This is a genomic window from Flavobacterium sp. FlaQc-28 (assembly GCF_044007415.1).
Classification (GTDB): Bacteria; Bacteroidota; Bacteroidia; order Flavobacteriales; family Flavobacteriaceae; genus Flavobacterium.
This window is the reverse complement of the sequence record NZ_JBIPCM010000010.1, coordinates 115,343-173,013: the sequence shown is the minus strand read 5'-3', so window position 1 is coordinate 173,013 and position 57,671 is coordinate 115,343. Positions and strand designations below refer to the sequence as shown.

Sequence of the window (57,671 nt, the reverse complement as noted above, 5' to 3'; positions counted from 1 at the left end):
GAATTGCTTTCCACGATCTTCGTAATTTTCGAATAAATCGAAACTTGCGCAAGCTGGAGACAATAAAACAGCATCACCTTTTTCTGTTAATCTTTGAGCTGTTTTTACAGCATCGTTCATATTATTTACTTCAACCATAATATCAACAACGTTTCCAAAAGCATCAATAATTTTACGATTATCGATTCCTAAACAGATAATTGCTTTTACTTTCTCACGAACCAATGACATTAATTCGTTGTAATCATTTCCTTTATCAACGCCGCCGACAATCCAAACTGTTGGAACATTCATGCTGTCTAAAGCAAAGAAAGTAGCATTTACATTTGTTGCTTTTGAATCGTTGATATATTGTACGTTTTGAATTTTTAATACTTTTTCTAAACGGTGTTCAACACCTTGAAAATTAGATAAACTTTCGCGAATTGTTGCATTTCTAATCTGCATCAATTTTGCTACGGAGCTTGCTGCCATTGCGTTTTTCATGTTATGTTTTCCTTCTAACGCAATGTGTTCTGTTTCCATTGTAAACTCTTCTTGGTTGATCTTTATTTCCATTTTGTTGTTATTTATAGAAGCCCCTTCATCAAATTTCTGAGTCAATGAAAAAGGAATTAATTTTGCTTTTGTTTTGTTGTTCTTTAACCATTCTGCACTTGCTTCATCATCTGCATCGTAAATGAGATAATCGCTTTCAGTCTGGTTCATTGTTATTCGGAACTTCGAATTGATATAATTTTCATATTTATATTCATATCGATCTAAATGATCCGGGCTTATATTTGTTATTATCGCAATATCTGGCCTGTAATCTATAATTCCGTCCAGCTGAAAACTGCTTAATTCAAGAACGTATGCGTCGTATTTATTTTCGGCAACCTGCCAGGCAAAACTCTTTCCTATATTTCCTCCCAAACCTACATTGAGTCCCGCTGATTTTAGTAAATGATAAGTCAGCATTGTTGTTGTTGTCTTACCATTACTTCCTGTAATCCCAACTGTCATTGCTTCTGTAAATGGAAAAGCAAATTCAATTTCCGAAATCACTTTTATTCCTGCCGCAATCAGCTTTTTTACTATCGGAGATTTCTCTGGAATTCCCGGACTTTTCATCACCACATCAGCATTCAGAATCAAATCTTCAGTGTGCTGCTCTTCTTCCCAAGGAATTTTATTTATGATAAGAACTTCTTTATAACTCTCTTTTATCTTTCCGAAATCAGATACAAAAACATCGTAACCTTTTTTCTTTCCAAGGATCGCGGTTCCAACTCCGCTTTCTCCTCCTCCTAGTACTACCAATCTCATCTATCTTAATTTTAAAGTAATGATTGATAATATAGCTAACATGATTGCAACAATCCAGAATCTTGTAACGATTTTACTTTCGTGGTATCCTTTTTTCTGATAATGATGATGTAATGGCGACATCAGGAAAATTCTTCGACCTTCTCCAAAACGTCTTTTTGTATATTTAAAATAAGCTACCTGAATAATTACTGAAGCACTTTCTGCTAGGAAAATTCCACAGAACAAAACGATTAATATTTCTTTACGAACCGCAATTGCTAAAACGGCTATGATTCCTCCAATTGTTAAACTTCCAGTGTCTCCCATAAAAACAGATGCGGGATAGGAGTTATACCAAAGAAAACCAATCAGCGCACCTACAAAAGCAGAGATAAAGACGGTCATTTCTCCTGAATTGGGTATATACATTATATTCAAATAATTAGAGAAAATAATATTACCTGAAACAAACGTAAAAATTCCGAGCGCGAGGACTGAGATCGCCGAGGTTCCCGCTGCGAGACCATCTATTCCATCTGTTAAATTAGCTCCATTAGAAACCGCCGTGATAATAAAAATTACTACTGGGATAAATACTAACCAAGCCCATTTTTCATATCCATCTCCTAAAAATGATAAAACTTCAGCATAATCAAATTCGTTATTTTTTACAAACGGAATTGTTGTTGCCGTAGATTTTTCTTCAGCAGGAGCTGGCAGTACCACAGCTGTGCTTGCATTTACTTTAAAAATATCCGCTCGTCCAGTATCCGTTCTAACGGTAACTGCAGGATTAAAATAAAGAACTGCTCCTACTATAATACCAAGACCAACTTGCCCGATAACTTTAAAGATACCTTTAAGTCCTTGTTTATCTTTTTTAAATATTTTGATATAATCGTCAACAAAACCAATTGTACCCATCCACAACGTAGTTACAATAAGCAATACGATGTAAATGTTGTGCAGTCTTGCAAATAACAAAACGGGAACTAAGGTTGCAAAAATGATAATCAAACCTCCCATTGTAGGTGTTCCTGCTTTTTCATTTTGTCCAGCAAGACCAAGCTCACGAACTGTTTCCCCTACTTGCTGGTTACGCAAGAAGTTAATAACTCTTTTCCCGTAAATCGTTGATAAAAGCAGCGAAAGCATAAAAGCCAAAGCTGATCTAAAAGTGATGTACTGAAAAACTCCTGTTCCTGGCCAATCCAGTGTTTTATCAAAATATTCAAATAAATAATATAACATATATCTTGGTTTATTTGTTTAATCGTTGGTTTGTTGATTCGTTAATTGTTCATTTAATAATTACTCGATTAAACGAATAACCAATTAACCGTTTAAACTTTACTTTGCTAGTTGATCTAAAATTTCTTTTACGGTTTCCATATCATCAAAATGATGACGAACTCCGTTTATTTCTTGATAGGTTTCATGACCTTTTCCTGCAATTAGGATAATATCATTTGGCTGAGCCAATTGACAAGCAGTTTTTATTGCCTGTTTTCTATCAGTAATTCTTAATATTTTCTTGTAATTATGTGCTTCTACACCTTTTTCCATTTCATCCAAAATCACTTCAGGATCTTCGTTTCTAGGATTATCTGATGTTAAAATTGCTTTGTCACTAAGATCTGTAGCAATTTTTGCCATAATTGGTCTTTTTGTTTTATCTCTATTTCCGCCGCAGCCCACAACTGTAATCAATTGCTCGTTTTTAGTACGGATGTCTTCAATTGTTTTTAGAACATTTTCTAAAGCATCTGGCGTATGTGCATAATCTACAATTGCTGTGATTTTAGAATCGGTAACAATATATTGAAAACGACCCGAAACACTTTCTAAATCAGACAATAAGCGCAACGCTTCAAGGCTATCCATACCCAATTCTACTGCTGTTCCGTAAATCGCTAAAACATTGTATGCATTAAAAGTTCCAATTAGTTTTACCCAAACTTCATTGTCATTTACTTTTAGCAATAAACCTGATAATTGGCTTTCTAATATTGTTGCTTTAAAATCTGCATATGTTTTTAAAGCATACGTAAATTTTCTTGCAGCCGTATTTTGCAGCATTACAGTTCCGTTTTTATCATCAATATTTGATAATGCAAAAGCTGTTTTTGGCAGAGAATCAAAAAATGATTTTTTCACATCTCTGTATTCAGCAAAAGTTGGATGATAATCTAGATGATCGTGCGAAAGATTTGTAAAAATCCCTCCTACAAAATGCAATGCTTCTGTACGTTTTTGATGAATTCCATGTGAACTTACTTCCATAAAGCAGTGCGTTACTCCAGCTTCAACCATCTCATTTAAATAATGATTGATTGTAATTGAATCTGGTGTTGTATGCGTTGCTGGATATTCCGTTTCATCTACCATTATTTTTACAGTTGACAATAAACCAACTTTAAAACCTGCCTTTTGAAACAACTGAAATAATAATGATGCAATGGTTGTTTTACCATTTGTACCTGTTACTCCTACCAATTTTAATTTTGCCGATGGATCGCCAAAATAATTCGCCGCCATAAAAGCTAAAGCTGTATTGGTATCTTTTACCTGAACATAAGTAATTCCTTTTTGAATTGCTTCAGGAAGCGTATCGCAAATAATTGCAACAGCCCCTAACTCAATTGCTTTATTGATATAATCGTGACCATCAGAAAGTGTTCCTCGAATTGCCACAAAAACATCATTTGATTCTACTTTACGCGAATCAAATTCAATTTTATGAATAGCAGCTTCTGTTGAACCTATAACAGATTCAATCGCCGCTTTGTATAATATGTCTTTTAGTATTTTCACGATAATTCTAATACTATAATTGAGTTTTTACTAATGTTTTGTCCCGCTTGAATCGATTGATTCTTAACCTTTCCTACTCCTGTTACTTTCACTTTTAAACCTAAATTTTCTAGTAAAGCAATTGCATCCATTCCCGGCATTCCTTTTAAATTAGGAATTTGTTTCGATTTTTTATTTGATTCTACATCGTATTTATCGTAACTGCTTTCCTGCTTTGCGATTTTAGAATCAAGTTGTTTAATCTTATTTGTTGATGGTGCGTCTGTAAATATTTTTTGAGCGATTCTTTTAAAAACCGGCCCTGCAACGTCTGCTCCGTAATAATTATTTCTAGAGGTATTTGGCTTATGAACCACTACAATACAAGAATATTTAGGATGATCTGCTGGAAAATACCCAACGAAAGAGGACGCATAATACATAGCAGATTTACCTTCTTTTCCGCCATAATTTACCTGAGCTGTCCCTGTTTTTCCTGCCATCGAAAAATCTTTCGAATACAATTTAGAACCAGTTCCTTTTTTTACCACGTTTGCCAAAACTGCTTTCACCTTTTTGATGGTTTCAGGCGAACAAACTTTTGGATTTATTACTTCGACATCAAACTTTTTAATCGTTTTATTCCATTCTTTAATTTCCGACACAAATTGCGGTTTTACCATTACACCATTATTTGCAACAGCATTATACAAGGCTAAAGTCTGCATTGGCGTAACCGAAACATTATAACCAAAAGCCATCCAAGGAAGCGAAATTCCTGACCAGTGTTTGTCTCCAGGCTGTGGAATATAAGGCCTTCCTTCTCCTTTAAAATGCAACCCTAATGTCTTATTTAATCCGTAACTGTTAATATGATTTACAAACTTAGATGGGTTATTTTTGTAATTTTCATAAACCGCCTGAACCATTACTGTATTTGACGAAAGTTCAAATCCGCGGGCTAATGTAATTTTCCCATATCCTCCTCTGTGCGAATCACGAACAGCACGTCCATAATATCTAATTTCACCACCATGACTGTCATAAACGGTACTTGTATCAGCCACTTTATCTTCTAGAATTGCCATTAAATCAACTAGTTTAAAAGTCGATCCCGGCTCTTGAGATTCTGCAATTGCGTAATTTGTGGTTTCATAATACGACCCATCTTCAGCTCTTCCCAGATTCGAAATTGCTTTTACATGCCCCGTTTCTGTTTCCATAACCACCACACAACCATGATCTGCTTCGTAGTCTTCTAATTGTTTTAATAAAGCATGATGTGCAATATCCTGAATAAAAACGTCGATTGTTGAAATAACATCATAACCATCAATAGGATCAACTTCGTTCAAATCACGAATTGGTTTCCACTGTCCTTTTGCGATTTTTTGCTTTAAGATTTTCCCGTCTTTTCCGTTCAAATAATTCTTAAAAGCCCACTCAATTCCTTTTCCAACTTCAACTCCTGTTGCCGGGTCAATTCTGTCATATCCAATTGTTCTTTCAGCAATTTTTCCTATCGGATGTTTTCTAACTGTTTCTTGCTCAACAATAATCCCTCCTTTGAAAGCTCCTAAGTTGAATAATGGAAAACCTTTTATTTTCACATATTCAGTATAACTTAAATTCCTAGCAATCAAATAATAACGATTTTTATTTGCTCTGGCTTTTCTTAATTCTTTTTCAAAATAACTTCCAGATTTTCCTAAAACCGTTACAAGCGAATCTGACAATGCTTTTACATGTTTTTCAAAAGTTTCTGTTTTTGGAGCTTTAGCATCAAAACGAATCTCGTAATTCGGAATTGACGTTGCCAAAAGACTTCCATCAGCAGAGTAAATATTTCCTTTGTTTGCCGGAATTACAAAATTTCTAACGGTACGCTGTTTTGCTAATTTTCGGTAGTAATCTCCTTCAACCCATTGAATATTGGTCAATTTAACAACAATAGCAATTGCCATCAAAAAGATGAAAACTGCTACGAGGTAAATTCTGTAGGATATATGTTTATCGTCTACTGCCATATTCTTTTAAAGAAACTTTTTTCTTCTTCTTTTTTAACTTCTATTTTCACTGGAGGAACTGTCGACGGAAAAATTTGCTTTTCGAGCATTTTATCCGATATGGTTGACTCCATTTTTAACTTCATCAATTCTGAACGTCGATCTACAAATTCAGATCTTAATTCTTTTACTTCGTTGTTTAATTTTGCAATTTCAAAAACCTTTTGTTCATAACGCTGTGTATTTGCAATCATCAAAATCGCCAGCAGAATTATAAAAACAATGAATCGCCAGTTCTTTACAGCATCATCATTTAGCAGAAATCTTGCTTTTAATATTCCAAATACTCCACTCTTCATTTTCTACCTATATATATTATATCTTTTCAGCAATTCTTAATTTCGCACTTCTTGCTCTATTATTGATTTTAATTTCGGCATCATCTGGAACAATCAATTTTCCGATCGTTTTAAATGGCACTGAAAAATTTCCATAAAAATCGCGCTCTGGTTCTCCTTCAAACATTCCGTTTTTAATGAATCTTTTTACCAGCCTGTCTTCTAATGAATGGTATGAGATTACCGAAAATCTCCCGCCTGGTTTCAAAATTTCTAAAGACTGCTCAATAAACTCTTTCAAAACATCCATTTCCTGATTTACTTCAATACGAATCGCTTGATAAATCTGAGCCAATATTTTATTCTTAACTCTTTCTGGTAAATATCTTGCTAGAACTTCTTTTAATTCATCGGTTGTCTTGATTGGGTAATCTTGCCTTGCCTCAACAATCGTTCTTGCCAGAACTGGTGCGTTTTTCAACTCCCCATAATCAAAAAAAACACGACGTAAATCCTGTTCTTCATATTCGTTAACCACTCGATAAGCATTTAAATCATTTTTTTGACTCATCCGCATATCCAGTTCGGCATCAAATCTGGTTGAAAAACCTCTCTCTGGAACATCAAATTGATGTGATGAAACTCCTAAATCTGCCAAGATTCCATCTACTGCTTTAACACCATGAAAACGAAGAAATCTTTTTATAAATCTAAAGTTCTCATTAATCAAAGTAAATCTTTCGTCAGGCAATGCATTTGCAAGCGCATCCTCGTCCTGATCAAAAGCAAATAATTTTCCATTTGGCCCCAATCTTCTCAAAATTTCTTTTGAGTGACCGCCGCCGCCAAACGTTACATCTACATAAATGCCGTCTAGCTTAATATTTAAACCATCAACTGTTGGATGAAGTAAAACTGGATTATGATATTCCATTGTCGTCGTCATTAATATTTCCCATTACTTCTTCGGCTAAATCTGCAAAATCCATATCTTCGCCGCTTATTGATTTTTCGTATAAATCTTTATCCCAAATTTCCACAATATTAACCGCAGATGAAAAAACAACATCTTTAGAAATACCCGAAAACGTCACTAAATCTTTTGGCACCAACAATCTCCCTAATGCATCAATATCTACCACTTTAACTCCAGCAGTAAATCTGCGAATGAAATCATTGTTCTTTTTTACAAAACGATTCAGCTTATTAATTTTTGCCATCATTAGATTCCATTCTTCCATCGGATACAACTCTAAACATTGCTGAAAAACGGAACGCTTCAAGACAAAACCGTCCTGAAGAGAAGCAGCCAATTGCTTTTTTAAAGGTGCAGGTATCATTAACCTCCCTTTAGCATCGACTTTACACTCATATGTTCCAACAATTGTATTCAAGAAAAACGTACTAATATGTTACACAGCAAAAATATAAAAAAAAATACCACATATTACCACTATACACCACTTTGTTAATAAGTTTAACCACTTTACTACCACCTCAGCTAAATCATAAGCAATCAATACATTAGACAAAAATCAGTTTCAAAATCTTTTCATTTAAGAATTACAAAAAATCTGCTTTATTTCTCTTAAAAAAGTAAATATTATGCAATTATTTTAACAACTCAATTTTTAGCGAAATAATCACTAAAACCTGATTTATAACCACTTACTAATTCTAGCAAAATAATCTAGTTAAAAAAGGGCAGCAAAAATTCATTTTTATTTATTTAACCCTATATTTGTCCCAAATGAAATTGGCATTAGATTAGATGGACAAAAACTACAAAAAAGAAGGCAAATACAGCTATTATGAAGCTGGAGAGGGAACTCCTATCGTTATTTTACACGGGTTAATGGGAGGCCTTAGTAACTTTGATGCTGTAGCGGAATATTTTCCAACGAAAGGATACAAAGTTGTAATCCCAGATTTGCCAATATACACGCAGAGTATTTTAAAAACAAACGTAAAAAGCTTTGCCAAATACGTAAAAGACTTTATTAATTTCAAGGGTTTTGACCAAGTTATTTTACTGGGAAATTCACTTGGAGGACACATTGCACTTTACCACACCAAACTATATCCCGAAAAAGTAGCCGGACTTGTAATTACAGGAAGTTCTGGACTTTACGAAAGCGCCATGGGCGACAGCTACCCTAAAAGAGGTGATTACGAATATATCAAAAAGAAAGCTGAAGATGTATTTTATGACCCAAAAATTGCGACACCAGAATTAATAGATGAAGTTTACGCAACTGTTAATGACCGCATAAAATTAATTAAAACATTAACGATTGCTAAGAGTGCAATTCGCCATAATATGGCCAAAGATTTACCTAAAATGACAGTTGAAACCTGTATCATCTGGGGTAAAAATGACGCTGTAACACCACCTAATGTTGCTGAAGAATTTGACAACTTATTGCCTAATTCAACTTTGTATTGGATAGACAAATGCGGACACGCTGCTATGATGGAACACCCTCAGGAATTCAATAAAATTCTTGAAGAATGGCTTGTTGCAAAGAATCTATAGCATCTAACTTTCGAATTTAAGAAGGTTTTAAAACAAAAAACATGAAAATTAATACCGCCGAATTTATTATCAGTAATTCTGATGCTTCAAAATGCCCGGCCGAATTTCTGCCGGAATACGCTTTTATAGGCCGATCAAACGTTGGTAAATCCTCTTTGATCAACATGATTACCAATCATAAAAATTTAGCAAAAACATCTGGAAGACCAGGAAAAACACAATTAATAAATCACTTTAAGATCAACAATAATTGGTTTTTAGTCGATTTACCTGGATACGGATATGCTAAGGTTTCTAAAAAAACAAAATCTGTTTTTCAACAATTTATTACTGACTACTTTGAAAACAGAGAACAACTAGTCTGCGCCTTTGTTTTGATTGACATTCGCCATGAAGCTCAAAAAATCGATATTGAATTTATGTCGTATATGGGTGAAAGCGAAATACCATTTTGCATTATTTTCACCAAAGCAGATAAGATCAGTAAAGTAAAAATCGACTCTCATGTTGCGGCATACAAAAAACAAATGTACGCCAACAACTGGGCCGAAATGCCGCATTACTTTGTAACCTCATCTACAGAATCGATCGGAAAAGAAGAACTTTTAACTTACATCGACGAAGTAAATCAGGAGGTTTTTAAAAACAATTCAGGGTTTTAAATTCCAATTAAAAAATTCTAAATTCCATTCCTTCGACTTCGCTCAAGAAGACAAAAAGGTTTACATATAAAAAATCCCAAATTCCAGGTTTTACAATTGGAATTTGGGATTTTTATTTTAAAGAAAAATCTTAAAAAAATATTTTTTAGTTTATATTTGAAGTAAACCAAATATAATCCATGAGTAATTTTCGATCAGTTAATTTCACGCTTTGTTTTGTTTCTTTTTTTATTTTATTCTCTTGCCAATCATCTCATTATATATTTACCACCGGACAAAGAACCGGAGTTGATTTCTCTTCTGGAAAATGGTTTTTAAACGAATTAGATTGTCCAAAAAATGCTAAAGATAAGTTAACCGAAGAATCTTTAGAATTCTTTAAAAAAAACTTAGGTGATCGCGTTTTTTATATTCATGACGTTAATGGATTGCTCGTAACCAGAAAAATTAATTTAAATCCTAATAGTGTAAAACTAAAAGAACTAAAAGACGGAACTGGTTTTGATTTCTTTATCAATATTTCTACTAAAAAAGACAGAAGCGACTTATCTTCGATAGAACTTTATCAGGACGAATACTCCACGCAAAGAAATGAAGCTTCGGTGACTTTAGAGATATATGATTTAAATTTAAAACAAATTATTTACTCCCAAAAAGTAGTAGGCATTACCAATAAAGGAAATACAAAATCGATGTGGGAAACCGAAAAGTCCGATAAACTTATAGACAACATAACACTTTATAAAAATTCAGACAACTTAATGACTGGAGCATTAAAACGAATTTTTAAAGATTTGAAAAAAAGATCTGTAAAATAAAAACAGGCAAAAAAAATCCCAAATTCCAATTTTAAGCTTGGAATTTGGGATTTATAATATTGGAATTTTAACTACTTAGTAAGTTCCAGTTTTTCTGCAAAGTAATCACAAAAATCTTTCATCGTGTCCGACATTTTTTCATCATCTGTTGCACGCTTAAAAGTATCCGCCATTGCTACTAATGTTTGATGAAAGAAAATTTTCATTTCATCAACAGGCATATCTTTTGTCCACAAATCGATACGCATGGTTTCTTTGGCTTTACTATCCCAAATAGACAACATTATCGCTTTTGCTTCTTCAGCCTGAACACCGCCGTCTTGCGCGCTCCACGTTAATTTTTCTGGAACACGATTTTCATCTAATTCTATATTGAATTTAATCTCTGAGTTTATTGTATTTGACATTATTTCTTAGGTTTATATTTTGACTTTTCAAAAATTTCTTTTGCATTCACTTTTAATAATTCCGACAGCTGTACATTATTGTTCTTCATATAAGAACGAACGATCTGCCAGCCAATCCACGCTCCCACTCTCCCTGGGGAATCGTTATCTATTTCTAAATAAAATTTTGAAAACGGAGCCGGCGCAATAAAGCGTGTTGTTAATTTAGGATCTGTACTGTACAACATTTCTTTTTCTAAAAAATAACGCCACATATAGGCTTCATTTTCTTCGCACCATTTAACCTGCTCTGGCGAATAGCCAATTTTTTCAGCATCTGTATATTCTGGCAGTAACAAATCTTTTGCATACAATTGTTTCCCTTCAAAAATCATTTGAGAAACTAAATTCTTATCAGGATATGCAGGAATGTTTCGATAAGCAAAACTCGAAACGACATCCGGCATAATTTGTTTTTCCTCAAAATTGTATTTTAAATAATTTGGAAATTCATAGAATTTATGCTCTTTTCCTAAATACAGTTCTAACGCAACAATAACCAAACTATCTGCATAAATTGCTTTTGCATTATAATCCATTTCTCCAATAACAGTAATTACTTTTGGCGTTTTTGTTTTAGGAAAATAATATTTCACATGTTGAAAAAGTGAATTAAATTCCTGACGAACCGGCTCAAAATTGGCGTATTTTTTTTGCACTTCTTCATAAACTTCACGCCAAATTGGTTCCTGCATTTTCTTCAACCAAACTGAATCATCATTACCAGCTGGAAAAAAGAAAGGATACTGTTTTTTTACTTTTTCCAGATCTTCTGGTTTAGTTTCAAAAAACGCCTTATCAAAACGTTCTACTTTAATATCAATTGGAATTTCTTCGACTTCTTTTTCAACCTTTGTTTTCTGGCTGCAAGACAAAAAAAACACGCACAGAACCACTGCAAAGCGATATATTTTCATTTTATTTTAATTAGATTTGTGTTGCATAAATTTAAATAATCGCTTACTCAAAAATATTTGTGCAAATATACATCCCTGTATTTTAAAACTTAAACTATTATGGCTAAAAAAAGCACTATTCAAACAGAAAAAGTAAACAAACATATTGTAGAATGGTTAAAAAATTATGCTGAGAATGCAAAAGTAAATGGTTTTGTTATTGGAATTTCGGGCGGAGTCGACTCTGCCGTTACTTCTACATTGTGCGCACAGACCGGTTTGCATGTTTTATGTGTCGAAATGCCAATTCATCAAGCTGAAAGCCAAGTTTCTAGAGGGAGAGAACATATTACACAATTAAAAAAACGTTTTGCAAATGTTTCGAGTGTAGAAACTGATTTGACAGCTGTTTTTGAAGCTTTTAAAGCTGCAGTACCAGAAACTGATGATCAAGCAAAAGTAAATTTATCATTTGCCAATACACGTGCTCGTTTACGAATGACTTCTTTATATTATTTAGCCGGAATTCATGGATTACTGGTTGCAGGAACTGGAAACAAAGTAGAAGATTTTGGTGTAGGATTTTACACAAAATATGGTGACGGAGGTGTCGATTTGAGTCCAATTGCCGACTTAATGAAATCGGATGTATATGCTTTGGGAGAATTTTTAACAATTCCTGAATCAATTTTAACTGCAGCGCCAACAGATGGTCTTTTTGGAGATAATAGAACCGATGAAGATCAATTAGGAGCCAGTTATGACGAACTTGAATGGGCAATGTTAGCCGCGGAGTCAGGAAATACGCCAGATAACTTTACCGGGAGAGAAAAATCTGTCTTTGAAATTTATAAAAGATTAAACACCAGCAACAAGCACAAAATGGATGCAATACCCGTTTGTTTGATACCAAAAACGTTAAAATAAAACTTTTAACATTCATCTGCAATTAATTACAGAATTTATTTATTAATTTTACAGTTCCAAAAACATGAACAATTCTAAAAAAGGTAAAAATTATGATTAAAGTATGTCTTGCAGACAATCATCCTGTGACTCACTTTGGCGTTAAGTCTTATTTTAAAGACCACGATCAAATTTCAATTGTTGCCAATGTAGGCAATTTTTCAATGGTTAGAGATATCCTTCAGACGAAGGAAATTGACATTTTAATTCTAGATTTAGAGTTAGAAGGTCTTTCTAGCATCTTCGAAGTGAAATCAATCTTGAAAAATTTCCCAAAAACAAAAATTGTAATTTTCAGTGACTTAGCTGAGCAAATGTATGCTCCAAATGCTATTAAAGCTGGAGTATCTGGGTATGTACACAAAACAGAAAAACTTGAAACTTTAGGTCTTTCTATTATTAAAGTACACGAAGGAAAAATTATTATCAACGAAACTGTACGTAAAAACATGGCACTTATTGCTAAACAAAGCAAAAGCGAACGTTTGTACAGAAAACTTTCTAATCGTGAAATCGAGGTTTTACGTTACTTAAGTGATGGTAAGAAAAACAATGAAATCTCTAAAATCTTAAATCTGAACGAAAAAACGATCAGTACTTACAAATTAAGATTATTGACAAAATTGAATGTTACTAATTTAGTTGACTTAGTAAACAAAGCTAAGACTTTAGAAATTATTTAATTTACAGGCATCTGATTTTGCTTTGGTAAAATCATAAACCTAAAAAAAAGCTCTATAGTGTTTAACATTATAGAGCTTTTTGATTTTTATTGATGATAAGGAACTACTACTCTTCCTAATTTTCGAGAAAAATTATTTAATAATTTAGAATAATCTATAACCATAGACAACAATTCTGAATTATCGTCTTGCGGATCTGTCAGGAGCGAGTTTTTTAAATCATGAATGATTTTTGAAACCAAATACCAACGCAAAGAAAATATCGTATCAGAAACATTTTGTTCAATAGTTTCATTTTTATGCTTTGGAAAAATATTCTGTCCTTCCCAGTTATGAACGGTTAATCTTTCATCTTCCATTAAAATATTGGTTACTTCCTGCGCAAATTCTGGCTGTAAGTGCATCAAATATTTATCTAAACTAAAAGTCTCATTTTGATTGTAAAAATCAATTAACCCCGCAAAAATATTTTGAAACAATACATTTGAAAGTTCTACCTCATCTTCCTGCAGGCTTAAATAGATTTTTTCATATACTTTGTATTTTCGCTTCTCACTGACTTCTTTTACAACACCTTCTTCATCAGCTTTTAAAAATACATCTTCAAAATCCTCTAGAACACTTCCGTAAAGCAGTAATATTTCAATAATTTTTCTTTCAAAACCGTATAAAATATCCACTTTCTCTGCTTGCTCTTGAGGATAACCTGGTTCACCTGGATAATAATCATCCGGCGGTCCTGTTCTTGGGTCTTCTGGATCTCCTCCTGAAAAACTTGTATTTTTTGGAGGTTGGTTTCTAAAAACTTCAAAAGGTTTTTGTTCCTGTTTTTGCTTTTTAGCCACTTCAGCCAAATCTTTTTGAATCAACTGTGCCAAAGTACTCACCAAAACCTGCTCTGAGATTTCCATAATTCTGGCGCATTCCTGAATATAAACTTCACGCTGAATACGATCTGGTATTTTAGAAATACTGGTAACCATATCCCGAATCAAATCGGCTTTTTTAATTGGATCGTTCTTAGCTTCGTTCATCAAAATCGAAGCTTTAAACTGTATAAAGTCTTTACTATTATTTTCTAAATAGGCAACTAAATCGTCATGCGAATTTTTTCGCGCAAAACTATCTGGATCTTCTCCATCAGGAAAAGAACAAACTCTTACATTCATCCCTTCTTCCAGAATCAAATCGATTCCTCGAATAGAGGCACGCAAACCTGCAGCATCACCATCAAAAAGCACTGTAATATTTCGAGTCAGACGATTAATCAATCGAATCTGGTCTGGCGTTAAAGCAGTTCCAGACGAAGCCACAACATTCTCAATTCCGGCCTGACTAAACTGGATGACATCAGTATAACCTTCAACTAAATAACAGTTATTTTGTTTGGCTATAGATTGTTTGGCATGATAAATTCCGTAAAGCACTTTACTTTTATGGTAAATATCACTTTCTGGCGAATTTAGATATTTTGCGGCTTTTTTATCATTGGTTAAAATACGCCCTCCAAAACCTAAAACTCGACCCGACATACTTTGAATTGGAAACATTACACGCCCTTTGAATCGGTCAAAAGGACGATCTTCTCTCGCAATAGTCAAACCTGTGCTTTCTAAGAATTCCAATTTATATCCTTTCCCTAATGCTTCTTTAGTCAAAGCATCCCAAGTTTCTGGAGAATATCCTAAATCGAATTTTTTAATGGTTTCATTGGTAAAACCTCTTTCTTTAAAATACGAAAGTCCTATCGCTTTTCCTTCTTCAGAATTTACTAAAACATCTTGAAAATATTTAGCCGCAAATTCAGAAACCAAATACATACTCTCACGAACATCTGTCATCGCTTTTTCAGCATCTGTCTGTTCGGTTTCTTCGATCTCAATATTATATTTTCTAGCTAAATACCGAATGGCTTCTGGATAAGTAAACTGAGAATGTTCCATTAGGAATTTTACAGAATTCCCTCCTTTTCCTGTACTAAAATCTTTCCAGATTCCTTTTGCAGGCGACACCATAAACGATGGAGAACGCTCATCTGAGAAAGGACTCAGACCTTTGAAATTACTTCCTGCACGTTTTAAATTGACAAAATCACCAATAACCTCCTCAACGCGAGCAGTTTCAAAAACAGTATCTATTGTATTTTGTGAAATCAAAACTTAAATTATTTTTAAAAATGAGAGCTTGTAAAAGTACATAAATCCTACTTGAATTTTTAGAATTTTCGAGCAAAAAAAAGCGTTTCTTTCGAAACGCTTTTCTTCTCAACTAAACTCAATTTTATACTAATTAAAATCAAAACGAATACCTAACGAAACATTATTTTCGTCAACTGTATTATTTTTAAATAAAGGATTCAAATCATATTTTAAGTACAAACTTATTTCCTTGTAACCTACGTAAGAACTCAGTCCGTAAATAAAATTATTTACATTATAATCTCCTTTTGTTTTTTGTGTTGTTTTATAGTCGTTGTCTTCAAATTTTAAAATCTGTTTCGATTTTACATTGATTCCAGCATATCCGCCAAATCCTGCGCGAAAGCCTTTATGCGTTCTATAATAGGTTTTTCCATCTGAATGACCATCTTTTGAAAAATCGAACTCTAAATGAACAGGAGCTACTAAATACACATTTCTAAAACGAGATTCTTTTAAATTTATCGGATTTGTAACTAAATTTGTTTGATCGCCATTTACGACAAAACTGCGATTATCTGACGGACGAAGGTTGTTATACATTAACGAAAGCCCATACTTTGCATGCAATAAATTATTGTCTTTCAATATTCTCGAATTAAATGTAAGACCCCATTCGTAAAAATGAGACCCAATAAAATCATAATTTGAATCTTGAAGCTTACCATCGACCATTGTGCTATTTAAACCAGCAGCAAATACAAATTGTGAAGTGGTTCTTTTTTCGCCTCGAATCGAATCTTTGATTTTTTTATTATTCCAGTCATTCTTATTCCAGTAAATAACAATCTTGCCTTTCCTTGTTGAATCCTGTTCTTTCAGTTTTCCGTCTACTTTTTGCTGAACCAAGTCATTGAGTTCATTCTGCGCCAAAGTCACTTTTTCTTCAATAATTACGGCTCTGGCTTCTGCCAATTCTTTTTTACGTTTGTCTGCCTGCTCTTGTGTAATTTTCCCTTCAGACAATTGTACATTTACAGCTTCAACTTCTTCTTTCAGTTTTTCTTTTTCCTCTTTGGTAACTTTTTCTATTTGATTTGCAATTTTCTTTGCTTTTGATTCGAAAGTTTCCTGACCAAAAACTTTACTGACAAATAAGAAAATTAGAACTACTAGATAAATGGTAAAATTTTTCATGATTGATTTTTTAATTTGATTGTTGATTGATGATGATTCTTTAATTCTTGAATTATTAATGGTAATTTCTTTATTCCATATCCAACATCGGGTTAAAACCCGGCGCTACAATATGAATCGTTCCTTCGGAACTAAAAATCTATATCTATATTCCTGCTTCTTTCCTACACTCTTAATTCTCTACTCTTTTTGATTTCGGTTTGCCAAAGCCACTTTTACCGATTGATAATTTTTGTTGACTTTTGTCACTACCTTTTCTCTAAAGGAAAGCTCCAATTCGCCATCGACCTGATTAAGTAAATCAGCAGCATTTACTTTTACTTTTGATTTTGGCTTAGCCGAATTTTCTGCTATAATTGTTTTTTCTGCCGAATCTAATAATTGATCTACACTCTCTTTTTTTGTAGTATCAGCAATTGCAGTTTGATTTGTTTTTGATTGTTTTTCTTGATTGTTTTTGATGATGATTGAAGACTCCGCTATTTGATTTGATTTATTTTTATTTGATTTTTGTCCCGAAATCTGCAAGTGATTGTTTTTTAAGGTTTCCTTTTTCTCAACAGATTCTTTTTCTGAAACTACAACTTCCTGCTTTACTGAATCTATTGCATTTAAAGCTGGTTGAACAATTGTATCTTTCTCAACATTCTCTTCTATTACAACATTATTTTTTGGAGTTTTGATTAAATCTTCCTTTTGATTTAAAAAGAAAGTTCCAACTAGTAAAAAACCAGCGATGCTTGCAGCTATGTAAAGCCATTTCCTTTTTGAATCATTTTTTGAGCGAGGTACAACTGTTGTTTTCTCTTCTTCAGCTACACTTAACATTGCATCCAATCGATCCCAAGCTTTATTACTTGGCTCAATTTTGCGTTGATTTAGTTTGTCACGGAAATCCTTTTCAAAATTATTCGGTGCCATTATCTTGTTTTTTTAAAATAGTAATTTGTGTTTGCAGCATTTTTCTAGCATGCGATAACTGCGATTTTGATGTTCCCTCATTAATTCCTAACATCTTGGCAATTTCATTGTGCTTGTATCCTTCGATTGCATATAAATTGAAAACCATTTTATAACCATCAGGCAAAGCGTCAATTAAAAACTGAATCTGATCTACGGTAAACTGGCTGTCGATTGCGTTGAAACTTTCTTCAACAAAAAATTCATCTTCGGCAAATTTCACTTTTTTCTGAACTCTTAAATACGAAATGCATTCGTTAACCATAATTCTGCGAATCCAGCCTTCAAAACTTCCTTTATTTTCAAATTTGTTTAAATTGGTAAACACTTTCATGAAAGCTGTTATCATTACATCTTCTGCCAGCTGAATATCTTTTATATATTGACGGCAAACGCTCAGCATTTTTGAAGAAAACCTGCTGTAAATCTGTTGTTGTGCCTGCCGATTATTTTCGACTGCCAACTTTATGATTTCGTTTTCTTCTTGATGTAACGGAATAATTTTCATTAATAAGCTTTCGGTTTTTGGTTTTAGAAACAGTCTTCTATTAGCATAGACGATTGTCGATTTGAAATGGTTGCATCAGACATGAAAAAAAATCAATAAAAAAATTAGAAACTCCAATACACACAAAACAAACAACTGATTTACAACAAAGTAAATCAATTATCTAATTAACAAATTTTCTAATTTTCTAATTATTTTTTTCTTTCAATAACGTAATTTACCATTAAAGTAAGTGCCGCTTTGAAATCAGAATCTGGGTAATTCTCTAAAAGTGAAAGTGCTTCTTGCTGAAATTGCACCATTTTATTTTCGGCGTAAGCCAAACCATTATTATTTTTTACAAAGGCAATAACTTCTTTTACACGTTTTTTGTCTTTGTTGTGGTTTTTGATGGAGTTTATCAACCACTTTTTTTCTTGTGGAGTACAAGTATTTAAAACATGAATTAATGGCAAAGTCATTTTTTGCTCTTTAATATCGATTCCCGTTGGTTTACCTATTGCTTCTTCACTATAATCAAACAAGTCGTCTTTGATTTGAAAAGCCATTCCGATAAGCTCCCCAAATTTTCGCATATTCTCAACTTGAACATCATCTTCAATTACTGATTTTGCACCAAGCGCACAACAAGCTGCTATAAGTGTGGCAGTCTTTTTTCGGATAATTTCGTAATAAACATCTTCAGTAATATCAAGTCTTCGGGCTTTTTCTATTTGAAGTAATTCGCCTTCGCTCATTTCGCGAACGGCAACAGAGATAATTCGAAGTAAATCAAAATCTCCGTTATCAATAGAAAGCAATAACCCTTTTGAAAGTAAATAATCTCCAACCAGAACTGCAATTTTGTTTTTCCAAAGTGCATTGATCGAGAAAAACCCGCGACGTCGATTACTGTCGTCCACAACGTCATCATGAACCAAAGTTGCCGTGTGAATTAATTCAATTACCGAAGCTCCTCTATACGTTCTCTCGTTTACAACACCTCCAGAGACCATTTTTGCGGTTAAAAACACAAACATTGGACGCATTTGCTTACCTTTGCGGTTGACAATGTAATACGTAATTCTGTTCAGTAACGCCACCTTTGAAGTCATCGATTCATGAAACTTTTTTTCAAAAAGTTCCATTTCGTTAAAAATGGGTAGTTTTATTTGTGAGGTAATATTCATTTCGATTCCAAATATACTATTTTAAATAAAAAAACGTTGTCTATTTTATGTTAGTATATCAACATTTTTCTCTACCCGCCTAAAAAAACACCAAAAACACATTCTAGTTAAAGCCTAATTTGTATTCATTAATTAAAATCAAGAAAACTATTTATTATGAAAACAAAATTTTTATTTATTGGAACATTAGTCGCTTTATCTTTTTTTATCAGCTGTAATTCTGATGAAAAAACAAATGACGGATCATCTGACGCAATTACAAATACTGAAATAGTTACAAATTCTAAAATTGATGCCTCGATTGAAGATGTAACTGCTATTGCCGAAGATCAATTTACTGCACAGCAAAATTTAACTGCAAAACCAAGCGGACCGGTAAAAAATTTCCTTCCGAGCTGTGCTACTATTACAACGGCATTAACTAATAACACCTGGACAATTACTGTTGATTTTGGTGTAGAAGGCTGTACTCTGGAAAACGGAAATACGGTGAAAGGAAAAATGGTTATTTCTTTCTCTAATGATTTTTCAGCGTCAACTCAAACCATTAGTTATACTTTTGATGGATTTTATCACAATGGCAAAAAACTTCAAGGAAGCAAAAGCATAGTTCGATCTGTAAAATCAACAGATTTACTTGCCGAAGCACATCCGGTTTCAACAGCTGCAATAGATATGACTATTACTTTTGATGATGGAAGTGTTTACACCAGAAAAGGCACTTTAATTAAAGAAATGACTGCTGGTTATAAAACTTGGTCTGATTGGGAAGATAATGTTTATGTAGTAACCGGAAGCGGTACAACTACTTTTCCAAATGGAGATACATTTTCGGCAGAAATTACAACCCCTCTAGAATTTAAAGCTTCATGCAAAACTCCATTCCCTGTAAAAGGTATTGTATCAATAACTAAAAATGAAGCAAAAGCAATTATTGATTATGGCAACGGAGACTGTGATACGCTTGCTAAAGTAACAAAAGATGGAGTAACGGAAGAAATCGATTTGAAAAAATAAGAATCCTTTTTGCCCAGAAAAAAAGCATTAAAAACAAGACTATTTTTGTTTTTAATGCTTTTTTTATATTTCAAGATAATTTCTATCCTTCTTTGTTTGCCAATTGACCGCAGGCAGCATCAATATCTTTTCCGCGGCTGCGACGAACTTTTACCACAACTCCAATGTTTTCTAAAGCTTTAATATAAGCTAAAATTGACTCTTCTGAAGCCTGTTGAAACTCACCGTCATCAATAGGGTTATATTCTATTAAATTAACTTTACAAGGCACATATTTGCAAAATTTAACCAATGCATCAATAGAAGCTTTGTCATCATTAATTCCTTTCCAAACCACATATTCATACGAGATTTTACTTTTTGTCTTTCTGTACCAATATTCTAGTGCTTCTCGCAAGTCTTTTAAAGGAAAGTTTTTACTGAAAGGCATAATCTTAGCTCGGGTTTCATCTATTGCTGAGTGCAATGAAACTGCTAATTTGAATTTCACTTCATCGTCTGCCATCTTTTTAATCATCTTTGGAATTCCAGATGTCGAAAGCATAATACGTTTTGGAGACATTCCTAAACCTTCAGGCGATGTAACCATATCTATGGCTTTAATGACATTATTATAGTTCATTAAAGGCTCTCCCATTCCCATAAAAACAATATTTGAAAGCGGATGATTGTGATACAAACGACTTTCTTTATCAATCGCCATAATTTGATCGTAAATCTCTCCTGGCTCAAGATTTCGCATTCTCTTTAATCTAGCAGTAGCACAAAAATTACAATCTAAACTGCAACCAACTTGGCTGGATACACAGGCGGTGGTTCTAGTTTCTGTAGGAATCAAAACAGACTCAACAACAAGTCCGTCATGAAGTCTAACTGCATTTTTCACAGTACCATCTGTACTGCGCTGCATTGTATCTACTTTAATGTGGTTGATTACAAAATTATTTTCAAGCATAGATCGTGTTGCTTTAGCAACATTTGTCATATCTTCAAAACTATGAGCTCCTTTGCTCCATAACCATTCATAGACTTGATTTCCGCGAAAAGCTTTGTCATTATTTGCGACAAAAAAATCTCGTAATTGCTCTTTTGATAAGGCTCGTATGTCTTTTTTCTCCATTTGCATGCTGCAAAGTTAATCACTTTTGTCCTTTTTTTTGATTTTTAAACACATTCTTAGTTAAATCAAAAAAATCCTCTAAAATAAAAAGAGTTTTACATCTCTCTTAAAAACACAAATAATTCACTAAGAAACAAACACTTACTATTACAAACATTTTGTTTCAAACCTATAATTAAGTTCAATTAGTCTCCCTATTATTTACTATAACAATTTATATCACTTTTGCCCTGATTTTTATCATTCTATTTTTTGCGGATGCCTGATAATTTTGACCTAAGAAATTCAAGGAAAGCTTTAAACTCTTTAACCACTGCAAATGTTTTAAGCTTTCTAAGTTAAAAGATCAACCTAAAATTCTCAAAAATGAAAACAATTAAATCAATTTTATTTACAGTGATTTTTACAACAATCTCATTACAATTAAGCGCACAAAAAAACTATTCAGTAGTAGAGGCAAAATCAACTTTTGAAGTCGCAGGAACTTCTACCGTACATGATTGGGTAATGAGATCTACAGAAGGAACAGGTATAGCCAATTTAACGGTTAAAGAATCTAAACTGGCTGGTATAAACAGTTTATCCATTTCGATACTGGCCGAAAGCTTAAAAAGCAGCAAAACCAGTATGGACAGAGTGGCATACGAAGCTTTAGATACAGAAAAAAACAAAAACATTGAGTATGTTTTAAAATCTGCAGAAAAAATAAACGAAACAACTTGGATTCTAACAGGAATTTATACCATTGCTGGTGTCAGCAAAGAATATCAAACTCAAGTAAAGATAACCGCCAATAACGGCACTTTTATGCTGCAAGGCTCCAACCAAATTACTTTTGGCGATTTTGAAATGGCTCCCCCAAAGGCAGCTCTTGGAGTTGTAAAAACGGGAAAAGATTTAACTGTGATTTTCAACATTATTTTAAGCTGAAATAATTTCTACAAAAAAATCAGAAACTTTTCTCATACAGAAATAATTATTCGTCCTAAAAAGCTATAAAAATCAAAGCTTAACAACTGCCTATTTGATAAAAATTCAAATTCTTACCTAATAATAATATTGATTATACAAAAAATGAAAACGTTGTAGTTATTAAATACCAATTTAATAAAATTTTAACAATGATTTTTATCATGTCTGATACTGATTTATAAAGAGATCTTTGATACAAGTTAAAACATCATTATTAGTACTAGTATAGAAAAGGCCAATTATTTAACTTATTTTTCATAATAAAAACATGACAAAAAAAAATGAAAATCAGCAAAATAAAACTATTTGCATTTGTAATTGCACTCTTTGGAGTTACCACATTTGCTACAGCACAAAAATCATACACTTTAGACGCCAAATCAAGTTTTTCTGTTGCAGGAACCTCAACACTTCATGACTGGGAAATGAAATCAGGTTCAGGGACTGGAACGGCAACTTTAACAATTACCAATTCAAAACTAACAGATATTGAAGCGTTGTCTGTAACTCTATTAGCAGAGAGCATTAAAAGTGAGAAAAAAAGTATGGACAAGGTTGCTTATACAACTTTAAAGACAGATAAAAACAAAAACATTAAATATGTTTTAAAATCTGCAGAAAAAGTAAATGAGACCACTTGGGAATTAACTGGAACTTATACCATTGCGGGAGTAAGTAAAGTTTATAAAACTACGGTTAAAACAACTATTACGAAAGATGGATTAAACATGCAGGGATCGAACAAAATCACTTTTGCTGATTTTGGAATGAAATCTCCAACTGCAATGCTCGGAACCATTAAAACGGGACAAGATTTAACAATAAAATTCAATTTAAACTTTAATTTATAAACGCCATGAAGAAAATTTATATCCTCACAATAACATTAGTCGGCTCATTTGCTGTTAATGCACAAGTTAGTTTTGGAAACATGCAAAACCAAATTTCTAGAGGAAAAGATGGTATCAATGTTTTCGACGTACAGAAAGACACTAGAGAATTTAAAGGTCTTAGTATTGACCTTGGTGGTGCTTTTAACATGGATTTCCAAGCAACAAATTCATTCAACAATCAACCTGCTAGTGCTACAACTACGACTAATACAGCTACCGGAACTACTGTTAGATCAATTACTGGATATCGCTTAATGAATAATGAAAACAATTTTACTCTTCCTGCTGCTGATATGTATATTGGTGCTCAATTGTTTGATGGAGTAAGAGTAAATTTAGATGTTTATTTAGCTTCAAGACACCACAATGATTCTTATGTAAAAGGTGGATACTTACAAATTGACAAGTTAGACTTCATCAAAAAAGACTTTTTAGCTGATGTAATGAAATATACTACAATTAAAATTGGACAGATGGAGAACAATTTTGGTGATGCTCACTTCAGAGGTTCTGATAATGGTAATACAATCAGAAATGCATTTGTTGGAAACAACATTATGTATTCTTTTACTACAGAAATGGGTATGGAGGTTTATTACAACAGAAATGGATTGGTAAGCATGTTAGGTGTTACAAATGGAAATTTAAATCAAAGTAATGAAGAAGTTTTTTATCCTAATGGTCCAAACGCAAACACAACACACAGCCCTTCAATCTTAGCTAAACTTGGTTATGACAAACAGCTTAATCAAGATTTAAGAGTAAGAATAACTGGTTCTTATTACCATAATGCAAATCTTGGTAACGCAAACATATATTCTGCTAATAGATCAGGATTTGGTTATTGGGGTATATTGAATAATAACGCTTATAAAAACACTATTACAAAGACCGATGCAAATGGTACTGTTATTTCTACAACTACTACTGATGTTCCTACTAGTTTCAGCAAAACATCTACGCCAGAAGCAACGTTCAATCCTAATTTCAAAAATTGGGCTACTACATACATGATTAATCCTTTTGTAAAATATAAAGGACTTGAATTCTTTGGAACAATCGAATTAGCTTCAGGAGGTGATAAAGCCGGTACTGACGACAAACGTACAGCTAATCAATATGCTTCAGAGCTTATTTACAGATTTGGAGGAACTGAACAATTCTACATCGGAGGAAAATACAATACTGTATCTGGAAAATTATCTAATGCTGATGCTAAAAAGGTTACCGTAGACAAATTTGAAGCAAGTGCTGGCTGGTTTATGACTAAAAACATTTTAGCTAAATTAAACTACGTAAATCAAAAATATAAAGATTATTCACAATTTACAGGAGATCCCGCTACTGGAAATCTAAACAACTTTTATGGCGGTAAATTTGAAGGTTTAGTATTCGAAGCTGTAATTGCATTCTAATATAAAAAAAATGCTTAATAGATTTATTTTTTTAATTCCGGGTTTAGTAATTTTCTTTTTCTTAGGAAGTGCTAAACCCACTTTTTTAGCAGACGATACAACTTTGGTAATAAATAAAATTAAAATAGAAATTACCGGAATATCAACTGTTGGCAAGTATAACTGTTCTAATACTTTTTCTATAAAAGATACGGTATACTTAAACTCAAACAAGAAAAATACTTTTAATACTGCTATTAAAATGACAAACTTTGATTGTGGTAATAAAATAATGACAAAAGATTTACAAGGAACTGTTAAGGCTAAAACATTCCCTAACAGTACAGTTTGTCTTACCGATATAAAACCTAATGGTAAAAATTACAAATGCAATCTAAACTTTCTCATTACTAATAAAACACTAAAATACAAAGACTTTGTTTTATACAATGTTGATGATAAAATTCAAGGTACACTCTCTTTAAAGTTCTCTGATCTTGAATTAGAACCTCCGGTAAAAATGGCCGGGCTTATAAAAGTTAAAGATGATATTGTTATAAACTTTAGTTTGTACAAAAACTAAAGTCCCAATTGTCATTAAAAAAAAATGCATCGGCTGATCAAAATCTAAAAATTTGGCACGAGAATTGTCTTGCACTCAAAAGAAAATATAATCTTACAAAGTGCGCAATCATTTTAAAATTTGTATTTTTATTATTCCACTTTATAACGTTTTAAAATTTTTAACCTAAAAAGACAATTTATTATGAAAAAACAAATTTTAACTTTAGCTGTAATTGCATTATTAACATTCGCAGTACAATCATGTGAAAAGAAAGAGCCAAAACCTGCAGAAGATGAATTAACTCTTGGAAACAAAGTTGACTCTTTAACAACAGATATTGAAGAAGTAAAAGACAGCGCTGTTACTAAAACAGAAAAAGCAGCTGAAGATGTAAAAGATGCTACTAAAAAAGCTGCCGACGATGTTGAAACTGCGGCTAAAAAAACAGCTGCTGATGTAAAAGATGCCACTAAAAAAGGCGCTGAAAAAGTAGAAAATGCTGCTAAAGCTGCTAAAGACGGAACTGTAAAAACAGCTAAAGAAGTAAATGAAGCTTTGAAAAAATAATTTTTATCTCGAAACTAATACTGAAACCATTCGTTTACACGAATGGTTTTTTTATGCAAAATAGTAAGCAGATATTTTTTGTATTTTTGCTTTAAATTAGAACAAATACAAGATGCATTTTATATCACAAGATCTAGAAGATTATATCGAACAACATTCTGAAAACGAACCAGAATTACTGGCGAAACTCAATAAAGAAACGTACCAGAAAATACTTTTACCACGAATGTTGAGCGGACACTTTCAAGGCCGTGTTTTGAGTATGCTCTCTAAATTGATCCGCCCGGTTAATATTCTTGAAATTGGAACTTACACGGGTTATGCCGCTTTATGCTTATGCGAAGGAATGCAGGAAAACGGGCAATTACACACCATTGATATTAAAGAAGAATTAATCGATTTTCAGCGTAAATATTTTGATGCATCTCCGTGGGGAAACCAAATTTTTCAGCATTTAGGCGAAGCCATTGATATTATCCCCACTTTGGATATAAAGTTTGATTTAGTTTTTATTGATGCTGATAAAGAAAACTATCTTAATTACTGGGAAATGATCGTACCAAAAATGAACAAAGGCGGTATTATTTTATCTGATAATGTTTTATGGAGCGGTAAAGTACTAGAACCCGTTCATCCTAATGATGTGAGTACAAAAGTGCTTTTAGAATATAATCTACACTTAAAAAATGATCCAAGAGTAGAAACGGTTTTACTGCCAATTCGTGATGGATTAACGGTTTCGAGAGTGTTGTAGATTTTTTAGCTTCTAAAATTCTGAGGTGCTAAGGTGCTAAGTTTTTTTCTTTTTACATTTTAATCCATTTAGAATGAATTATTTAAACCAGATAAACAATGAAGGTTTTTCAATAATAAACAATATTTATACTAAAAATGAAATTGAAAAATTGATTTCATTAATAGAAAATACCACTAAAAACGAATTTAACATTTCAACTTTTAGAAAATCTCAAGATTTATTTGCGATCAGACAATTTCACAAAGAAATTCCTGAAACTTTAGACTTGATTTTCAATCAAAATTTAAAAGAGATTATTAAATCTAATTTTGGAACAGGATACTTCATAACCAAATCAATTTATTTTGACAAACCTGAAAAATCAAATTGGTTTGTGGCTTATCATCAAGATTTAACGATTTCTGTGGATAAGAAAATTGATGTTGAAAATTTTGAAAATTGGACTGTAAAACAAAATCAATATGCAGTTCAACCTCCAAAAGAAATATTAGAAAATAATTTCACAATCAGAATCCATATTGATAAAACCACAAAAGACAATGGCGCTTTAAAAGTCATCAATAATTCACATTCAAAAGGAATTTTAAGAATTGAAAATCTGGATTTTGAAAATGAAAAAGAAACAATCTGCGAAGTTGAAAAAGGTGGTATTATGATAATGAAACCTCTGTTATTTCATGCTTCAAACAAAACTACAAACAACGAAAGAAGAAGGGTTATTCATATTGAATTTAGCAAACAAGAGCTTCCTGCAGAATTACAATGGAGTGAAAGAACTGTTCTCAAAAACAATTAAGGTTCTAAGATTATGAAAACTTAGAACCTTAGTATCTTAGAAACTCAGAACCTTAAAAAAACTATCCTGGAAAATATTGTGGTTTTAATCTTCGGTAGGCTAAATAAATCAAGAAACCAAAAAGAGCTCCAAAGAAATACCCTGTTAGAATATCACCTGGATAATGCAATCCTAAATAAATTCTACTGTAAGCAAAAACTAAAGGCCATAAGAACAAGAAGCCTAAATACTTGAAATGGCGTTTTAAGACCAAAAACAAGAAAGTAGCAACTGCCATTGTGTTTGCTGCGTGTCCTGAGAAAAAACTGAATGATTTTCTAACCTGAACAACTCTAATGATCGAATTGATATCAGGATTATTGCAAGGACGCAAACGCTGAAACGTATGTTTGAATAAATTAGTAGTTTGATCTGTAAATGCAATTAAAACTGCAATAAAGAGCAGTAAATACAAAGTTTGCTTTCCTCCTATTTTTTTATAAATAAGATAAAACATTAATAAAAATATTGGAGTCCAATACAATTGATTGGTAATAATCAGCCAAAGTTTATCGTAAGTTTCAGAACCAAGTCCGTTTAGATATACTAATAAATTTACATCTAATTCTTGTATTTTTTCAAGCATATTATCTTTGACGTTTTACTGGTCCTGAAATTGAATCTATATCTTCTTTTACTTTATCGATTTCTGTTGCTGTATCTCCAAGCAAATTACCAGTATCTCCTAATATATTTGATTTTGCATCATTTATCTGTGCATTAATATTACCTGTTATATCAGTCAAAGACTTTGCGTCAAGCCCATTAGCTTCAGCTCCTTTTTGAATTTCGCTTTTAATATCGTTGGTTGCATTTTTTAACTGAGCCATTGCTTTACCCATAGTACGAGCAATTTCCGGCACTTTATCAGAACCAAAAAGCATTAAAACTATAAACAGTATGAAAATTAATTCTCCTCCTCCTATACCAAACATAACTTTTATTTTTGTGTGCCACAAAGATATTAAATTTTGCAGCTTGCCGTTTTAAAATTTCCTTAAAAAAAAAGACTCTTTTCAGAGTCTTTTAGCTTTATTCTTAGTCAAATTTTGACTTTTGTTCTACTTTTGGCCAAGAATTATTCGTTACATCAATATCAGCAGTTAATAATTTTGGATCTATCTGAATACTTTTTATTGCTTTTGAAACTGCATATACTTTCTTAGCTGTATCATTGTTTTTTCTCCAAATTTGCGCAGGATATTTGTAATTATCTTTTGTACCATCTTCATAAGTTATTTCAACAAGAATTGGCATAATCATACCTCCCGGCTTATTAAACTCAACTTCATAAAAATACTTAGGCGATTTTATGCTCGCTTTTTCTTCAGCCGTAAATGTTTGATCAACATAATCTGCCAGAGGCTTAATATCCTCCACATCTAATGCTTTTTTCTTTGAAGAACTTACCTCTGCATTATCTCCTGAAACTAAATACACAAAAGGGCCTTTTTCAAAACCAAAACGACCTTTTCTAACTTTTACATCTTTAATATCTGCCGTTGGAGTATCAGAAACGTAATATTGTTTAACATCTTTAATTCCGATGTCCACAAAATCAGTTGAATAAAACCAACCTCTAAAGAACCAATCTAAATCTACAGCCGAAGCATCTTCCATTGTTCTAAAGAAATCTTCAGGGGTTGGGTGTTTAAATTTCCATCTGTTTGCATATGTTTTAAATGCATAATCAAACAGCTCTCTTCCCATAACAACTTCTCTTAAAATATTAAGACCTGTTGCAGGTTTTCCGTAAGCGTTATTTCCAAACTGGTGAATTGTCTCAGAGTTAGACATAATTGGCTCTAAAAACTTTTGATCGCCGCTCATATAAGGAACAATATTCTTTGCAGGCCCACGTCTTGATGGAAAGTTTGGATCTAATTCTTGTTCAGCCAAATATTCTAAAAACGAATTTAAACCTTCATCCATCCAAGTCCATTGACGCTCGTCTGAGTTTACAATCATAGGGAAAAAGTTGTGGCCAACTTCATGAATAACCACACCAATCATTCCGTTTTTAACCTCTTTACTAGTCACCCCGTTTTCATCAGGACGCCCATAATTCCAACAAATCATCGGATATTCCATACCTTGATCTTCTGCAGAAACTGATACTGCTTTTGGATAAGGATAATCAAAAGTATGTGATGAATAACTTCTTAAAGTATGTGCAACGGTCATTGTAGAAGTTTCTCCCCAAAGCGGATTTGATTCTTTTGGATAAACAGACTCTGCCATTACAACTTTATTGTTCAATTTTACAGCCATTGCATCATAAATGAATTTTCTTGAAGATGCAATTCCGAAATCACGAACATTTTTAGCGCTGAATTTCCAAGTTTTTTTCTTTTCAGAAAAACCTTTTTCAGCGGCTTCGGCTTCGGCTTGTGTAACAATTACAACAGGTTTGTCAAATGATTTCTGAGCCTGTTCGTAACGTTTAACTTGTTCTGCTGTAAAAACCTCACTTCTATTTGTTAATTCCCCTGTCGCATCAATTATATGATCTGCAGGAACCGTAATATTTACATCAAAATTTCCAAAAGGAAGTGCAAATTCACCACCGCCCCAAAATTGCATATTCTGCCATCCTTCAACATCATTATAAACTGCCATTCTCGGATAGAATTGTGCGATTACATATAATTTGTTTCCGTCCTTCTCAAATAATTCATATCCTGAACGACCGCCCTCTTTTCTATAATTATTGATATTGTACCACCATTTTATTGAGAACGAAATTTTTTCTCCAGGTTTTAAAGGCGAAACCAGATTAATTCGCATCATAGTTTCATTGATCGTATAAGACATTGCATTTCCTTTTACATCTTTTACTTGTTCAATATTAAAACCACGTTCTAAATTTTTCTTTAAATATTTAGTAGAAAAGCCCTCAAGCGGTAAAACTTGATTAATTTTTTCACCTTCAGCCAATGAAGTCTGTGTGTTAGCTTTAGCCTGATTTTGATCTAACTGCACCCATAAATACTCTAAACTATCTGGCGAATTGTTAGAATAAGTAATCGTTTCATAACCACTTAATTTTGAATTTTTATCGTCTAATTCAATATCAATTTTATAATCTGCCTGCTGCTGATAGTATGCTGGTCCGGGTGCACCAGATGCTGTACGAAACATATTGGGTGTTGCCAGCAAATCGTACATCTGACTAAACTTATTTGTATCGTATTTGCCTTGCTGTCTAGGTGCCGCTCCTTTTTCCTGAGCAATTAACATAGCAGGAAAAATTAATAATAATAAAAGTTTTTTCATGAAAATTTAATGGTAATTTTATCTGGGTGTGAAAATAATAATTAATATACTCATTTAACTTATAAATTAGTATTTTAACAATTCTTTCCTTGAAGATCCTGTAAAAAGTACACTCCTTTTAGTTCCAAATGCTGTAATATGTGTAATATTCTGCTGTTCAGCATTCCAGTCGACCAAAATGGTATTTACAATTTCGATTGTCTTAAACTTTTCAACATCTTTTATTCTCGAATAACACACCAAAACATCACCTTCTACCTCTTTAGATAAAAAGGCAATTGGTTTTGTTTGTCCGTTTACTTTAATCGTAAAGTTTTCAGAAAGATATTTTTTAAGCAAATCAGCATCGGCAGGAGTTTCGCGCTCTGTACCTACAAATGTTTTTTTATGGTACTTTTTCTCCATACCATTATTCAAATCATCAATAAAAATTCGAGATGTAATTTGAATCATTTTCTTTTCTGCCGCATATTCAACCTGAAAAACACCTACATAAAACTTATGAAAGGCAAAAGCTGAAAGCGAAAGAAATAATATCCCTATTAAAGGATAAACGAACCTTTTTTTCATTATTGCGGAGAATTCACCTTTTTAAACTCCTTATTTTTATTAATCATAAAATCGATCAATTCAAATTTTTCTTCTGGCTTAAGATGCCTTTTAGATTCAGGATCATTAGAACAATACATTAAAAACAAATCAATTTCATCTTCTTTCAAGCCAAGGGTTTTCGTATAAAAATCTGATTTAAAATTGGATTTAGAATATTCTACAAAAGCAATATCAGATATTACTTCTTCTTTTATTTCTTTATTTTTCGAAAGAAGCTTTTTAACATCCTTAAATATTCTAACGAAATCAGTTCCGTATTTAATTGTTTGATCAGAGTACATTACAGTATTCTTTGCTGTAGACTGCTTATCATCTTCAAACTGCATATCAACAAGAGCCTGTGAGTTTCCGCCTTGAAAAGCTTTAACTTTTAAATCTTTTCGAACTAAAACTTCTTTCAATTCATTACTTACTAAATCTAATGGAACTGAAAAAAGAATTTGAGCACAATCTTTTTCTGTCAAAACAATTTTCTTTGACTGAAAAGCTAAACCTGTAAACAACAGCGTATCTTTAGGTCTTGCCATAATATCAAACAACCCGCCAGAACCAATAAATGTTCTAATTTTGGCATTTACATTCATAACATAACCGCTTTCTATAGCTAGCGATCCGTTAACAACCTGACCATGCAAAGAGGTTCTAGAATTATTTTGACCAAACATTACTTGACAAAACAAGCAGATAACAACAATTGTAATTTTATTTTTCATTTTCAAGGATTATAAGATATTTTCGAGCCAAATCAGTAATTAAAAACATGCTCATTGTTTTATTCTTAGTATTCAAAGATACAGCAAATTCAGTATCATCTACACAAAATAATTGAAATCCTTTAATATCATTAACTGGAATTTTTAATCTTTCAGTATAATAGTTCTCCTCAAAAAGATATTCTATTTTTCTAAAAAGCATCTCTTTTTTCTCAACACTTATCTCCTTTTTCAGCATTGCAGTCCGCCCCGAAATACTGTTCAATATCTTATCTACCGACGTAGAGGTTGCGGTATACACTTTTCTTTCAGCAGGCGTGTACGTTTTTTGCCCATGCGGTACGATTCCTAAATTTTCAGCCGTAATACCGTAATTATCATTAACCACAACTTCTTTTAACTCAATTTCTTTTGCAGTCATTTTAATCGAAAGCAAACTCAAACCAAGATCAGCAATTGTAATCCGACGTTTTACAGGATCTAAATTTACTGCCGAAAACACCAAAACATCTCCTTCTTTTACCGAAATTGAAAAACGCCCATCATCGTCAGAAACAGTTGCAATCTGTGTATCATTATTGATAATATTTACACCCCCGATTGGAGTAGACTGCTCAAATATTTGTCCTAAAATTACTTTTCCATTGCCATTTTGCCCAAAACAAATTTGAACAAAGCACATAAAAAAGGTTATATATAAAGTATTACTTAAGTTCACTTGCAATTATTTCTTTGTATTTTACCGCCAGCTCACCTAACAAAAACTCTGTAGAAGTTTTATTTTTCGAATTCAAAATAGCTGTAAATCTTTCATTATCCACAGCATAATATTCAAACCCTTTTACATAGTCTAACGGAATTTTCAACCTGTTAACAAAATGATCCATACTAAACATATTCTCCAAAAGTCTCATAAAAGCCTCTTTCTTTTCTACAATCGCTTCTTTTTTAAGCATAGCCGTACGACCAGAAAAAATATTCAGTAAAGGATCTGCAGAGATTGAACCTCCAGCCATTGTTCCCGCATTTGCAGTAGCATCTAAAGCCGAAGCAGTTCTCAATTTCCTTTCGGCACTTGTATATGTTCTCTGTCCCTCAGGAACAATCCCTAAAGAAACAGCATTTATTCTATCGTATCTTTTTACCACTACTTCTTGCAGCTGATTTATCACCATACTCATTTTTACTGTAAAATTTAAATCTGTAAAATCAGCAGCAGACAATAAAACTCTATTTTCTTTGAATTGTATAGATGAAAAAACAAGCGTATCATCAGCTTTTGCCATAATCGAAAAAGCACCAGAAACATCTGTAGCAGTCATTGTTTCTGTTTGTGCATTTACAACATAAACACCTTCCAAATCATTGGTATTAGCCATAATTTTTCCATTCAAAACAGAGCGTTCTTGATTTTGAGACCACACGTTTTGACTCATAACAGCAACAAAAAAACAGACAACTTTTGTAATCAAAATAAAAAAACTTAGAATTTTATTAAAAAGGTAAAAATATCCTAATGTATTCCAAATTTAATATTAATGACTTGGTAAAAATATGTTAATTAACCAACGTTAAACACACTCACAAAGCTAGATTTTTAATACCTTTAACATACAAAATCAGAGTTTAAAAATTATGAAAAGCATTATCATTGCAAGCACCTCTACTTTACACGAAGGCAGCTATTTAGAATACTTATTACCTACATTACAAGTACATTTTAAAAATTGTAAAAGCATTTTATTTATTCCGTATGCACGTCCCGGCGGAATTTCTCATGATGAATACACACAAAAAGCAGCACAGGCTTTTGCATCAATCAATATAAAACTGCAAGGAATTCATGAATTTGAAAGCCCTGAAAACGCCCTAAAAAATGCCGAAGGAATATTTACAGGCGGAGGAAACACCTTTTTACTTGTTACACAATTGTACAAAAACAACATTATGCAATTACTTGCTGAAACAGTAAAAAACGGAACTCCATATCTTGGAACAAGCGCGGGAAGCAATATTTGCGGATTGTCTATGCAGACAACTAACGATATGCCAATTATTTATCCGCCAAGTTTTCAAACTTTAGGACTAATTCCATTCAACTTAAATCCACATTACTTGGATCCCGATTTAAACTCTAAACATATGGGAGAAACGCGCGAAACAAGAATCAAGGAGTTTCATGCTTTTAACTCAATTCCGGTTTTAGGTTTAAGAGAAGGCAGCTGGCTGGAAGTAAAAGGCGAAAAAATAACCTTAAAAGGAAGTTTACAAGCTCGTTTATTTATACAAAACGAAACGCCGACAGAACTAGAAACCGAAAGCGATTTGAGTAATTTAAATTAATCTTTTGAATCCTATAAGTTAAATAAGCCCATTTAAATAAAGCTTTTCAAAAAAAAAACTTATTTTACTTACATAACTTATATGGTTCAAAAAAAAAAAAAAAAAAGCCTCAAACATTGTTTGAGGCTTTTGAAGAGCGAAAGACGAGGCTCGAACTCGCGACAACCAGCTTGGAAGGCTGGAGCTCTACCAACTGAGCTACTTTCGCATTAACAGGGTGCAAATATAAACAATTAAATCATTCTAAAAAATAAAAATCAAAAAATTATTTAATTTTGGTAAAAAAACCGAAACGATTAAATTTCGGTTTTTTAGAGCGAAAGACGAGGCTCGAACTCGCGACAACCAGCTTGGAAGGCTGGAGCTCTACCAACTGAGCTACTTTCGCATTACTGTGGTGCAAATATAGAAAATAAGTTAAGTTCAAAACAAGCTTTTTCGCAAAAAAAATCAACTAAAATCAATATTTAATTATAACATATTTAAAATTAAAAAGTTATAAAAACAATTATTTTTCAAAAATCATGAATATCATCAAAGAAATCCCATCAAAAGAAACTTATATTGTACGTCAACCAGTTTTAAGAAAAGGAAAACCTATAGAAAGCTGCATCTTTGAGGGAGACGATTTAGAAACGACTCATCATTTTGGTTTGTTTCAAAACGAAAATTTAACAGGAATTATTTCATTATTTACTAAATCCAACCCTATATTTGCCGAAAATTTACAGGGTCAAATTCGAGGCATGGCAATTTTAGAGAATTACCAAAAAAAAGGTTTCGGAGAAGCTTTAGTAAAACATTGTGAAGATTATTGCAGACAAAACAAAGTCGATTTAATTTGGTTTAACGCTAGAACCGCAGCAGTAGGTTTTTACAAAAGAATGAACTATGAAGCTCTTGGCGAACCATTTGAAATAAAAGACGTTGGAGAACATTATTTGATGTTTAAAAAAATATAGAATGAGAAAATTTTACCTTTTATTAGTACTATGCAGTTTGATTAGTTGTAAAAAAGACACTCCTAAAACAACACCTGTTGTCGTAAAAAAAACGCCGGCAATCATACTTACTGATGAAAGAACGGTTCAAATTGACACTGCACTAATTGGTACTTTTAAAAGCGAAACTTTAAAACAATTCTACAACTCTTCTGAGAACAAAACGGTCTGGGGAAATTTAAAAAAGAGAAGTTACGTATTATCACAATTAGAAAAATCAGATGAATTAGGATTAGACCCCGAAGACTATAAAGCATCTAGATTAAAAAAGTTCGAAAGCAAGATAAGCTCTCTGAGCGATTCTGACTTGGCTACTTATGATATATTACTGACTTATAATTTTGAAAAATACCTAAATCATCTTTACAAAGGCAAACTTGATCCTAAAAAAATATACACAGACTGGGATTTAGACGAGAAAACATTTGATGTTAACAATGTTTTAATTAAAGCTTTTAACAAAGACAAATTAGACAGTATTGTTGATAATATTCAACCTAAATCAGAAACCTATAAGCAGCTATTAAAAGCATTAGAAATCATTAAAACCTTTCCTGATGATGAAATCAAAAACATTCAATCTCTTGAAAAAATCACTTTAAATGATACCAATTCTGCTTTAATAAACATAAAAAAAAGGCTTTTATTCTGGAATGATATGTCAGGAAAAGACAGCCTGACAAACATTTATAATCAAAAGACATTTGAGTCAGTTAAAAAATTCCAAGAAAGACACGGCCTTGCTCCCGATGGAGTTATAGGACAAGGAACTATAAATGCTTTAAACTATTCTAAAGAAAAAAGAAAACAGCAAATTATTGCCAATTTAGAGCGATGGAGATGGTTCCCTACTGATTTAGCCGAAGAATACTTCATTATCAACATTCCGAATTACAGCTTAGATGTTGTCGAGAATCAAGACACTATTTTATCAAGAAATATTGTCGTTGGAACCAGTAAAAGAAAAACACCAATTATTACATCGGTCCTAAAAACTGTTGTTTTTAACCCAACTTGGACAGTTCCTCCTACAATTCTAAAAGAAGATGTCGTTCCTGCAATGAAACGCAATCGAAATTATTTAGCTAATAAGAGCATCACAATTTATGATACCGCTGGAAATAAAGTGGAGCCAACCGCATGGAACGAAAACAAACCTCATAATTACCGTTATGTACAAAGTCCTGGTTATAATAATTCATTAGGATTGATGAAAATTTTATTCCCAAATCGTCACAGCGTCTATCTTCATGACACAAACCATCGCAATTACTTTGGAAGAAACAATCGTTCTTTAAGCTCTGGCTGCGTTCGTGTTGAAAATCCACTGGAATTGGCAGAGCATATTTTGGATGATTCTGAAAAGTTTTCAAAAGAGAAAATCGACACGATAATTGCTTCCAAAAAGACAACCAGCGCAAAAATCACCAAAAAATATGCCTTGTACCAATGGTACTGGACCGCTTGGAGCAAAAAAAATCAGCTCATTTTTAGAGCTGATATTTATAATCTAGATTTAGATTTGTATGCTAAACTAAGAAATTAGCCTCTCCTCCATCGTAAAACTTCTTGATGGATGATAAATATACAAACATGATTTATCTTTTATTGTTTCAATTATTTCATCTGTCAATTCAACTGGAAGCGCAGGACAGCCTTGGCTTCTGCCTAATCTTTTATGATCTCTAATAAACGATTCAGACACATAATCAGCACCATGCATTACAACCCCTCTTTCGCGAGCATTATCATTTAAACCTCTTTCTAAACCATCTAAACGTAATGAAGCCCCATGTTTTCCTCGATAAATTTCGCCAGTAGCATAAAACCCTAAGCTGCTTTTAAACGATGAGTTTATATTTGAAAACGCTGATGCAAATTCTTCTCCCGTATTTCGACCATGTGCAACTAACGAATTGAACAAAATTTTATTTGTCGTCATATCAATTACCCACAAACGTTTAGTATTTGATGACAAACTAAAATCAATTAATGTTAAAATGTTTTTTTGAACAATCCCTCTTTCTTTCAAAAGGTAAAAACCTTTTAAAGCTTCGGTAAAAGTTTTAAGTTCCGGAACATTAAAATTATTAGTATCTAATGTTTTATAAATATTTTCGATTTTTGCCTCAACTGTAAGGTTCTTTTCAACCTTAGCAATGGTTTTAGTCGTTGCATTTTTAAGTTCGGGTGTGTTTTTTGAATCTTTTCCAAAAGATAATAATAAAAACACAAGCAGTGGATAAATTTTGTAAATCATTGAATTTCTTTAGGTTAATAAAAAATTTGGGTACGGCAAAAATATAAATTATTTACAGTCGTCAAAATAGAAGCCTGAAAATCAGGCCTTTTTTGTTTAAATTTTAACATAATTAACATAAAAAAAGGTATTCCTGTAAGATATTTACTTCCCTCTAAAACACAAACTTTCCCGCCGAAATTCTTAAAGAAAACACAATTAAACCCTTTCCTGCTAGTTATCAGAAAGGCAAATTTCAAAACAAAACATAAAGAGATTTTACAAAAAATCACAATATAATCTTCATTTTAAAAGCCGACACACCATTTCAACACTTTGATGCTGTCAAAATAAAGTTCATAAAAAGACCTTAGTGTGAATTAATTTTAAAAAATAAAGACTTCTATAATTAAATTATTATTTTTTAATACGCTTCATTTTATTAACCATAAATGTATCGATGCTTTCACGCAAATTTTAGAAATGACTTATCTTTGTAAAAAACAAAAAGTAATGAACAAAAAAGTTATCCTTATGATTTTAGATGGTTGGGGAAAATCTCCTGACCCTAAAGTATCTGCAATAGACAATGCAAATGTTCCTTTTATAAACAGCCTTTATAAAGATTACCCAAACGCACAACTTCGTACTGACGGCTTAAACGTTGGTTTACCTGAAGGTCAAATGGGAAACAGCGAGGTTGGTCATATGAATCTTGGTGCCGGAAGAATTGTGTATCAGGATTTAGCCAAAATAAATTTAGCAGTAGCCCACAAAACACTTGCTAAAGAACAAGTTTTGATTGACGCTTTTACTTATGCTAAAGAAAACAATAAAAAAGTACACTTTTTAGGATTAGTTTCTGACGGAGGTGTTCACTCGCATACTTCTCACTTACGTGGTTTAATCGATGCTTCGCAAGAATATGGTTTAGACAAAGTCTACGTACACGCTTTTACTGATGGACGTGATGTTGACCCGAAATCTGGAGCTAAATACATTCATGATTTAGAAGATTATATTAAAGACACTCCTGTAAAAATCGCTTCGATCATTGGCCGCTACTATGCAATGGATCGTGATAAACGTTGGGAACGTGTAAAATTAGCCTACGACCTAGTTGTTAACGCAGTTGGAACTCCATCAAAAAATGCAGTTGCAAGCGTTCTTGAAAGTTATGAAAAAAACATCACAGACGAGTTTATCGAGCCGGTCGTTATGGTTGATGAAAACGAAAAACCTCTTGCAACAATTGAAGAAGGCGATGTTGTTATTTTCTTCAATTTTAGAACTGACAGAGGACGTGAACTTACTGAAGCGTTATCACAACAAGATTTTCACGAACAAAACATGCACAAGTTAAACTTGTATTACGTTACACTTACAAACTACGACGAAACATACCAAAATGTAAAAGTGGTCTACAACAAGGATAATATTACTGAAACTCTTGGTGAAGTTTTAGAAAAAGCAGGCAAAAAACAAATTCGTATTGCTGAAACCGAAAAATATCCTCACGTAACATTTTTCTTTTCTGGCGGAAGAGAAACTCCTTTTGAAGGCGAATCTCGTATTTTAAGAAACTCACCAAAAGTAGCTACTTACGATTTACAACCAGAGATGAGTGCTTATGAACTTACAGACGCACTTGTTCCTGAATTAAATAAAGGCGAAGTAGATTTTGTTTGTTTGAATTTTGCAAACGGTGATATGGTTGGACACACTGGAATTATGAGTGCTGCAATCAAAGCTTGCGAAGCTGTTGATGCTTGTGTAAAACAAGTTATCGAAGCTGCTCTTGCAAATAATTACACTACAATTGTAATTGCCGATCACGGAAATTGCGAAACAATGATTAATCCTGACGGAAGTCCAAATACCGCACACACAACAAATCCAGTGCCGATTATTTTAGTTGATAAGGATTTGAAAAACATTCAAAATGGTGTTTTAGGAGATATTGCTCCTACTATTTTAGAATTAATGGGAGTACCACAACCAAATGCAATGACCTGTCTTTCATTACTGTAAACTCCGTTTAGATAATTTTTTAAAAGCTGTTCTTGATTTAGAGCAGCTTTTTTTTTGCAAAAATAAAAGCCAAACATTCTTTATTAATAGTAATACTATTATCTTTGCATTTAAAATAATTTTTATGGAAATTATACTATCAAATCTAAAAATCCAAATAAACGAAAAGATCTATGTAAAAGATCCCGAAACATCTGCATTGGGAAAAAAAATAATCGAACAGAGTATTCTTCTTATCGACACCATTGGTTTTGACAACTTTACATTTAAAAAATTAGGAGAAAAAATAGGATCAAACGAAAGTTCGATTTATCGTTATTTTGAGAACAAGCATAAACTCTTAGTTTATTTATCTTCTTGGTATTGGAGCTGGATCGAGTACAAATTAGTATTTACTACGACCAACATTATAGATAAAAATGAAAAACTAAGAAAAGCCATCACATTAGTTACTGAAAAAATAACAGATGACATTGCAACAGATCATATAAATGAAGCTGTTTTAAACAAGATAATAATTGCTGAATTTACAAAAACACTTCATACTAAAGAAGTTGATCAGGAAAACAAAGAAGGTTTTTTCTTAATTTACAAAAGGGTTATCAATAGGATTGTTGCCATTGTAAAAGAGGTAAATCCCGATTATCCATATGCAAAATCACTAGTTTCAACAATTGTTGAAGGAAGTTTACATCAGCACTTTTTAACAGATCATTTAAAAACAATTACCAATTGTAATGAAACGGTAACAACCACACAGTTTTACATCAATCTTGCAGAAAACGTTTTACGCTAACTATAAAAAAATCAACATGACACCTTTAAAACGATTTTACAATTTACTTCAATTAGACAAAAAAGACATATACCAAATCTTTTTCTACGCCATTTTTGCTGGTTTAGTCAGTTTGTCGCTTCCTTTAGGAATCCAGGCTATTATAGCATTTATACAATCTGGAAGAGTAAGTGCATCTTGGATTGTACTTATCATTTTGGTTGTTGCTGGAGTTGCGCTTGTTGGACTTTTATCATTGATGCAATTGCGAATTACTGAAAATTTACAGCAAAAAATCTTTGTTCGTTCTTCCTTTGAGTTTGCGGCTCGTTTACCAAAAATAAAACCTGAGGAATTGTACGGCACTTATCCACCGGAGTTAACAAATCGTTTTTTTGACACTTTAAGCATTCAAAAAGGTACATCAAAATTACTGATTGATTTTTCGGCAGCTTTACTCCAAATTACATTTGGATTAATTTTACTGTCCTTATATCATCCTTCCTTTATTGTATTTGGTTTATTGCTGTTCCTGCTTTTGTTTTTCATTTTCAAGTTTTCGTATAAATCAGGTTTAGAAACAAGTTTAAAAGAATCCAAATTCAAATACAAAGTAGCGGGCTGGCTGCAAGAAATGGCGCGTAATAATTACAGTTTTAGAAATGAATTAAACTATGATTTTGCACTTCAAAAAAACAATAAGATCGTAAACAACTATATCAATTATCGCGAGAAACATTTTAATGTGATCAAAAAACAATTTACCCAATTGATTGTTTTTAAAATCATAATTACAGCAAGTTTACTTTCTATTGGCGGATATTTAGTACTAAGTCAGGAAATGAATATTGGACAATTTGTAGCGGCAGAGATCATTATATTGTTAGTAATTACCTCGGTTGAAAAAATCATTCTTGGACTCGAAACTTTTTATGACGTTTTGACTTCTGTTGAAAAAATTGGACAAGTAACTGATTTGGAATTAGAAGAATATATTGAGTCTAAAAACGACACTTGTTACACGAATATCACCTTAGAAACTGAAAACTTAAAATTTAAATTTCCAGATTCTCCAATCTATGCTCTAGATTCTATATCTCTTAAAATAGAACAAGGTGAAAAAATTGTAATTGACGGTGAAAACGGGTCTGGAAAAACAACTCTTATTAGATTGTTATCTGGCTTATTAAAACAAAATTCTGGCGCGTTTTACATCAATGACGATACATTCAAAAAAATAGATATTAAGCAATATCGTTCACAAATTGGAACAATTATTCATAATGAAACACCATTTGAAGGAACCATTCTTGAAAACATAACTTTTAATGATCCCACAATAAGTTCCGAAGATTTAAAATGGGCACTTGACGGAGTGCAGCTGAGTTCATTTATAAAGCAACTGCCAAAAGGTTTAGATACACATATTTATCCTGAAGGAAGACAACTATCATCCTCTAATGCGCAGAAAATATTATTAGCCAGAAGCATCATTCATAAACCAAAAATACTTTTTTATGAAGATCCAACTGATACTATGGATGAAAATGTCGCTAACGAAATCATAGACTTCCTTACTTCAGATAAAAACAAGTGGACCATTATTGTTTCATCCAAAAATCCGCATTGGAAAACAAAATCAACACGAAAAATAACAATGCAAAACGGTCTTATTCTACTTGATCAAAAAAACGATATGCCATGCTAAACATTTCTGACAATAAAACCAGACTGCAGTCTCTAGAACGATACGAAACTGTAAAAAACCTAAACAATAGAAGTCATTATAAAATTTTAAATAAGATTATAATAGGCACTTCAATTTTAGGAATAATTGCTCTTTTTCTGCCATGGACACAAAATGTTTCGGGATCAGGATCTGTAACCACTTTAAAACCTAATCAAAGACCACAATCAATTCAGAGTGTTATTTCTGGTCGAATTGAAAAATGGTATGTACAAGAAGGTGATTTTGTAAAAAAAGGAGATACCATTTTATTTATTTCTGAAATAAAGGAGGATTACATGGATCCTAATTTGGTCGAAAACACTAAAAATCAGGTAGAAGCAAAGAAAAACTCTCTAGAATCGTATGACGAAAAAGTACAAACTCTTTCTACTCAAATTCAAGCTATTGAAAGTGAAAAAAGGTTAAAACTAGAACAAGCAAAAAACAAAGTCAGACAATCTCTTTTAAAAATAAAAAGCGACAGTATTGATCTTGTTGCCGCAAGAACACAACTGCGAATCGCAAATACACAATACAATCGTTCTGTTCAATTAAACAAAGAAGGCTTGAAACCGCTTACTGATGTTGAAGAGAAACGTTTAAAACTGCAAGATGTTGATGCCAAAATCATAACGCAAGAAAACAAATTTTTATCCAGTAAAAATGAGTATATAAACGCTAAAGTTGAAGTTAACCGAATTTCGGCTGAATATGCTGAAAAAGCAGCTAAAGCAAAAAGCGATCAATTTACCACGCTAAGCAACAAATTTGATACTGAAGCTCAAGTAAGTAAATTAGAAAACCAATACACAAATTACAGCTTAAGAAATGGCATGTATTACATTAAAGCTGCGCAAGACGGCTATATCAACCGAGCTTTGCAAGCAGGATTGGGCGAAACAGTAAAAGAGGGAACTCCAATTGTAACGATAATGCCTTCTCATTATGATATTGCGGTTGAAACGTATGTAAACCCAATAGATTTACCTTTAATCAAAAAAGGCGAAAAAGTCCGCGTTTGGTTTGACGGCTGGCCGACAATTGTATTTGCAGGATGGCCGGATATATCATACGGAACTTTTGGAGGAAAAGTTGTAGCGATAGAAAACTTTATCAGCACAAATGGTAAATACAGAGTTTTAATTGCTCCCGATCCTGAAGAAGCACATTGGCCTAAGCAATTGAGCATTGGTTCTGGTGCCCAAACAATTGCTTTATTAGACACAGTGCCAATTTGGTTCGAAATCTGGAGAACTTTAAATGGTTTCCCTCCTAATTATTACAAAACTGGCGAAAAAGAAACTAAAGAGAAAAAATAATGAAACGGATACTTATAGCTTTTCTATTTTTGAGCTGTACGGTTTTTGGCCAGCAGCCCATATCTAAAGAACTCACCTACGATGAGTTTCTTGGATATGTAAAAAAATACCATCCTTTGGTAAAAAACGCCAATTTAGAAATCAGCAAAGCACAAGCCAATTTAATGATGGCAAGAGGTGGTTTTGATCCAAAAATTGAAGTAGATTTTAGTCAAAAACAATTTAAAGACAAAGAATATTATTCTATTTTAAACAGCAGTTTTAAAATCCCAACTTGGTATGGAATTGAGTTAAAAGCTGGATTTGACAACAATGAAGGCGTTTATCTTAATCCCGAAAACACAACACCTAATCAAGGTTTAACTTCATTTGGAATCAGTGTTCCTGTTGGACAAGGACTATTCATTAATCAACGAATGGCTGATGTTCGCAAGGCAAAAATCCAGATAAAACTAAGTGAATCTGAACGAAAAATTGAGGCTGTCAGTGTTTTGTACGATGCTTCTCTTGCTTATTTCAATTGGAAAAAGAATTTTGAAGAAATGAAATTGTATGAGACTTATAATAAAAATGCCGAAATACGTTTGGAAGGAATTAAATCTTTGATCAATCAAGGCGACAAACCTGCGATTGACAGTATTGAAGCAGGAATTATTGTAAAAAACAGAGCTTTGAGTCTTGAAGATTCAAAACTAAAATTAGCCAAAGCAAAACTAGAATTATCAAATTTTATGTGGCTTGACAACAATATTCCACTTGAAATTTCAGATGAACTTGTACCAGAAAGCACCCTAGAAAGTACATTGCAGGAAACACTAAAAACAAACGATCTTCTACAAAAAGATTTCAGCCTGGAAGCGCATCCAAAACTAAATGCGATGCAGAACAAAATAGACATCTTGAATGTAGAAAAAGATCTAAAACAAAATATGCTGCTGCCAAAAATAAACATTGGCTACGCCTATTTATCTGAACCAAATTACATCGACAATTATAAATTTGACGACTACAAAATTGGTCTGGAATTTTACTTTCCTTTATTTCTGCGAAAAGAAAGAGGAAGTTTGAAATTAGCAAAATACAAACTTCAAGAAAACGAATTTGCATTAGCATTAGAAAAAACACAATTGACTAACAAAATCAGTGCTCAAAAATTAGAAATCAATTCGCTTATAAAACAGAAAAAACTAGCCAAAGATTTAGTCGAGAACAACTTGACAATGCTAAATTCTGAAGAGCGTTTATTCTCATTTGGCGAAAGCTCTTTGTTCTTAATTAACACTCGTGAAAACAATTTAGTAAGCGCAAAACTTGCCTCAATAGCACTAGAAAACCGTTTTTACATCTCTAATTCTGACTTGTTCAAAATCATGGCAAATCCTGATTAATAGAACTTCAACCATATGAGTGATATACGTTCATTTAAATAAAAGCAGCAACTTAAAATTACTTATATCACTTATATGGTTTAAAATAATTGGTTAAACTATAAGATAATGATACGTCCACTCGACCGCATAAATTACAAGACCAATAAGTCCTCCAACTAAAGTTCCGTTAATTCTGATGTATTGAAGATCTTTACCAATTTCCAATTCTAGTTTTTCAGAAACCTCTTTTCCATCCCAGCTTTTAACAGTCGAAGAAATCAAATCGCCTATAACTTTTTTATTATTCAAAAGAACAGACAAAAGATCATTTTTAATAAAATTATTGATCTTATCAATCATATGTGAATCCTCTTTTATTCCGTTTCCAAAACTTTGAATTAATCCAGCAATACTATTTTTAATAGACGAATCTTCCCCTTTATTTAAATCATTAGAAATCGAGAGTTTTATTTCGTCCCAAATTCCATTGATATAATCTTGAACTTCTTTTTTTCCAACAAAACTTAAAATCATATTATTGATCTTAACTCTCATTTCTTCAGAATTTTTTACCTTTTCTAAAAAATTATAAACGTATTCATCAATTTTAATTCGTACCGCACTTTCGGGATTTTTGGCTTCATTCAGAAAGTCTTGCAATCCATTAAAAACGCCTTCAGTAATACTTTTATCAGCAAGACCAAAACTCAAAAACGGAGTTGACGCTTTTACTTTTTTTCGAATCAAATCTTTATTATTAGTCAGTTCGGCACTCATAACCGTCAAAAGATTCGTCAATAACTGATCTTTTACATTTCCTTTTTGCAACGGCTCTAAAGCCAAGGCCACCCAATCTCCAAAATTTATCCCTTCTAATTTTGCCGCAAATTGAACCTGAATAAATCGCTTAACATCTTCATCTTTTATCGTTCTTAAAACTCCTGGAATAATATTTACAGCAACAACATTTGCAATTTTATCTGCATTTTCCTGTTGCGAAAGCCAATCTGATGCTTTTGCTGCAAAATTGAATTCTTCCAATTTAATCTCTAGTTTTTCACGATTTAGGAATTCTTCCGAAACAAAATTTCCAAGGTTTTCTCCAATTTCATTTTTCTTGGTCGGAATAATAGCCGTATGCCAAATCGGAATTCCAAGCGGATGACGAAACAAAGCCACAACCGCAAACCAATCGGCAATTCCACCTACCATTGCTGCTTCACTGAACGCCTGGAGCATTGGTATTTTATAATAAATTGCTATGATAAAAAGTAAAACGGCAATACCTAAAAGCGATAAAGCATTTCTCTTCATTTTCTTTAATGCTTTTACTTTAGCAATATCCTGATCATTTGAAATTTCCATGATTATTGACATTTTACTACTAATTTATGGCTTTTTTCTGAGATATTAAATTTAAAAAGTTTGCCGCGAATTTCACGAATTTACACGAATTACAATTTAATAAAATTATTCACACAATACAATTAGTGTAAATTCGTGAAATTCGTGGCGAAAAAAATAATATAAAATTGTACTTTTGCGAACTGAAAATGGGAAAAATATGATTATCCAAAAAACTAGAGAAGAAATTGAATTAATGCGCGAAAGTGCTTTGATCGTATCAAAAACATTAGGAATGATTGCTTCTGAGATAAAAGAAGGAGTTACAACATTATATCTTGACAAATTAGCCGAAGAATTTATCCGTGATCACGGTGCAGTTCCAAGCTTTTTAGGATTATATGATTTTCCTAATTCACTTTGTATGAGTCCAAATTCTCAGGTTGTTCACGGAATTCCGAATAACACTCCTCTAAAAAGCGGTGATGTAATCTCGGTAGATTGTGGGGCATTTAAAAATGGATATCACGGAGATCACGCCTATAGTTTCGAAATTGGAGAAGTTGCACCTGAAGTTAAAAAACTTTTGCAGGTGACAAAAGAATCTCTTTACGTTGGAATTAGAGAATTTAAAGCAGGAAATCGTGTTGAAGATGTTGGAAATGCGATTCAAAAATATACAGAAGCACATGGTTACGGAGTTGTTCGTGAACTAGTTGGACATGGTGTTGGGCAAAAAATGCACGAAGAGCCAGAAATGCCAAACTACGGAAAACGCGGTCGTGGAAAACTATTTGTTGAAGGAATGGTGGTTGCAATTGAACCAATGATCAATCTTGGGACTAAAAACATTAAACAACATAAAGACGGCTGGACAATTACAACTGCAGACGGAAAAGCCAGTGCACATTTCGAGCATGACGTGGCACTAGTTGATGGTAAACCTGAATTATTATCTACTTTCCAATACATCTACAAAGCTTTAGGAATCGAAAGCAACGAAGAAGACGAATTTAGAAAAGTGCCATTAGTACTATAATACAACCCTAATCAAACCTGTGAAAAAACTTTTCAAATTAGTTTTAAATACTATTCCAAGACCTATATTAATTCGTTTAAGTTACGTGGCACGTCCTATTTTAGCTTTATCGCTGAAAGGAACTAAATTTACTGATCCTATTGATGGGAAAAGTTTCAAATCGTTTTTGCCTTATGGATATGGAAAACAGCGTAATAATGTACTTTCGCCAAGCACACTTTCGTTAGAAAGACACCGTTTGCTTTGGCTATACTTAAATGATCAAACTGATTTTTTTACAGCACCTAAAAAAGTACTTCATTTTGCTCCAGAACAAGCTTTCTATAAACTATTCCGCAAACAGAAAAATCTTGATTATACAACAACCGATTTGTTTTCGCCTTTGGCAGATGTAAAAGCAGATATTTGTAATTTGCCTTTTAAAGACAGCGAATACGATGTGATTTTATGCAATCATGTTTTAGAACACATTCCAGACGACACAAAAGCAATGCAGGAATTATTTAGAGTTTTAAAACCGGGCGGAATGGCTATTCTTCAAATTCCACAGGATTTAAACCGTGAAGTTACATTTGCTGATGATTCCATTACAGATCAAAAAGAACGTGCTAGAATTTTTGGACAATACGATCATGTTCGCATTTACGGACGTGATTATTTCGACAAATTAAGAAGTATTGGTTTTATTGTAATTGAAGAAGATTACACCAATAAAATTGCACCAGAACTGGTAGAAAAATATTGTTTAGCAAAAGGAGAAATCATCCCGCTTTGCTTCAAACCAGAAAATTAATTTTTTCTCCCCATATAAGTGACACAAATTCATTTAAAAAGTTTTCAAAATAGCAATAATTTGAAAACTTTTTAATTTTATACGCCTTACCAAATCAAACCAAATCTTAAATCTTGGAACCTGCAAAATCATATCAATTTTGTTTTGACATCAGTTTTGAAAAAAACCTAAACACTCACATCCCGACCGCATATATTATTGAGAACACTGATGAAATCAAATACTTAAACAAAAAGGCAAGCACTGAAGTCCTTGAAAGTTTTGGAATCGCATTTGAAAGCTTAGATTCTAATACAAAAAAAATATTGACTGCCTGCGAATCTTTAAAATTGGAGTTCATTTTTAAAAAATTCAGCGCAAAAGTAAAATCGGCGAAAACCATTGCTGATTTGCAAAAAGATTCCAAAATTGATTTTGCCATTCGTCAGTATTTAAATTTTAACCTAAGTTCGTTTTATAGTCTAATTGTAAAAGAACAATTTCCGCTGTCTATTGACATTGGACCTGAAAAGGATTTTTATCGTTCCAGAGTTGATGTAAATCCGATGCATTTTGAACCGCTGATTCAGTTCAACAAACATTCTGAAGGAATCACTTATACCCTTTCTTTAAAAGAAAACGAAACTATTTTTCTGCCGATGAACAGTAAAATTGATATTCTTTTAAATGAACCGGGCTGGCTGATTATCAATAAAAAATTAGGACAGCTGAAAGATCTAAACACTAAAAAACTACAGCCTTTTTTAACTAAAAAATCTATAGAAATACCTTCAAAACTAGTCGATAATTTTTTCAAGAATTTCATTCCTGAAATCGCTAAAAAAATCGACATAGAAGCAACAGGTTTTGAAGTTGAAAATCGTGACAAGATTATTTCCTGCACGATTCAACCTGTTTATGATTTCTTTAAAAACTGTTATTACCTCAACCTTTATTTTGACTACAACGGTTATACATTTGATGCAGGCAAAACAAAAAAAACACATTCGTTTGTAGATTTCAACGCTGCAGACGAACCTAAAATTATTCAGTTTAAACGAAGTTCTGATGAAACTTTATATAGAGAAAAACTGCTTGAACTTGGTTTAATAAAAGTCAAAAACGAATTATTTGGATTAAATGCTGCAGTAGAAACTCCAGATCCTTATCTCAATATTCAATTTATTATTGATCATAAAGAAGAACTTGAAAGTTTGGGCTTTACAATTGAAAATCTAAAACTGGAAAGCAAAGAAGTTATTACCGAAAACCATTCCGTTTTAACGTCAAAGGAAACTGCTGGAGATTGGTTTGATATCAAAATAATCATCAAAATTGGGACGTATACAATCAATTTTAGTGAAATTATTCCCAATATAAAAAGCAAAGAAAGACTTTTTTTACTGCCTGACGGAAACTATTTCTTGATTCCATTAGAATGGTTCAGCAAATACAGTTCGCTGGCAAAATTAGCCAAAACAGAAAATGGAAATCTGCTTTTGCGCAAAAGCAATTTTGCGGCCTTAGACACGATTACAGAAATCAAAAACGAAGTTATTCAAAAAGCTGAATATACCTCTTCTGAGTTACTGAAAGCAACTTTGAGACCTTATCAAATTGATGGTGTAAAATGGCTTTTAGGTCATCACAACTCCAATTTGGGCGCTTGTCTTGCGGATGATATGGGACTTGGAAAAACTTTGCAAACTCTCGCAGTTCTTGTTGCTGTTCAGGAACAATTAGGTTTTACAACAAAAACCACAAATTTTGATTTGTTTGCCAATGAAACTACTATCGAAAGAGAGCCTCTTAAAGCTTTAATTGTTTTACCTTCTTCATTGGTTTTTAACTGGTACAACGAATCTGCAAAATTTACTCCGCACTTCACAAAAATGCAATATGTGGGTAATGACCGAAAACAATTAGTGAGCAGACTAGCTTCAACTGATTTAATTTTTACGAGTTACAGCATCGTACATCGTGATATTTCGATTTTAGAAAAATACGACTTCCGTTATTTGATTTTGGACGAAAGTCAATATATAAAAAACAAAGATTCTAAGATTTTTAAAGCTATAAATAAAATTGACACGGCTCATAAAATCGCTTTGAGCGGTACTCCAATAGAAAACTCGCTTGACGATTTATGGTCGCAGATGCAATTTATAAATCCAGATATTTTGGGCAGTTACAATTTCTTTGCTGCCAATTTTAAAATTCCGATTGAAAAAAAACAAGATGAAAATATTCTGTCTGAACTAAAAAATCTTGTTCAGCCTTATATCTTAAGAAGAACCAAAGAACAGGTTTTAAAAGATTTACCTGAATTGTCGGAGCAGATTTATTACTGTAATATGGATCCTGAACAGGAGAAATTATACGAAAAAGAAAAATCAAAAGCGCGTAATTTTTTACTTAAAACTGATGGCTCTAGTCCTGACAAAATCAGCATTATCAATACGTTAATGAAGCTGCGACAATTAAGTAATCATCCGAAAATGATAGATCAGAATTCAGAAATCGATTCTGGAAAATATATTGCCGTAACAAATTATTTAGAAACTTTAGTAAAAGGTAAACAAAAAGCGATCATTTTTAGTTCATTTGTTACGAATCTAAGTTTCTACACTGATTGGTGTAAGGAAAATAAAATAGAGTATTGCGAAATTACAGGCGAAACTCCTGCTCATAAAAGAGAACAACAGGTAAAACTGTTTCAGGAAAAAGAAAATCCTTTGTTGTTTTTTATTTCACTTAAAGCCGGCGGCGTTGGATTGAATATTACCAAAGCTTCTTATGTTTTGTTTTTAGATCCGTGGTGGAATCCTTTTGCAGAGAAACAAGGAGTTGGCCGCGCGCATCGAATTGGACAGCTTAACAAAGTCAATGTTATACGATTTATTTCGAAAAATACGGTTGAGGAAAAAATAATCAAGCTGCAGGAAAACAAAAAACTGCTGTCTGATTCGCTTTTAGAAGAAAGTTATATTAATGACGAAATTGAAGCTAATTTAGAGTACATTTTAAATTCTTAATACGTTAAACCAATAAAACAGTCTATTTTTCGTTACATAAAATTGTTATATTTACAATCTTACAACGTAATAAGATGCCAAAATTTTTATATACAAGCTTATTTTTTATTCTAATTTTCACTTTGGCGAAAGCCCAAAATGTTCAGAAAGAAATTGATCCTCCTTATAATATCAAAACTGTTTCGTTTGTACAAAATGGCGGTAATGTAGTTCCTATTTTTGAATTAGGATCTACATTTGAATTTCAGTTTGATGATTTATTTGGAAATGAAGCTAATTATTACTTCGAAATTACCCATTGCGATTACAATTGGATTCCGTCAGACATTCCAAAAACTGACTTCTTACGTGGTTTTGATGGTCAGCGAATAACTGATTATTCTAATTCTTTTAATACGCTTCAAATATATTCGCATTATAGACTTCCGTTTCCAAATCAGTTTACTACGCAGCTGCGAATTTCTGGAAACTACATTTTAAAAATTTTAAATGAAGATAAAGAAGTTGTACTTGCGAGAAAATTTATTTTATTTGAAAACCATTGTACCGTTGCAGCTCAGGTAAAAAGAAGCCGTAACCTCAGCAATATTGATTTTAAACAGAATCTTGATTTTGCAATAGTTTCAAATGATATTACTTTTCAAACGCCGACACAAAATGTAAAAGTTCTTTTACTCCAAAACGGAAATTTCAACACTGGAATAAAAAATGTTCCACCACAATATACAATTGGAAATCAACTTGTTTACAAATACGATGCTGAAACTCAGTTTTGGGGTGGGAATGAATTTTTGTATTTTGAAAACAAAGATATTCGCGCTGCCAATAATAATGTTGGAAAAGTAGGAACCAGCAACGATGTTTATAATTCTTATCTGTACACAAATCGTGCTCGAGGGAATCAAATCTATACTTTATATCAAGACGTTAACGGTAATTTTGTCGTTAAGAACATAAACGGATCAAATAACGATATTGAGGCTGATTATGCATGGGTTTACTTTTCGCTTTCGGCTCCTGCTTTTAGACTTAATAAAGATATTTATATAACAGGAATGTTTAATAATTATAGTTTATCGCCAGAATACAAAATGGATTATAATACTGAAAAAGGTATCTATGAAAAGGCTGTAATGATAAAACAAGGTTTTACTAATTTTCAATATACGGTAGCTGATAAAAAAGGAAACATCGATAATGAAAATGCTATTGACGGTAATTTTTATCAAACAGAAAATGAATATACGATTTTGGTTTACTATAAAGAAAGCATAGATCGTTATCAAAGAGTTATAGGAAAAGGAAATGCAAACTCAATAAATATCGTAAATTAAAACCTTGTTAAGGTTTTAGGACAAAAGATTTTTTTTTGTAGATTTGCATATATAATATACACATATTTACTACGTTAGTATGGTTTCTCAAATTACAAGAGGCATAAAAATATCTGTTTTGACTAGTTTTGAAGGAACTTACTTCAAAAACTACAAAATTCACTTTGCTTTTAGTTACGTAGTTACAATTGAAAATCATAGTAAAGATTCTGTTCAGTTAACTTCTCGTCACTGGGAAATTTTTGACTCTCTAAATGATTTAGAAGTTGTTGACGGAGAAGGTGTAATTGGTAAAAAACCAGTTTTAAAACCGGGAGAAAATCACACTTATAGTTCAGGTTGTTTATTATCATCGCCATATGGCGCTATGAAAGGTCATTTTAATATGATCAATTTTACTACTACAAAAACATTTAAAGTAATTGTTCCTACTTTTAGAATGTGCGCTCCTTTTGCTTTAAACTAAATCATAGTTTAAAGACTATCTTCTTTTTATCGTTATCTAAATCATAATTTTATCAAATTATTAATTTATCCTTTGTACTTTTGTGCGACGTTAGATTATTCGTAACAATCAAATCATCTAACCTGTAAATTGTCTAATTATCTAATTTTAAATAACATGCTAAAAGGATTCTTTCATGTACCAAAAGCGGTAAACGAACCCGTAAAAGGCTACGCACCTAACTCTCCAGAAAAAGCAGCTGTTCAGGCGGCTTACACTACAATGTGGAACTCTCAAATTGATGTTCCTTTATATATTGGAAGTGAAGAAATCAAAACTGGAAATACTAGAAACATTACAGCACCGCATGATCACAAACACATCGTTGGAAAGTATCATTTAGCTGAAAAACAACATATCGAAAAAGCTATTGCAAATGCTCTTGAATCAAGAACAGCATGGGCAAACATGGCATGGGAACAACGTGCTGCTATTTTCTTAAAAGCTGCTGAATTAATCGCTGGTCCTTACAGAGCACGTATTAATGCTGCAACTATGATTGGTCAATCTAAAAATATTCACCAAGCTGAAATCGATGCTTCTTGTGAATTAATTGACTTTTTGCGTTACAACGTAGAGTTCATGACTCAAATTTATAACGATCAGCCAAAATCAGATTCTTCTGTTTGGAACCGTTTAGAATACAGACCTCTTGAAGGTTTTGTTTACGCAATTACTCCTTTTAACTTTACTGCTATTGCTGCAAACCTTCCTGCAAGTGCTGCAATGATGGGTAACGTTGTGGTTTGGAAACCAAGCGACAGTCAAGTATTCTCTACAAAAATTATTCTTGAAGTTTTCAAAGAAGCTGGTGTTCCTGACGGCGTTATCAACGTAGTTTTCGGAGATGCTTTAATGATTACTGATACTGTATTAGCAAGCCGCGATTTTGCAGGTGTTCACTTTACAGGTTCAACTCACGTATTTAAAGATATTTGGGCAAAAATTGGTGCAAACATCCATAATTACAAAACTTACCCAAGAATCGTTGGAGAAACTGGCGGTAAAGATTTTATCATTGCACATCCAAGCGCAAACGTAAAACAAGTAGTTACTGGAATTACTCGTGGAGCATTTGAATTTCAAGGACAAAAATGTTCTGCAGCTTCAAGAGCTTATATTCCGCAAAGTTTATGGCCGGCTGTAAAAGAACAATTAATTGCTGATGTAAAATCTATGAAAATGGGTTCTCCAGAAGATTTCGGAAACTTTATTACTGCAGTTATCCACGAAGGTTCTTTTGATAAATTAGCTAGTTATATCGACCAAGCTAAAAAAGATGCTGACGCTGAAATTATCGTTGGTGGTAATTACGATAAATCTGTTGGATACTTTATTGAGCCAACGGTTATTGTAACTACAAACCCAAAATATACAACAATGGAAACCGAATTATTCGGACCAGTTATCACGATCTATGTTTACGAAGATGCTAAATGGGAAGAAACTTTAGAATTAGTTGATACTACTTCTGAATACGCTTTAACTGGAGCAGTTTTCAGCCAAGATCGTTACGCAATTGAAGTAGCCACTACTAAATTGCAAAATGCTGCTGGTAACTTCTACATCAACGACAAACCAACTGGAGCAGTTGTAGGAATGCAGCCTTTTGGTGGAGCAAGAGCTTCTGGAACTAACGATAAAGCAGGTTCTGCATTGAACTTATTGCGTTGGGCTTCTCCTAGAACTATCAAAGAAACTTTTGTAACTCCAGAAGATTACAGATACCCTTTCTTAGGTTAATCTGATTTAGAGTTCAGATTTTAGATTATAAAAAAGCCGAATCTTTTCATTAAGATTCGGCTTCTTTATTTGTTTAAATTTTGTTTTTCAACATAATTTCACCTTTAATTCCCTAAATCAAAACTTGAAATAGTATGAAAGGCATCCGCTTCTTTATTTTTTTCTCCTGGGAAAGTATCGTAATTAACAACCAATAATTTTCCTTTATAAATAATAGTTTCACATGGGTTATCTAATTTCCCATCAGCACCATCGGCGGCGTCATTTTCCCAAATTAAAGAAATTGTGTTCGTGTTTAAATTGAGTTGATGCACACTGTTATTCTCATAATTGGCAATAAAAATAGAGTTTCTTTTTTCATCATAAAAAAAGCCGTCGCAACATTTTAATTTATCCGAATCAAAAACAACTTTTTGAGATTTTACTTTTCCATCGTTATAGAATTCTAATTTAGTTATTACTCCATCACCAAAATTTCCTGCATATAAATTTCCTTTTTTATCAAAAGCAATTCCATCAATACCAATTGTATTTTTAGTGACTTCGGGTTTTAAGGTAAAAGTTGCAATCAGGTAATCTTTTTTATTTGATGAATCCAAAACAATATTTTTCTTGTTTAATTGATCTAACGAAAAACTATAAATTCCGCTTTCTCTTCTATTTTCAAATAAAGCATCTGTTATATAAATTCTATTTTTTGACCATCTTACAGCTTCTCCAAAATTAAACCCTTCAACTAAGACCTCGGCTTTCAACGGTTTTCCTTCTTTTACAATAATTCTAATCAATCTGGAAAAATTCTCTTTTCCAGCAAAAAACTGATTATCCATTACATATAAATTACCGTCAGGACCAAACTCCATTCCCATAGGATGTACTTTTTTTGTTATAGGATGTAATGGCAATTTATCAAACCAAGTTATCGGCCTATCATTTTTATCAAAAGTTAGAATTTTACTCCCATATTTTTCAAATGAAATTGGATTTGTAATCGATAAAAACAAATTACCTTTTTTATCCAAAGCCATACCATCAGGTGTTTGACAGGTCTCTCCCAAATCAGCAAATAAAGTTGGCTTTATTACTTTAGAACTCTTACTATATGTAATTTCTTGATTGCTTGCTTGTGAAAATAAATTCGAGGCATTGAATAAAATTAGAATCCCAATCGCCATTTTAATTACTTTTTTCATTTGTTTTAGTTTTACTTGTTTCTTGGTTAAAAGGTTTTTATTTTAATGCATTACTTAAAATTACTGCTAGCAGAATAATAAATTTGATCATTGTTTCTATTTTTAGACGAATATAATCGTAGTGTAGATATCTAATTTCACTTACAAATGAAAAGCCTGCTTCAGCATTCAAATAATCGATTTTTGATAAATATTGAATTCGTATGCTCAAACCCTCATTTTAAACGCAAAAACGTATTATTCACACCTTTAAACAAAGCTTTTTTCTATATTTTATTATCTTGCTCTCAATTAAATATCTTATGAATTTTATCAAACAAATAGATCTTAAAAGAGTTGCTCTTCATTGCTTATACTGGGTTTTCTTCTTGTTTTTTTATGTTACAAATAAATCTGATGACACCAGTACTTATGATTTTACGTTTGTATATACTTGGAAAATTCTAGCGCAGGCAGCTGCCGGCTACGGATTAATTTACTGGATCATTCCTCAGACGCTTAATAAAAAAAAATACCTGCTTTTTATAGTTTCTGCTTTAAGCTGGCTCTATATTGTTTTTGCTTTTTTGATGATTCTTAAATATTATTATCTAGAACCAAAATTTCCAGGTTTTTTTAATGATTGGCTTGGACATAAAATGGACATTCCTCAAAGATTAACTTCTGTAAAATTGATAGTAAGAGAGTTTTCTTTTATCACTTATCCGATTATTATTTTAGGTTTTATTAGTTTCAACAGAAAACAACAGCGTATTTTAAAACTCGAAGAAGAGAAGAAATCAATGGAATTAAAGGTGTTGAAAAATCAACTAAACCCTCATTTCCTATTTAATACCTTAAACAACTTATACACTTTAACACTAAAAAAAGATGACAAAGCACCCGAAGTAATTGCTAAACTATCTGAAATTCTAGACTTTGTATTATATCGATGTAATGACAATTATGTTTCTATCGAAAAAGAAATTGCTTTAATTGAGAATTATATTGCTTTGGAAAAACTTCGCTACAGCGAAAACAGATTAGATATTTTGTTTACCAAAGACATTCAAGAAAGTAATAAAATTTCTCCTTTAATTATATTAACTTTTATCGAAAATGCTTTTAAACACGGTGTAATTAATGAAACAGAAAAAGCCTCAATTCGGTTAAAACTAGAAAGCAAAAATCAGCAGATTATTTTTAGTATTGAGAATACAAAACCCAAAAACGATTTTGCCGCAATTTCAGACAAGTCAAAAATAGGCTTAATAAATGTTCGTAAACAACTTAATTTGTTGTATCCCAAAAAACATAAAATAGAAATCAGAGAAACGCAAACACACTATACTGCAAAACTCTGCCTTACTCTTTAATTTAGCTTATTGTGTAAAAGTACTAATAGAGAAACTATAAAAAAGTGATTGAACTAAATTCAAAAAAATGAAACATAAATGTATTATAGTTGACGATGAACCTTTAGCAAGAGAATTAATCGCTTCACATCTAGCAAATTTCGAAAACTTTGAACTAATTGATTCTTTCGAAAATGCACTGAAAGCCTACACTTTCTTAGAAAACAATGCTGTCGATCTTATTTTTTTAGATATAGAAATGCCTTTATTAAAAGGAAATGATTTTTTAAAGAAATTAAAGAATCCTCCAAAAGTAATTTTCACTACTGCATATCGAGAATATGCGTTAGAAGGATATGAACTAAATGTAATTGACTATCTCTTAAAACCAATTACTTTTGATCGTTTTTTTGCTTCAATTGAAAAATTCAGGCAATT

General features: G+C 32.5%; 54 protein-coding genes and 2 tRNA genes (2 of these 56 running past the window's edge). 29 read left to right on the top strand and 27 right to left on the bottom strand.

Annotated features, from left to right (window positions below; genetic code table 11):
• The 7 genes from murD to ACHRVL_RS20995 all read right to left on the bottom strand — a co-directional run.
• On the bottom strand, nt 1-1,308 hold the 5' portion of the coding sequence (gene murD / locus ACHRVL_RS21025) for a UDP-N-acetylmuramoyl-L-alanine--D-glutamate ligase (protein ID WP_089054915.1). It extends 24 nt beyond the left edge of the window; 1,308 of the gene's 1,332 nt are visible here — the first part of the coding sequence; its start codon is at nt 1,306-1,308; the stop codon falls past the left edge of the window.
• The gene (gene mraY, locus ACHRVL_RS21020; RefSeq protein ID WP_089054916.1) at nt 1,309-2,541 is read right to left on the bottom strand and encodes a phospho-N-acetylmuramoyl-pentapeptide-transferase; all 1,233 of its coding nucleotides are present in this window, start codon (nt 2,539-2,541) and stop codon (nt 1,309-1,311) included. It lies immediately after the preceding gene.
• A gap of 99 nt (nt 2,542-2,640) precedes the next feature.
• On the bottom strand, nt 2,641-4,104 hold the full coding sequence (locus ACHRVL_RS21015; RefSeq protein WP_395415290.1) for a UDP-N-acetylmuramoyl-L-alanyl-D-glutamate--2,6-diaminopimelate ligase: 1,464 nt from the start codon (nt 4,102-4,104) through the stop codon (nt 2,641-2,643).
• The gene (locus tag ACHRVL_RS21010; RefSeq protein WP_395415289.1) at nt 4,101-6,110 is read right to left on the bottom strand and encodes a penicillin-binding protein; all 2,010 of its coding nucleotides are present in this window, start codon (nt 6,108-6,110) and stop codon (nt 4,101-4,103) included. The genes ACHRVL_RS21015 and ACHRVL_RS21010 overlap by 4 nt, the downstream gene beginning before the upstream one ends.
• On the bottom strand, nt 6,101-6,448 hold the full coding sequence (locus ACHRVL_RS21005; protein WP_089054919.1) for an FtsL-like putative cell division protein: 348 nt from the start codon (nt 6,446-6,448) through the stop codon (nt 6,101-6,103). Before ACHRVL_RS21005 ends, ACHRVL_RS21010 begins: the two co-directional genes overlap by 10 nt.
• Before the next feature lie 16 nt (nt 6,449-6,464).
• Nucleotides 6,465-7,373 carry a 16S rRNA (cytosine(1402)-N(4))-methyltransferase RsmH gene (gene rsmH, locus ACHRVL_RS21000; RefSeq protein WP_395415288.1) on the bottom strand — a complete coding sequence of 303 codons (909 nt, stop codon included), beginning with the start codon at nt 7,371-7,373 and terminating at the stop codon, nt 6,465-6,467.
• Nucleotides 7,348-7,821 (bottom strand): division/cell wall cluster transcriptional repressor MraZ, encoded by a 474-nt coding sequence (locus ACHRVL_RS20995; protein ID WP_395415287.1) that lies wholly within the window; start codon nt 7,819-7,821, stop codon nt 7,348-7,350. The genes rsmH and ACHRVL_RS20995 overlap by 26 nt, the downstream gene beginning before the upstream one ends.
• A 377-nt stretch (nt 7,822-8,198) precedes the next feature.
• On the opposite strand from ACHRVL_RS20995, the gene ACHRVL_RS20990 reads away from it, so the two are divergent.
• The 3 genes from ACHRVL_RS20990 (at nt 8,199) to ACHRVL_RS20980 (ending at nt 10,443) form a co-directional block, all read left to right on the top strand.
• The gene (locus ACHRVL_RS20990) at nt 8,199-8,963 is read left to right on the top strand and encodes an alpha/beta fold hydrolase (RefSeq protein WP_089054921.1); all 765 of its coding nucleotides are present in this window, start codon (nt 8,199-8,201) and stop codon (nt 8,961-8,963) included.
• Nucleotides 8,964-9,004: 41 nt separating this feature from the next.
• Nucleotides 9,005-9,625 (top strand): ribosome biogenesis GTP-binding protein YihA/YsxC, encoded by a 621-nt coding sequence (gene yihA, locus ACHRVL_RS20985; protein WP_089054922.1) that lies wholly within the window; start codon nt 9,005-9,007, stop codon nt 9,623-9,625.
• Nucleotides 9,626-9,804: 179 nt separating this feature from the next.
• Entirely contained in the window at nt 9,805-10,443 is a 639-nt protein-coding gene (locus ACHRVL_RS20980) for a hypothetical protein (RefSeq protein WP_395415286.1), read from the top strand.
• A 71-nt stretch (nt 10,444-10,514) separates the two neighbouring features.
• Here ACHRVL_RS20980 and gldC read toward each other — a convergent pair whose 3' ends face one another.
• Both gldC and gldB read right to left on the bottom strand, forming a co-directional pair.
• Nucleotides 10,515-10,850 carry a gliding motility protein GldC gene (gene gldC, locus ACHRVL_RS20975; RefSeq protein WP_155102616.1) on the bottom strand — a complete coding sequence of 112 codons (336 nt, stop codon included), beginning with the start codon at nt 10,848-10,850 and terminating at the stop codon, nt 10,515-10,517.
• On the bottom strand, nt 10,850-11,806 hold the full coding sequence (gene gldB, locus ACHRVL_RS20970; protein WP_129023815.1) for a gliding motility lipoprotein GldB: 957 nt from the start codon (nt 11,804-11,806) through the stop codon (nt 10,850-10,852). Before gldB ends, gldC begins: the two co-directional genes overlap by 1 nt.
• Nucleotides 11,807-11,905: 99 nt before the next feature.
• Between gldB and nadE the strand changes: the two genes are divergently transcribed.
• Entirely contained in the window at nt 11,906-12,712 is an 807-nt protein-coding gene (nadE, locus tag ACHRVL_RS20965) for an NAD(+) synthase (RefSeq protein ID WP_395415285.1), read from the top strand.
• 92 nt (nt 12,713-12,804) lie between these two features.
• Nucleotides 12,805-13,434 (top strand): response regulator transcription factor, encoded by a 630-nt coding sequence (locus ACHRVL_RS20960; protein ID WP_026730588.1) that lies wholly within the window; start codon nt 12,805-12,807, stop codon nt 13,432-13,434.
• 86 nt (nt 13,435-13,520) lie between these two features.
• Here ACHRVL_RS20960 and dnaG read toward each other — a convergent pair whose 3' ends face one another.
• The 5 genes from dnaG to ACHRVL_RS20935 form a co-directional block, all read right to left on the bottom strand.
• Complete coding sequence (dnaG, locus tag ACHRVL_RS20955; protein WP_395415284.1) at nt 13,521-15,590, bottom strand: DNA primase; 2,070 nt, start codon at nt 15,588-15,590, stop codon at nt 13,521-13,523.
• Nucleotides 15,591-15,719: 129 nt separating this feature from the next.
• Nucleotides 15,720-16,769, bottom strand: a complete 1,050-nt coding sequence (locus ACHRVL_RS20950) for a hypothetical protein (protein ID WP_395415283.1) — start codon at nt 16,767-16,769, stop codon at nt 15,720-15,722.
• A 180-nt stretch (nt 16,770-16,949) separates the two neighbouring features.
• The gene (locus ACHRVL_RS20945) at nt 16,950-17,690 is read right to left on the bottom strand and encodes a hypothetical protein (protein ID WP_395415282.1); all 741 of its coding nucleotides are present in this window, start codon (nt 17,688-17,690) and stop codon (nt 16,950-16,952) included.
• Nucleotides 17,677-18,237 (bottom strand): RNA polymerase sigma factor, encoded by a 561-nt coding sequence (locus ACHRVL_RS20940; RefSeq protein WP_089054928.1) that lies wholly within the window; start codon nt 18,235-18,237, stop codon nt 17,677-17,679. The genes ACHRVL_RS20945 and ACHRVL_RS20940 overlap by 14 nt, the downstream gene beginning before the upstream one ends.
• Nucleotides 18,238-18,428: 191 nt before the next feature.
• On the bottom strand, nt 18,429-19,406 hold the full coding sequence (locus tag ACHRVL_RS20935) for a polyprenyl synthetase family protein (RefSeq protein WP_129023821.1): 978 nt from the start codon (nt 19,404-19,406) through the stop codon (nt 18,429-18,431).
• A 156-nt stretch (nt 19,407-19,562) separates the two neighbouring features.
• Here ACHRVL_RS20935 and ACHRVL_RS20930 point away from each other — a divergent pair, with 156 nt between their 5' ends.
• Nucleotides 19,563-20,423 (top strand): hypothetical protein, encoded by an 861-nt coding sequence (locus ACHRVL_RS20930; RefSeq protein WP_395415281.1) that lies wholly within the window; start codon nt 19,563-19,565, stop codon nt 20,421-20,423.
• 82 nt (nt 20,424-20,505) lie between these two features.
• Here ACHRVL_RS20930 and rlmN read toward each other — a convergent pair whose 3' ends face one another.
• On the bottom strand, nt 20,506-21,549 hold the full coding sequence (gene rlmN, locus ACHRVL_RS20925) for a 23S rRNA (adenine(2503)-C(2))-methyltransferase RlmN (protein WP_395415280.1): 1,044 nt from the start codon (nt 21,547-21,549) through the stop codon (nt 20,506-20,508).
• 360 nt (nt 21,550-21,909) lie between these two features.
• Between rlmN and ACHRVL_RS20920 the strand changes: the two genes are divergently transcribed.
• The 7 genes from ACHRVL_RS20920 (at nt 21,910) to ACHRVL_RS20890 (ending at nt 27,487) form a co-directional block, all read left to right on the top strand.
• Entirely contained in the window at nt 21,910-22,473 is a 564-nt protein-coding gene (locus ACHRVL_RS20920; protein WP_395415279.1) for a YceI family protein, read from the top strand.
• Nucleotides 22,474-22,796: 323 nt separating this feature from the next.
• On the top strand, nt 22,797-23,366 hold the full coding sequence (locus tag ACHRVL_RS20915) for a YceI family protein (RefSeq protein ID WP_395415278.1): 570 nt from the start codon (nt 22,797-22,799) through the stop codon (nt 23,364-23,366).
• Between the two features lie 5 nt (nt 23,367-23,371).
• The gene (locus ACHRVL_RS20910) at nt 23,372-24,823 is read left to right on the top strand and encodes a hypothetical protein (RefSeq protein ID WP_395415277.1); all 1,452 of its coding nucleotides are present in this window, start codon (nt 23,372-23,374) and stop codon (nt 24,821-24,823) included.
• A 10-nt stretch (nt 24,824-24,833) separates the two neighbouring features.
• Nucleotides 24,834-25,385 carry a hypothetical protein gene (locus ACHRVL_RS20905; protein WP_395415276.1) on the top strand — a complete coding sequence of 184 codons (552 nt, stop codon included), beginning with the start codon at nt 24,834-24,836 and terminating at the stop codon, nt 25,383-25,385.
• Between the two features lie 183 nt (nt 25,386-25,568).
• Nucleotides 25,569-25,934, top strand: coding sequence for a hypothetical protein (locus ACHRVL_RS20900; protein WP_395415275.1), 366 nt, complete (start codon nt 25,569-25,571; stop codon nt 25,932-25,934).
• Between the two features lie 112 nt (nt 25,935-26,046).
• A complete protein-coding gene (locus tag ACHRVL_RS20895) occupies nt 26,047-26,688 on the top strand; it encodes an O-methyltransferase (RefSeq protein WP_089058226.1) in 642 nt (213 codons plus the stop codon).
• Nucleotides 26,689-26,761: 73 nt separating this feature from the next.
• On the top strand, nt 26,762-27,487 hold the full coding sequence (locus ACHRVL_RS20890; protein ID WP_395415274.1) for a phytanoyl-CoA dioxygenase family protein: 726 nt from the start codon (nt 26,762-26,764) through the stop codon (nt 27,485-27,487).
• A gap of 61 nt (nt 27,488-27,548) precedes the next feature.
• Here ACHRVL_RS20890 and ACHRVL_RS20885 read toward each other — a convergent pair whose 3' ends face one another.
• From ACHRVL_RS20885 to ACHRVL_RS20855, 7 genes are all read right to left on the bottom strand, one after another.
• The gene (locus tag ACHRVL_RS20885) at nt 27,549-28,112 is read right to left on the bottom strand and encodes a phosphatase PAP2 family protein (RefSeq protein ID WP_395415273.1); all 564 of its coding nucleotides are present in this window, start codon (nt 28,110-28,112) and stop codon (nt 27,549-27,551) included.
• A 1-nt stretch (nt 28,113) separates the two neighbouring features.
• Nucleotides 28,114-28,461 (bottom strand): twin-arginine translocase TatA/TatE family subunit, encoded by a 348-nt coding sequence (locus tag ACHRVL_RS20880; RefSeq protein WP_089054939.1) that lies wholly within the window; start codon nt 28,459-28,461, stop codon nt 28,114-28,116.
• A 103-nt stretch (nt 28,462-28,564) separates the two neighbouring features.
• On the bottom strand, nt 28,565-30,802 hold the full coding sequence (locus ACHRVL_RS20875; RefSeq protein ID WP_395415272.1) for a M1 family metallopeptidase: 2,238 nt from the start codon (nt 30,800-30,802) through the stop codon (nt 28,565-28,567).
• 66 nt (nt 30,803-30,868) lie between these two features.
• Nucleotides 30,869-31,372 (bottom strand): DUF6702 family protein, encoded by a 504-nt coding sequence (locus ACHRVL_RS20870; protein WP_395415271.1) that lies wholly within the window; start codon nt 31,370-31,372, stop codon nt 30,869-30,871.
• Nucleotides 31,372-32,127: a hypothetical protein gene (locus ACHRVL_RS20865; protein ID WP_395415270.1), complete on the bottom strand. Its 756-nt coding sequence runs from the start codon at nt 32,125-32,127 to the stop codon at nt 31,372-31,374. The genes ACHRVL_RS20870 and ACHRVL_RS20865 overlap by 1 nt, the downstream gene beginning before the upstream one ends.
• Nucleotides 32,117-32,809 (bottom strand): carboxypeptidase-like regulatory domain-containing protein, encoded by a 693-nt coding sequence (locus ACHRVL_RS20860; RefSeq protein WP_395415269.1) that lies wholly within the window; start codon nt 32,807-32,809, stop codon nt 32,117-32,119. The genes ACHRVL_RS20865 and ACHRVL_RS20860 overlap by 11 nt, the downstream gene beginning before the upstream one ends.
• A 22-nt stretch (nt 32,810-32,831) precedes the next feature.
• Complete coding sequence (locus ACHRVL_RS20855) at nt 32,832-33,599, bottom strand: carboxypeptidase-like regulatory domain-containing protein (RefSeq protein ID WP_395415268.1); 768 nt, start codon at nt 33,597-33,599, stop codon at nt 32,832-32,834.
• A gap of 163 nt (nt 33,600-33,762) precedes the next feature.
• Between ACHRVL_RS20855 and pepE the strand changes: the two genes are divergently transcribed.
• Nucleotides 33,763-34,470 (top strand): dipeptidase PepE, encoded by a 708-nt coding sequence (gene pepE / locus ACHRVL_RS20850; RefSeq protein WP_395415267.1) that lies wholly within the window; start codon nt 33,763-33,765, stop codon nt 34,468-34,470.
• A 135-nt stretch (nt 34,471-34,605) separates the two neighbouring features.
• Here pepE and ACHRVL_RS20845 read toward each other — a convergent pair.
• Nucleotides 34,606-34,678: transfer RNA gene (locus ACHRVL_RS20845), tRNA-Gly, on the bottom strand.
• A 107-nt stretch (nt 34,679-34,785) separates the two neighbouring features.
• Nucleotides 34,786-34,858: transfer RNA gene (locus ACHRVL_RS20840), tRNA-Gly, on the bottom strand.
• Between the two features lie 136 nt (nt 34,859-34,994).
• On the opposite strand from ACHRVL_RS20840, the gene ACHRVL_RS20835 reads away from it, so the two are divergent.
• Complete coding sequence (locus tag ACHRVL_RS20835) at nt 34,995-35,432, top strand: GNAT family N-acetyltransferase (protein WP_395415266.1); 438 nt, start codon at nt 34,995-34,997, stop codon at nt 35,430-35,432.
• A gap of 1 nt (nt 35,433) precedes the next feature.
• On the top strand, nt 35,434-37,017 hold the full coding sequence (locus tag ACHRVL_RS20830; RefSeq protein WP_395415265.1) for a murein L,D-transpeptidase: 1,584 nt from the start codon (nt 35,434-35,436) through the stop codon (nt 37,015-37,017).
• On the opposite strand, the gene ACHRVL_RS20825 is transcribed toward ACHRVL_RS20830, so the two are convergent.
• Nucleotides 37,006-37,731, bottom strand: a complete 726-nt coding sequence (locus tag ACHRVL_RS20825; RefSeq protein WP_395415264.1) for a murein L,D-transpeptidase catalytic domain family protein — start codon at nt 37,729-37,731, stop codon at nt 37,006-37,008. The genes ACHRVL_RS20830 and ACHRVL_RS20825 overlap by 12 nt on opposite strands.
• A gap of 492 nt (nt 37,732-38,223) precedes the next feature.
• Between ACHRVL_RS20825 and gpmI the strand changes: the two genes are divergently transcribed.
• From gpmI to ACHRVL_RS20800, 5 genes are all read left to right on the top strand, one after another.
• The gene (gene gpmI, locus ACHRVL_RS20820; RefSeq protein WP_395415263.1) at nt 38,224-39,741 is read left to right on the top strand and encodes a 2,3-bisphosphoglycerate-independent phosphoglycerate mutase; all 1,518 of its coding nucleotides are present in this window, start codon (nt 38,224-38,226) and stop codon (nt 39,739-39,741) included.
• A 124-nt stretch (nt 39,742-39,865) separates the two neighbouring features.
• Nucleotides 39,866-40,537 carry a TetR/AcrR family transcriptional regulator gene (locus ACHRVL_RS20815; RefSeq protein ID WP_395415262.1) on the top strand — a complete coding sequence of 224 codons (672 nt, stop codon included), beginning with the start codon at nt 39,866-39,868 and terminating at the stop codon, nt 40,535-40,537.
• Nucleotides 40,538-40,553: 16 nt separating this feature from the next.
• Complete coding sequence (locus ACHRVL_RS20810) at nt 40,554-42,224, top strand: peptidase domain-containing ABC transporter (RefSeq protein ID WP_395415261.1); 1,671 nt, start codon at nt 40,554-40,556, stop codon at nt 42,222-42,224.
• Nucleotides 42,218-43,564 (top strand): HlyD family secretion protein, encoded by a 1,347-nt coding sequence (locus ACHRVL_RS20805; protein ID WP_129023962.1) that lies wholly within the window; start codon nt 42,218-42,220, stop codon nt 43,562-43,564. The genes ACHRVL_RS20810 and ACHRVL_RS20805 overlap by 7 nt, the downstream gene beginning before the upstream one ends.
• Nucleotides 43,564-44,952, top strand: coding sequence for a TolC family protein (locus ACHRVL_RS20800; protein ID WP_395415260.1), 1,389 nt, complete (start codon nt 43,564-43,566; stop codon nt 44,950-44,952). Before ACHRVL_RS20805 ends, ACHRVL_RS20800 begins: the two co-directional genes overlap by 1 nt.
• A 93-nt stretch (nt 44,953-45,045) precedes the next feature.
• On the opposite strand, the gene ACHRVL_RS20795 is transcribed toward ACHRVL_RS20800, so the two are convergent.
• Entirely contained in the window at nt 45,046-46,299 is a 1,254-nt protein-coding gene (locus ACHRVL_RS20795) for a DUF445 domain-containing protein (RefSeq protein WP_395415259.1), read from the bottom strand.
• 199 nt (nt 46,300-46,498) lie between these two features.
• On the opposite strand from ACHRVL_RS20795, the gene map reads away from it, so the two are divergent.
• The 6 genes from map to pruA all read left to right on the top strand — a co-directional run bounded on the left by map (nt 46,499) and on the right by pruA (nt 54,706).
• Nucleotides 46,499-47,317 (top strand): type I methionyl aminopeptidase, encoded by an 819-nt coding sequence (gene map / locus ACHRVL_RS20790; RefSeq protein WP_089054952.1) that lies wholly within the window; start codon nt 46,499-46,501, stop codon nt 47,315-47,317.
• A gap of 19 nt (nt 47,318-47,336) precedes the next feature.
• The gene (locus tag ACHRVL_RS20785) at nt 47,337-48,110 is read left to right on the top strand and encodes a class I SAM-dependent methyltransferase (protein ID WP_395415257.1); all 774 of its coding nucleotides are present in this window, start codon (nt 47,337-47,339) and stop codon (nt 48,108-48,110) included.
• A 113-nt stretch (nt 48,111-48,223) separates the two neighbouring features.
• Entirely contained in the window at nt 48,224-51,124 is a 2,901-nt protein-coding gene (locus ACHRVL_RS20780; protein WP_395415255.1) for a DEAD/DEAH box helicase, read from the top strand.
• Between the two features lie 74 nt (nt 51,125-51,198).
• On the top strand, nt 51,199-52,458 hold the full coding sequence (locus tag ACHRVL_RS20775; RefSeq protein ID WP_395415254.1) for a DUF5103 domain-containing protein: 1,260 nt from the start codon (nt 51,199-51,201) through the stop codon (nt 52,456-52,458).
• A gap of 79 nt (nt 52,459-52,537) precedes the next feature.
• A complete protein-coding gene (apaG, locus tag ACHRVL_RS20770; protein WP_008467225.1) occupies nt 52,538-52,924 on the top strand; it encodes a Co2+/Mg2+ efflux protein ApaG in 387 nt (128 codons plus the stop codon).
• A 156-nt stretch (nt 52,925-53,080) separates the two neighbouring features.
• Nucleotides 53,081-54,706 (top strand): L-glutamate gamma-semialdehyde dehydrogenase, encoded by a 1,626-nt coding sequence (gene pruA, locus ACHRVL_RS20765; RefSeq protein ID WP_395415252.1) that lies wholly within the window; start codon nt 53,081-53,083, stop codon nt 54,704-54,706.
• Nucleotides 54,707-54,810: 104 nt separating this feature from the next.
• Here pruA and ACHRVL_RS20760 read toward each other — a convergent pair whose 3' ends face one another.
• Complete coding sequence (locus ACHRVL_RS20760; RefSeq protein ID WP_395415251.1) at nt 54,811-55,899, bottom strand: hypothetical protein; 1,089 nt, start codon at nt 55,897-55,899, stop codon at nt 54,811-54,813.
• Nucleotides 55,900-56,201: 302 nt separating this feature from the next.
• On the opposite strand from ACHRVL_RS20760, the gene ACHRVL_RS20755 reads away from it, so the two are divergent.
• Nucleotides 56,202-57,254 carry a sensor histidine kinase gene (locus ACHRVL_RS20755; protein ID WP_395415249.1) on the top strand — a complete coding sequence of 351 codons (1,053 nt, stop codon included), beginning with the start codon at nt 56,202-56,204 and terminating at the stop codon, nt 57,252-57,254.
• A 67-nt stretch (nt 57,255-57,321) separates the two neighbouring features.
• Nucleotides 57,322-57,671: the 5' portion of a LytR/AlgR family response regulator transcription factor gene (locus ACHRVL_RS20750; protein ID WP_395415247.1), read on the top strand. It continues 349 nt past the right edge of the window; the window shows 350 of its 699 coding nt (coding positions 1-350); the start codon lies at nt 57,322-57,324; its stop codon lies off the right edge, out of view.

Bases quoted from the DNA above. Each gene is read 5' to 3' on its own strand.
- apaG (WP_008467225.1), top strand. From the start codon at position 52,538: ATGGTTTCTCAAATTACAAGAGGCATAAAAATATCTGTTTTGACTAGT.
- ACHRVL_RS20910 (WP_395415277.1), top strand. From the start codon at position 23,372: ATGAAGAAAATTTATATCCTCACAATAACATTAGTCGGCTCATTTGCT.
- ACHRVL_RS21010 (WP_395415289.1), bottom strand. From the start codon at position 6,110: ATGGCAGTAGACGATAAACATATATCCTACAGAATTTACCTCGTAGCA.
- rsmH (WP_395415288.1), bottom strand. From the start codon at position 7,373: ATGACGACGACAATGGAATATCATAATCCAGTTTTACTTCATCCAACA.
- gldB (WP_129023815.1), bottom strand. From the start codon at position 11,806: ATGAAAATATATCGCTTTGCAGTGGTTCTGTGCGTGTTTTTTTTGTCT.
- ACHRVL_RS20960 (WP_026730588.1), top strand. From the start codon at position 12,805: ATGATTAAAGTATGTCTTGCAGACAATCATCCTGTGACTCACTTTGGC.
- ACHRVL_RS20940 (WP_089054928.1), bottom strand. From the start codon at position 18,237: ATGAAAATTATTCCGTTACATCAAGAAGAAAACGAAATCATAAAGTTG.
- ACHRVL_RS20835 (WP_395415266.1), top strand. From the start codon at position 34,995: ATGAATATCATCAAAGAAATCCCATCAAAAGAAACTTATATTGTACGT.
- ACHRVL_RS20885 (WP_395415273.1), bottom strand. From the start codon at position 28,112: ATGCTTGAAAAAATACAAGAATTAGATGTAAATTTATTAGTATATCTA.
- ACHRVL_RS20775 (WP_395415254.1), top strand. From the start codon at position 51,199: ATGCCAAAATTTTTATATACAAGCTTATTTTTTATTCTAATTTTCACT.
- ACHRVL_RS20860 (WP_395415269.1), bottom strand. From the start codon at position 32,809: ATGTGCTTTGTTCAAATTTGTTTTGGGCAAAATGGCAATGGAAAAGTA.
- mraY (WP_089054916.1), bottom strand. From the start codon at position 2,541: ATGTTATATTATTTATTTGAATATTTTGATAAAACACTGGATTGGCCA.
- ACHRVL_RS20830 (WP_395415265.1), top strand. From the start codon at position 35,434: ATGAGAAAATTTTACCTTTTATTAGTACTATGCAGTTTGATTAGTTGT.
- ACHRVL_RS20950 (WP_395415283.1), bottom strand. From the start codon at position 16,769: ATGAAAAATTTTACCATTTATCTAGTAGTTCTAATTTTCTTATTTGTC.
- nadE (WP_395415285.1), top strand. From the start codon at position 11,906: ATGGCTAAAAAAAGCACTATTCAAACAGAAAAAGTAAACAAACATATT.
- ACHRVL_RS20895 (WP_089058226.1), top strand. From the start codon at position 26,047: ATGCATTTTATATCACAAGATCTAGAAGATTATATCGAACAACATTCT.
- ACHRVL_RS20760 (WP_395415251.1), bottom strand. From the start codon at position 55,899: ATGAAAAAAGTAATTAAAATGGCGATTGGGATTCTAATTTTATTCAAT.
- ACHRVL_RS20990 (WP_089054921.1), top strand. From the start codon at position 8,199: ATGGACAAAAACTACAAAAAAGAAGGCAAATACAGCTATTATGAAGCT.
- pepE (WP_395415267.1), top strand. From the start codon at position 33,763: ATGAAAAGCATTATCATTGCAAGCACCTCTACTTTACACGAAGGCAGC.
- ACHRVL_RS20815 (WP_395415262.1), top strand. From the start codon at position 39,866: ATGGAAATTATACTATCAAATCTAAAAATCCAAATAAACGAAAAGATC.
- ACHRVL_RS20980 (WP_395415286.1), top strand. From the start codon at position 9,805: ATGAGTAATTTTCGATCAGTTAATTTCACGCTTTGTTTTGTTTCTTTT.
- ACHRVL_RS20890 (WP_395415274.1), top strand. From the start codon at position 26,762: ATGAATTATTTAAACCAGATAAACAATGAAGGTTTTTCAATAATAAAC.
- ACHRVL_RS20800 (WP_395415260.1), top strand. From the start codon at position 43,564: ATGAAACGGATACTTATAGCTTTTCTATTTTTGAGCTGTACGGTTTTT.
- gldC (WP_155102616.1), bottom strand. From the start codon at position 10,850: ATGTCAAATACAATAAACTCAGAGATTAAATTCAATATAGAATTAGAT.
- ACHRVL_RS20900 (WP_395415275.1), top strand. From the start codon at position 25,569: ATGAAAAAACAAATTTTAACTTTAGCTGTAATTGCATTATTAACATTC.
- rlmN (WP_395415280.1), bottom strand. From the start codon at position 21,549: ATGCAAATGGAGAAAAAAGACATACGAGCCTTATCAAAAGAGCAATTA.
- ACHRVL_RS20905 (WP_395415276.1), top strand. From the start codon at position 24,834: ATGCTTAATAGATTTATTTTTTTAATTCCGGGTTTAGTAATTTTCTTT.
- yihA (WP_089054922.1), top strand. From the start codon at position 9,005: ATGAAAATTAATACCGCCGAATTTATTATCAGTAATTCTGATGCTTCA.
- ACHRVL_RS20945 (WP_395415282.1), bottom strand. From the start codon at position 17,690: ATGGCACCGAATAATTTTGAAAAGGATTTCCGTGACAAACTAAATCAA.
- ACHRVL_RS20795 (WP_395415259.1), bottom strand. From the start codon at position 46,299: ATGGAAATTTCAAATGATCAGGATATTGCTAAAGTAAAAGCATTAAAG.
- ACHRVL_RS20755 (WP_395415249.1), top strand. From the start codon at position 56,202: ATGAATTTTATCAAACAAATAGATCTTAAAAGAGTTGCTCTTCATTGC.
- ACHRVL_RS20805 (WP_129023962.1), top strand. From the start codon at position 42,218: ATGCTAAACATTTCTGACAATAAAACCAGACTGCAGTCTCTAGAACGA.
- ACHRVL_RS21005 (WP_089054919.1), bottom strand. From the start codon at position 6,448: ATGAAGAGTGGAGTATTTGGAATATTAAAAGCAAGATTTCTGCTAAAT.
- ACHRVL_RS20810 (WP_395415261.1), top strand. From the start codon at position 40,554: ATGACACCTTTAAAACGATTTTACAATTTACTTCAATTAGACAAAAAA.
- ACHRVL_RS20825 (WP_395415264.1), bottom strand. From the start codon at position 37,731: ATGATTTACAAAATTTATCCACTGCTTGTGTTTTTATTATTATCTTTT.
- map (WP_089054952.1), top strand. From the start codon at position 46,499: ATGATTATCCAAAAAACTAGAGAAGAAATTGAATTAATGCGCGAAAGT.
- ACHRVL_RS20915 (WP_395415278.1), top strand. From the start codon at position 22,797: ATGAAAATCAGCAAAATAAAACTATTTGCATTTGTAATTGCACTCTTT.
- pruA (WP_395415252.1), top strand. From the start codon at position 53,081: ATGCTAAAAGGATTCTTTCATGTACCAAAAGCGGTAAACGAACCCGTA.
- ACHRVL_RS20920 (WP_395415279.1), top strand. From the start codon at position 21,910: ATGAAAACAATTAAATCAATTTTATTTACAGTGATTTTTACAACAATC.
- ACHRVL_RS20935 (WP_129023821.1), bottom strand. From the start codon at position 19,406: ATGAATATTACCTCACAAATAAAACTACCCATTTTTAACGAAATGGAA.
- gpmI (WP_395415263.1), top strand. From the start codon at position 38,224: ATGAACAAAAAAGTTATCCTTATGATTTTAGATGGTTGGGGAAAATCT.
- ACHRVL_RS20930 (WP_395415281.1), top strand. From the start codon at position 19,563: ATGAAAACAAAATTTTTATTTATTGGAACATTAGTCGCTTTATCTTTT.
- ACHRVL_RS20865 (WP_395415270.1), bottom strand. From the start codon at position 32,127: ATGAAAAATAAAATTACAATTGTTGTTATCTGCTTGTTTTGTCAAGTA.
- ACHRVL_RS20880 (WP_089054939.1), bottom strand. From the start codon at position 28,461: ATGTTTGGTATAGGAGGAGGAGAATTAATTTTCATACTGTTTATAGTT.
- ACHRVL_RS20875 (WP_395415272.1), bottom strand. From the start codon at position 30,802: ATGAAAAAACTTTTATTATTATTAATTTTTCCTGCTATGTTAATTGCT.
- ACHRVL_RS20870 (WP_395415271.1), bottom strand. From the start codon at position 31,372: ATGAAAAAAAGGTTCGTTTATCCTTTAATAGGGATATTATTTCTTTCG.